The following is a 57,671-nucleotide window of genomic DNA, read 5'->3' as shown; positions in this document are numbered from 1 at the left end:
GCCATGGTTTCCTCCTAAATTAAAAAATAACACAAGATGTAGTGTCGTTTTTTTAATACTAACACAAAATCTTGTGGATGACTATCTTTTTATCTGTAAAAAAATATTTGAGAAATTGACAGAGATTACTTATGATAGTCATTAAAGACTGATAATTGATTAATTTTTAGAAAGGGTTTTATTATGCTAACTAACCACTGTGCACGTCATGTATTAGAAGAAATCATTGCTCTATTTCCAGATGCTAAAGCAGAATTAAATTTCTCAAACCGCTATCAATTATTAGTAGCTGTATTATTGAGTGCTCAAACAACCGATGTAGCGGTTAATAAAGTGACGCCTGCCTTATTTGCCGCCTACCCTAGTCCTAAAGAACTTGCAAAAGCGAGCCCGCAAGAGATAATGCCTTATTTAAAAACAATCGGCTTGTATCGCAACAAGGCAAAATATCTCCACAAATGTGCCAATCAATTAATGGAACGCCATCAAGGTGAAATTCCTGGTAATCGTAAAGATCTTGAAGCCCTGGCCGGAGTTGGTCGTAAAACAACCAACGTGGTCTTGAGTGTCGGCTTTGGAATTCCTGCCTTTGCAGTGGATACGCATATCCATCGTATCTGCCTCCATCATCAGATTGTTGATCCTGGTGCGAGTGTTCGTCAAGTTGAAAATCGTGTAATGGAGGTCTTGGATAAAGACCAATGGACTCAAGCCCATCAATCTTTAATCCTATTCGGTAGGAGAATTTGTCATCCGCGCAATCCAGAGTGCCATAACTATCCTCAACTCTTTACTTGTCAAGAGGAGGAGTAGACCCTAGATTTGCACGATTTAGAACGCTAAGTTGTGGTGTCTTTTGGTCGAGGCGACCTTGCATTCTTTTAAAGATAGGATCAAGCATTTTAACCGTTGCCACTGCATAATCGCCTTTGTTTATCATGACACAATCTGAGCGAGCTCCCTCAGTGACATCAGTTACTTCAGAGCGACTCGGCACACCGGTTTTAATTAATTTATCGAAGACTTCTGTGCCCCAAACGACGGGGGCATCAGCTGCTTCAGCCATCCACATGATTGGCTGTGGAAGTTCGGCTAAGCGAATATAAACTCTTTCAACAGCTAAATCGCCACGCGCGATCATTAAAGCGAAAGGCTGCTAGCTCGCAGTTGTAAGATAATTTCAGCTAGCTTCGTAATGGCTTGGACGGTTTCTATTTTAACCATAATTGGCATATAACTCGCAGCCTTACCTAATTCAATTTGAAGTTGTTTTTGAATTTCTTTAATATCCTGAGCAGTTCTAATGCATGAGCAAGCAATTACATCGGCACATTGACAAGCAAAAGCGATACCTTGCTTGTCTTTTTAATTTAAAATATCTGTTTCAAAAATTGTTTGAGGAAAGTGAAGTCCCTTTTTCAGCTTTTTGGCGCTTGGATCTTCTCTTTACTTTTTTATCCCTAATACAGCATACTTATCATTTGCTTTACTCACTTTTGTAGTAATTACCCCATCATCAATTAAAACCGAATCTCCAATTTTTAAAGCAGAATAAATCGTCGGAATTTGACTTGCTCATATAAAAAGATCCATTCTACAATTAATCATTTGGCTAAGAGACGCCGATTGGCTTCAATCATAGTAAATCTCCAATTATAAAATTGTTTTAATGATTGGACTCTGCTTGGTGATTTATCTGAGCTTGGGTGAGATTGACATTTTTTCCTTTTTGAAAGCCGTCTTGATAGGCATGGTTAGATCGCGAAAAGGAAGGTTGATTAAATGTGAGTGAACCCGTTATTTCTCGGTTAAATTTTTCTTTGACAGCTTCTGGCGTTTGAATAATCAGGGCATACTTTTCATTTTCATTCATCATGGCTTGACGTTGGATATCAAACTTTTCCTTAAGTCCGTCCATAAATCCTTGATAATAGGATTTTCTCAACTGAGATAGAGGATTGCTGCTTAAATCTTCTTCACTTAATTCAGCTAGATGAATTTTAGAATAATACTTCATTGTATCCGCTGCTAAATTAAACATTTGAAAAGCAAGATCCACATCTTCTGGAAAACCCATTAAAACAATTTTGCGTTGAACCGAATGCTGATGAGGTAATCGGTTACTTTGGATATAAAACATGCAACGAAAATTATCGGCGATAATCCTAACTAAAACTTTTTCCCACCAATACAAGCGTTTATAGACTGATAAGGAGCGTAAAATGATTTCTGGACTTTTTTTATCAGAAACTTCTTGCTGAGAGATTTTATGTTTTAACATCAGTTTTTGAGCCATCAGCAAAGCAGTTTGGCTCTCTTCATCATTTCCGCCATCTTCAGCTAAAGTCAATAAATTTCGGATCTTAGCTAAAATCTTTTGATTAGTCTCAGACATCTCTACTTCCCTCCTTTTCTAACTATTTTAGACTATTTATAATTTTTTGCATCTTTAAGGGCAATGGACATTCAAAATGTAAGGGCTCATCTGTAACAGGATGTAATAAATCAATGGCCTTTGCATGTAATAGTTGCCCGTCTTTTTGATTAGCTAATTCCCCCGGTAAATTTTGAAGATTTCTGCGATAAAGTGGATCGGCTATAATTGGATGACCTATAGCTTCCATATGGATGCGAATTTGGTGAGTCCGACCAGTCTGTAACTTTAATTGCATTAATGTGGCGTATTGAAAACGTTCCAGCACTTGAAAATCAGTAATAGCTTCTTTACCCGAGGGATCCACATGCCATCTTAAGCGATTGGATGGGTCACGTTTAACAGGCATTTCAATATGTCCGGAGTCGCTTTCAACTTGCCCATTAACTAAAGCGACATAAGTCCTCCCCATGGTGTGATCCACCAATTGTTGACTTAAGTGACGATGGGCTTGATCATTTTTTGCTACTACTAATAAACCAGAGGTATCTTTATCAATTCGATGAACAATTCCTGGTCGGTAAGATTGAAAGCCTTGGGATAGCGCTTTTCCTAAATAATGATAGAGGCCATTCACTAGAGTTCCGTTAGTGTGTCCTTTAGCAGGATGGACAACCATCCCAGCTGGTTTATTAACAAGCAAAAAACTGTCATCTTCAAAGATAATCTCTAACTCCATCACTTCAGCAATCAACTCGAATTCTTCAGGGCTGGCTTCTTTTTCAGGAAAATCAATCGTAATCATCTCATCCCCTTTTAAAATGGCGTTAGCTTTTAAAAATTGATTGTTAACTTTTACTCTTTTTTCTTTAATTAATTTTTGTAATTGCGATCTACTAAAATTTGGATAATAATTAGTCAAAACTTTATCTAAACGGTCTTGATCTGCTTCATTATTAGAGAGCTTTAATGCTTCTGTCAAATTAAATCACTTCCTTCTTCGGTCCATATAACCATTATAATCAATAAAATAACGCCTAGAGTAAGCGCCACATCTGCCAAATTAAAAATTGGAAAATCAAACAGACGAATCTGTAACATATCTACTACATAGCCTCTCACTAAACGATCAATTAAGTTGCCAACTGCCCCTCCTAATAAAAGTGCATAAGCAAGTTTAGTCCAAAGGCTATGGTAGCGATTTTTCCAAATTAAATAAACTAAATAGAAAATCACTAAAAAAGTTACCCCTATTAAGAAAAAACGTTGGCCGGCAAATAAGCCCCAACCCGCTCCTGTATTATGAATATAGTTTAACTGAAAAAAATCAGGAATAATTTCTAGCGTTTGATTTAGCGTTAAATGATTTTGGGTCCATATTTTTAAAGCTTGATCCAGTATTACGATTATAGCCGTTATGATAAAAGTGGTCGTCATTTAATCCTCCTTGTCCAAATTAATTCTAATTTGTTATAATATTTGTGTTTACAATACCTATTATTATATACTAGATGTATTAAAAAGTTCAATTTAGATAAACTATAAATGAATGACAAGGAGAAACGATGAAAACAAAAAAAATATTAATCCTCCTAAGCCTATCTATTCTCATTATTGCTTGTGGAAACTCATTAGAAAGAGCTAAACGAACTGTTGGTCTCATCCAAGACAATGTTACTCTAATTATTGGAAATATTAGTGAAATTCAAAACCGTGAATTGGATCTTCAACAAGATTTTGAAGCGACCATTAATTTAAGTGAAGATTTATCCGGCTTTGGACAGAGTGATAATCCTCTTAACAAAAACATCGCAAAGCGCAAAGATTTATTAGCTGAAATGGAAGAAAGCCGTCAGCAATTACTTGAATTATGCCAAGAGCTTAAAGACATACCAGAAAACGATCAACTTCCCAAAGATCAAATAACAAAAGTTATTGAATATACGACCAATCTATGTGATAAAACAGATATCTATATTTCTAATTATCTTGAAAACATTGAAATAGAAGATCAGTCTTATCAATCTATCACTAGTGAAGAAATTGATCATGAGAGTTTCTTCGCTGTTTTTGATAATGTTAATCTTTTATATACGGAAAATAATATGAACTTAGATCAAATTCTCGAATACTTTGAACCTTTAAATACACTCTTAGTTAATTTAAAAGTCTACCTTGTTAATCTTACAGGCAAATAATTAGAAAGCGGTGATTTAAATGAATAAAAAACGCATTTTACAATTGACTTTACTTTCCTTTTTAATGCTTTTGCTAGTAGCATGTAAACCAAAAGTAGAAGATAAAAAAGAAGCCAAAAAAGTCCAACTTCCAGAAGTAGTCTTAGCCTATTCAGATGAAGAAGTAGTGGCATTCAACAACCGCATTAATCAAGGAGAAAATAATACTTATGAGGGCTTATCGCCTCACAATAATCCCATTCTTACCGCACCTGAGAAACTACCTTCTGTCCTCTTTTATGATTCAGGCATCGATATTACCTATCCTGAAGAAGGTGTTAAAGGCATTTATCTTGCTCCTTCTGTTTTTTCTGATCCTGAACGACTAAACTACCTATTAGATTATGTTGAAACCACCGCCTTAAATGCAGTGGTTATTGATTTTAAGGATGATGAGGGGGTTATTCAAACAAAATTAGAAACAGACAATCCTTTAGTTAATCAAAATTCTTATAACAATGTAGATATTAAAGAACTTTTGAAAGAATTAGAAAAACGTCAAATTTATCCAATCGCTCGCATTGTAACTTTCAAAGATCGACTAGTGGCTGAAGCAAAACCTGAATATTCCTTTAAAGATAGTGAAACAGGAGAAATTTGGCAGGATGGTAATGGTGCTAAATTTATTAATCCATTCCTTCCAGAAATTTGGGACTACAACATTACTATTGCTATCGAAGCTGCTAAATTAGGTTTTAAAGATATTCAATTTGACTATGTTCGTTTCCCTGAAGGTTTCCAAACTTTCTCAGATCAACTAGATTATAATATTGGTAACTATCAAACCTATGTAACCGATGACCCTGAAAAATTTGGACAAGAAAGGGTTTATGCCATTAATGATTTCTTAGAAGAAGCCAATGATAAATTAGCCCCATATGGCGCAGATGTTTCAGCTGATATCTTTGGATATACTGCAATTGCTGGGGACGCTCCTGATGTACGTGGAATCGGTCAAAATTTTGAACAAATTGCTGAAAGAGTCGATACGATTTCTTCTATGATCTACCCTTCTCACTGGGGTTTAGGATTTTTTGGTATACCGGCTCCTGACTTAGAACCTTATAACTTAGTTGATCAATATATGTATTCTGAAAACCTCATCCTAAAAAATATTACCAATGCGGCAAATAGTCGTCCATGGTTACAAGACTTTACTGACTGGAATCTGGCACCTGGTACCTATCAAGAATATGGACCTCTTCAAGTTCAACAACAAATTGTTGCTTTGGAAGAAAATGGAATTACTGAATTTCTTCTTTGGAATCCATCTGGTATCTTTAACGAAGGCGTAGATTACGCTCCTGAGTCTTCAGGTAATGAATACTATTACTAAACCATACAAAAAAGAAGCTGGATATTCAGCTTCTTTTATTTTATTATTTATCAACTTTTAGAGGACGTATCATGCGACCTTGCAGGTCGTATATGTAATCTTGAACTTTTTTACCGTCTCCCATAGCCTCGACTAAACGGTCGCGATAAGGCTCGGCTAATTCATCAAATAAAACTTGCTCATCTTCTAATAAATATTTCTTCCTTAAGGATTCAATTTCTCCTTGACTCCTTAATTTTACTTTCAATGAAGGAAGTTCCTCATCCATCTCCCTTTCAACAATACGATAATAATAATTATTATCCCCGTAAGTGATTTCTAAAGCTCCTGAATTGGTTCGTCTTTCCACAACATCTTTGTAATTATCTTTTTGTAATTCCCACCAAGCTTTTATCCCTCTGAGAGCTTCTGACTCTGTAGCGTAAGATCCATGTTCTTTCACAACATTATCACGACGATTCATCCAATAATTGGTATAAACTTTATGACTCATCTGATCATCCTTTCTAACTTAATTGACACTTTCATTATAACTATAAAGGTAAACGCTTTCAATGATTTTTGATTTTAAGCTCAAATATTTATTATAGAATATCAAAAGGAGGTGTCTTATGCCACTTATAAGCATCAAGGATGCTAGACCTTGTGATATTGACGATATTCAAACAATTTATAAGACTTTATTCAAAACAGTCAGCTAACTTTGGAAAGTCCTGTTCCTTCTAACCAAAAATTTGAAGAAAAAGTCACTCGCTATCAAGAAAGTCATGCCGTTCTTCTAATTCTTATGGATCAAGAGATAATTGGCTTCGCCTATGCCTACCCTTTTTCGCCTCGCAGAGCATATTAACATTCAGCAAATATTGCTATGTATTTATTAGCAGAGCATGATGAATGGACACTTAAAAATTTACTCTATCAAGAACTAGAAAGTCGATTAAAAGCCAAAGAAATCATCAACTTGCTTACATGTCTACCGATTCATCAACAAAATCAGATCGATTTTTAAAAACCTAAAGTTTTATAATCAGAGGAAATTTTCCTAAATTTGAACGCAAATTCGATCAAATTGGGGAATGGGTTTGGCTAAGTAAAGAATTATGATTTAAAAAGCTCGATAAGGACACTTAAATCCGTACCGAGCTTTTTGACTTAATATTTAGTAACTTTCTTTCCACGATAATCAAAGCGGTAATACCCTCGTTCTATTAATTGATCAGCGTATTTTTCCTCTAGATGCAAAATATAGATATTATCGTCCAATGTTGGATCGATAGTTAATTGATAATCTACAGCAGAGAAAAATTTATCTTCATCAATGAGACGTTGAATCATCACTTCAAAAGCACGTTTTACAAATCGGTCTTGAATTTCATTGTTTTTAAATTGAAAAATAGAATAAGTTTTAGCTGGTGGTAATTGAGTATAGGCTTGTTCAAAACTTTCACTGGATTCAATTTTTTCTATCGTTTCGATAGTTGTTGAGATTCTGATTTGATCAGATTCTTGAGATGAAATAGAACTTTCTTCAACCGTTGTTTGACTAGTTTGGTCAGGCTTGGTCTTAGTGCTTGACTCAGTTGTTTCTGTTGTTGAAAGTGCTAAGGATTCAGATGATTCCTTAGCAACTTGAGATTGTATTCCAAAACTTTGACCTGCTTCTTGAATAGAGTCACTTTTTAGCCGTAACAACATGGTAGCTGAGAATAGAATAATCATAATGAAAAACCAGACAATTGGGCTTTTAGGAGTTTTTACTTGTTTTTGTTTGTCTTGCAATGTTACTCTCCTCTGTTAACTGAGCTAGTATGCTCTAGCAAAATCAATAATCTCTTCTACTTTCATAGAAGAATCGCAAACTGTTTCTGTACGATTCGAATCAGCATAAACTAATCCAGGAACTGTGACAACGTTATATTTTTCACGGAACATTTGTGTTCCTTCTAGGTCATTTTGAGTTTGTGAATGTAAGAAATAAACATTTAAATCACTTGTAATCGCAGCTTCCGCTAACTTACTAACAAACAAACGGCAATATGGGCAAGTCTCACGACCTACAAAAATAAGATTCCCTTCTTTTGCTTCTATTAATTCAAAAGCTTCATGACTATCTATTTGCTTAAAGTGCTTAACTGCTTCATTAAAATCATTTATATCCATATAAAACGCCCCTTTCGATTAGGTTTATTATATCGAAAGTTTTTAAATAGTGAAACTAAAATAGATCCTCCTCATTGAAAAGATGATCTTGTATTCGCTTTTTATGCTGAAGCTGTTTAAAGTAGCGGTTAATTAATAAGGCGATTAAGCCAATTATCAATAGAGACCATGCGATATTGAGATAGAACTTTTGCTCACCAGTAGTTGGTAAAATTTGTGATTTTTTATCATTTGATTGCGTCTTGTCTTTTATATTTTTATCTTTATCAGAGGGTTTAGCTAAATTACTGGCTTTTTTGCCTTTAGTCTTATTGGCTAGTTTGTCTTTTAAGAAGGCTAAATTATCCTGTTTATCCGTTTCATTTGCTATTTGCTTATCTTCTAGTTTGAGTAACCCTCTATCATTTAGGTTCTTTTTGACCTGATCTACTGGCTGATCATGCTTTACATCTTCTTTAGCCATATCTGTTGATTCATTATTAGGCGTTTGAGTTTGAAGTAAGTCTTTTGCCTGATATTCTAATAAATAGCCCGAATCAGCCCCTAAATTAGCTGACCAAGTCTGATTATTCTCATTATATAAAACTAATTTCATTTGATAACGGTCATGAAGTGTTTTAATTTGTTGGATGTTTTCATCACTAATTAATTGATGCTGGTTAAGATAATTTGCAAGATAATGCTTAAGATTTTCAAATAATTCACTATTAATTAGATAAAAGTAATGTAATTGGCTTTCTTTTAGATTTAATAAATTACTATAAACAGTGTGATAAACTTCAGCCTTATTATTTATATAATAATTATTCAAGGCTTGGTAAGCCATCACTTCGATATCAAATAAGCTCAATTCTTTTGCATATTGGTAAGAGGCAAAAGTAAAATCATCTAATACAATCACTTCCTTGTCAGTAAGCTTATTATTTAGTTCTTCAACAGTCATCTTTTTATTAAAAAGATCATAAATTTGTTGAAAAGTAACTTTAGCATAGGCTTTGGGGACAATCTTTTGTAAATAATTATCGATTGAGACGATTAAAGTCGCTAGATCAGAAGCGTCTAATTGCATATTTTCTTGATTGATAAGGTAAGCAGTTGTTGAATAAGGATAAAGCTGGCATTGACTAAGTTGGGCCATTGTTTCCTTACTACTTTGAATTTGATCCCCTAAAGTTTCGTTATCATAGAGTAATTGTTGGTATTCTGCTTCTAATTCGGCTTGTTCACTAATATATTGATCCAAAATTTGATTCAACTCTTCAATGTAAGCTTGCCATTCTATAACTGTTTCATCTTGACTGATTAAGGCTAATTGCTCTTGAGCAGATAGGGAAACAAAATCTTGCTGCTCAATTGATAAATTTTGGTAAAGAGTTTCAATGACCTCTTCCAATGCAAGATTTGCCTCGTTCAAGGAATTGCTAGGCCCTTCTTGAATAGAAATAATTTCTTGGTTCAAAATTTGATAGCGTTCATTAATGGCTGTCATGCGCACTTGATTGGCTTCAAATTGATTTTGTAACTCTTTATCTGAGATTATTTCTTGACTATTTGAAGAAGTCAGTGGGGTCTCTCTTAAAAGTATTTGACAAGCTTCTAAAGATACCATATTTTTATCGGTTTGGCTTTTGAGATAAGTCATTTCACCTTTTTGAGCATGAACATTCGGTAAACTGAAACTTTGAGTAAAGAGCATTAAAACAACTATTATCCTTTTCATAATTCACCCAATCCTCTATTTTGTAAGTAACTAGTTGTAAATACAGAATAGAGAGCAAAAAGATGCTATCCTTTATAGAGTTAATCTAAATAAGGTACAAAATCAAGGTCTTTTTCATAGTTAGTGAATCGTTGCTCTACTTCTTCATATAAACGATCACCGTTCCACAGACCAAAGTCTTGAGCCTTTGCTAATGGAATTACTTGATAAAAAGACCATTCTGGATAGCCAACATTATAAGTTGGCATCAATCGCATAGAATCTAAAGTAACTTTTCCATCAACATCCATCTTAAAGGTATACTCTCCAATTCCACCGACTTTTTCATATGCTCTTACTTGGCCGGACAAAAAATTACCATGAGAATACCAAGCACCTTGATGATCGTTAAAACGTTTCATGGGTTGCATAATGTGAGAATGTCCTCCTAGAACAAAGTTTGCTCCTGCATCAATAGCCAATTGAGTTAATCTAATTTGAGAATCAACTGGTAAAAAAGCATCTTCGCCAAATTGATAAATAACGATAGCTACATCACATTGTCTTTTTAAATGTTGAATTTCTAATGGGATAAGTTCTTCATCAATCAGAGTCACTAAGTATCTTTCATCTTGAGGAATTGGGTTACCATTCGTACCATAAGTATAATTTAAAAATCCTACTCGAATGCCATTTTTTTCAATGATCCGTAGACGGTTGTAATCGTCCCAAGATGAATAGGATCCGACATATTCCATTTTCTTATTTTTAAGAATTTCTAATGAAAGATGCGCCCCCTTAGCTCCGAAATCCATGGTATGGTTAGTGGCGGTTGAAACAATATTTACATCCATCGCTAATAGACTATCGACAATTTGATCTGGAACATTGAAGAAAGGATAAGAAGATACTCCCATTTGATTTCCGGCCACCAAGGTCTCCATATTGGCTGTCGTGATATCAGCATTAGCGACATATTTTGCCACTTCTTTAAACATTGGATCAAATTGATAACTCATTGAACCAGTTTGGGCACTCCAATAAACACTATCATGTAATAAAATATCGCCAATTGATCGAATGGTTACATATTTTACTTTAGTATCTTCTTTGACTGCTTGAGTTTCTTCAGCCCTAACCTCTTCTTCTGCATAAACTCTCGTAAAAAATGGCTTAGAAATAAAGAGAATCATCCCAAAGAAGTTAATAGCGAACACATACTTCAAAATTCGATTTATTCTTTTCATCACATTACCTACTTTATCTGAAATTTTAAATATATTATAACAAACAAAACCTTCTTACTCTAGCTTCATTGAATTAAAAGAACTTATTTAAATATAAGTTAATTTAGATAATTTTTAGAACAATTTTAACTTCTAAAGATTAATAGTGCTTTTATCCTAATTAAGATATAATAGACATAAGAAGCAGAAAGGAGTTTACCATGTATAAGCAATCGACCAAGAACGCCACTTCGAAATATTTTACCTCCGTCAAGACTAACCACCAACAAATTAAACCCTTTAATCGTTTAGTAACCATTAAAAGGGATCGATCACAAGCTCTACTACGTTTTAATAAGCCAGTTATCCTAACTGAACATAAAGGATTAGCTCTATTAGTGATGACGGATACTCCAGATAAAAAAGAATCCTTTCAATTTTTTATCTTACAGAATGCGGTTCAGCTTAATGCGGGTGTATACTTTAATACCCTCTCTCTAACTGCAGAATGTAAACTTTATTTGGAACCCAGCCAAAATGAAGAACCACAAATTATTACTTTAAAAGAAGCTATAAAGGTAGAAAAAGAAATAAAACGCCTTAAAATTGAAAATGTCTTCGGTCTTGATTACCAAGTCTACTCAAGCGGTGAACGGATACTCAACCATCCACAAAATTACTATGAGTTAATTATCGTCGATCAAGGACAAGCTTCGATAGAAGTAAGCTATAATAAGCAGATTCTTTTATCAAAAAATTCCGCCTGGTTAATTTTTCCAGGACAAAAAAATCAAATTGCCTTTAAAGAAGAAGGGATGACTACACTGATTTCCATTTTATTTTCTGGTCAAGGCTTAGCCGAATCGATCGCTCAAAGGCCAATTCATCTTGGTCATCGTCAAATTCAACTTGTAAGTCGCTTGGTCAATTTAGCGGCTATTTCTGAGGATAAATGTCCTTTCTATTATGATGAAATGGTCACAAGTCTCCAATTAATACTTACGCAAATTCACAACGGTGAGAATAAAACAGAAACTGAAAGGTCTACCTCCATGCGAGAAAATTATGAAAATGACTTGTTCCAATCAATCATTGATTTTCTCCAAGAGAATGTCGGTCAGCTTCATCAAGTAAATGATCTGGTAGAAGTCTTCAATATTTCTCGCTCCAGCCTCCAAAGCTTATTTAATAAATATATAGGACAAACCCCTAAACAATACATTAACAGCTTACGTTTAAAACAAAGTAAGCTATTAATTCATGAATCTAAAATGACTCTTTCTGAAATCGCTAATGAATTAGGATATGGTTCCATCCAATATTTTTCAAGAGCTTTTTCGAAAGAATTTGGTATTAGTCCTTCTAACTATGCCAAATCAATAGTGAAATAGTTCATTTCTATGTAAAGAAATCTCTTCAATAGGCCCTTACTAGCTTAAAGGGCCTATTTGTTTTATAATAAATAACAGACATTTTTGAGGAGTGAGACGATGACATTTGATGGATTTTTTACACGAGCTTTAGTAGAAGAGTTACGATCACAATTAAAAGCAGGACGTGTACATAAAATTTACCAACCCTTTGAACAAGAATTACAAATAGTTATACGTGCTAACCGAACCAATCATCGCCTAGCCGCCTCGGTTCACCCGAATTATTTTTCTTTATACTTAACTCAAGAGAAATCAGCCAATCCACAACAGGCCCCTATGTTTTGCATGTTATTAAGAAAATACTTGGAATCTGCCTTCATTATTGATATCAAGCAATATGAGAACGATCGGATTATTGATTTCTATTTTACCGGTCGTGATGAAATAGGTGTTGACCAAGAATACCTGCTAACCTTTGAATTGATGGGGCGACACTCAAATATCCTTCTAGTCGACCAGAATAAACAAACCATTATTGATTGTATTAAGCATGTTCCAGATAGTCAAAACGCTTATCGTTCACTCACTCCAGGAGCAGAATTCAAGCGACCTCCCCGCAACAGACAACAAGTAAACTTATTTGAATTGAATGATTCTCAATTGTTTGAATTTAGTCATCAGAATGAAGCGATTCTAAGAGAAGGGAGAGCCTTCCAATGCGTACAAGGAATGGGAAAACTTCTTGCACAAGAGATTGCTTTTTGGATGTCTGATGAAGGTGGGAATCTATCTAGTTTGGCCAGTTTAGAAAGAGTTAAATCAGCCATTGAATTCCCCTCTCCTACTCTTTATCAAACGGAAAAAAATGTTTATTTCTATGCTTTTAAATTGGCAAATTTACCAGGAACAGAAGTGGCCTTCGATTCTCTTTCCGAATTAATTTATGCATATTCTCACCAAAAGGTTCATTTAGATAGGGTCAAGCAATTATCGGGTAATATTATTCATAAATTAAAGCAAGTGATTGATAAAAATCAAAAAAAATTGAAAAAACTTTCAATTGACCGACATGTTGCAGCAAGTGCTGATGACTATCGCATTAAAGGTGAACTTTTAAATGCCTTTGCCTATCAAATTAATGATAAGGAATACCAGGTGACCTTGGCTAATTTTTATAATAATGACGAGCCAATGGATATCCAATTAAATCCTCGATTAAATGCTGTTGAAAATGCTCAAGTTTACTTTAAAAAGTATCAAAAATATCGGGATGCTCTCAAATATATTAATCGTGAAGAAAGCTTAACCCGCGCTGAGATTGATTATTTAGAAGGTATTTTAGTCCAACTTAAGCAAGCTGATCTTGAAGATGTTGAATCGATTAAGCAAGAATTAATTAATGAAGGCTATGTGGGACAGAAGCCTTCTTCAAGTAAAAAGCGAGCAAAAAACCAATCTAAACCCCGTCGCTTTAAATCTAGTGATGGTGTCATGATTTATGTCGGTAGAAACAATCAACAAAATGACGACTTATCCCTCAAAAAAGCATCTAAAAACCATTGGTGGCTTCATGCAAAGGACATCCCTGGTGCCCACGTTATTATCGAAAGTGATAAACCTAGTGAAGAAACCTTTGTAGAAGCTGCTCAATTAGCGGCCTATTATTCTAAATTTTCACAATCTGCTAATGTGCCTGTTGATTACGTCCAAGTTAAACATTTAAAGAAACCTAACGGTTCTAAACCTGGCTTCGTTATTTATGAAGGCCAAAAAACACTTTATGTGACACCTCAGGCATCTGTTATTAAACGTCTTTCATTAAAAGAATAATGAATTCCAGCCCCCAACTTTAATATAAAGTTGAGGGCTGGAATTCATTTTATTTGTTAAATGCTGCTGTTAATGGAGGAACCACTTGTTTCTTACGTGAAACTACTCCTGGTAAATTAAATTGATGATCTTCAACTTTAGTATTGAAAGCTGCCTCTACAACACTAATATCCGCCCCTACCACCAAACCAATAGAATCGGATTCTAAGACATCCGTAATCACTAGCACATAGAGTTTAAGATTCATTTCTTTTCGCTTATCTTCCATTACTTTTAAAAGATTTTCTTTACGACTTAAAATCTCGTCAAAGCCGATAATGTTTGTCTGACCAATACGAATATTTTGATCGTTCATGACAAAGTTTTTAGCATCCCCATCAACAATTTCCTCATCCGATTGCTTACTAAGATCAGCTCCAGCCTTTAAAAATTCTAAACCATATGATTGAATATCAACTTGGGCTATTTCAGCCAATTTTTCAGCGATTTCCTTGTCTTTTTCGGTTGTTGTTGGAGATTTGAATAACAAGGTATCTGAAATAATAGCAGATAACATCATGCCGGCAATATCTGCTGGAATTTCATAGCCATATTCTTGAAACATCTTATAAAGAATACTGGCTGTTGACCCTAGGGGCTCCGCACGGTAATAAAGAGGCTGAGCTGTATTAAAGCCTGAAATGCGGTGGTGGTCAATGACATAATCAATTTGAACTTGATCAATATCGTCTATTGATTGTTGTGGCTCATTGTGGTCCACTAGAGCAACTTGGCTCACTTCATTAGCAGCTGTATTAATAATTCTTGGTGGTTGGATACCAAATTTTTCTAAAGCAAAAGCTGGCTCACTTGATATTTCACCCAGTGCGACTGCTTCTGCTTGGTGTCCTTCTTGCTTTAAGAAATAGGCAAAAGCGATGGCTGAAGCAATAGTATCTGTATCTGGCTTTTTATGCCCAAAAACTAAGTATTTTGTCATATTTATCCTCCTAAATTAAATTACAGTCTAAGTTTATCACTTTTTAATAAATTTTTGAATCCTTATTGACATAGGATAATTAAAGTAAGTTTTTAAAAAGATAAAAATAATAAATATTTTCAAAAATTTTTACATGATTATTTAGTTAGATTATAGGCTTTTGCTTTAATATAGATTAGCTATATTGATAATACAATTTAATATTATGTTTTTCTACTTATGGTAGAATTATAAAAGAAATAATAAAGGCATGATTGTGTGGATGCGTTTTAACTAGACCTAATGGTCTTATTTTCATTGTTTTATCCATGATCGCAGTTGCGTTATTCTTGCAAAGATACAAAGTTTTTAAATCGTTAGGACCGGTCCTGACTGTTGTTGTAATTGGAATTATTTTTTCTAATACAGGAGTCGTGCCTATCAGTCATAAAGTGTATAGTGCTATAAGTTCACTTCTAGTTCCCGTCCGTATTATTATTTGCATGCTAAGTATGGATTTAGTTGAGTTAAAAAAGTAAAAATCCGGTGATTGCTTTAAGTTCAGGCATTTTATCTCTTATGGTGATTGCAACTATCTTAGCCTTCATTTTTCCCCTTATATGGATGAAGGATAAAAGATCGCTGGGACGTTTGTTGCGACCTACACTGGTGGTACTCCTAACTTAACGACTATTGCAACAGTTTTAGATGCTAGTCATCAAACCATTGCGGCTGCTAACGCGTCAGATTACGTTATTGCTACCCCTTTAATAATCTTTATGCTCGCCGCGCCACCTATGCTTAAAGCTTCAAAAGCTTGGGAAAAGTTTTGGCCTTATCATTTAAGTGAAGAAGAACCTTCAACTAGTGACACGAAAGCATTGATGTCAGATAAAGAGTGGTCCATTAGAGAAACTGCTTAGCTATTAACCATTGGTTTTGGTATAAATATTTTGACTACAGCATTTTCAAAAGCTTACATGCCGGAGACTATTTGGAAGGCTGTTCGTTTAATCTTGTTAACGACCGTTTTATCGGTCTAGCTCAATAATAAACTATGTGCTAATTTAGATTTAGGACTCTTCTTATCCTTAATGTTTTTTCAACTATTAGTTTTGCAGTTGACTGGCAGCAATTTGTAGGTTCTACCTTAACCATGACATTTTAGTTTTTCGAATGTTAGTTGGAGGTTTGACTTTACACTTGTTGATCTGTCGTCTATTTAAGATAGAATATGGATACATGATTCTTTCAATTGTTGGTTGTATCGTCGGTGGTCCAACAGCTTCTCTAACAGCAGCAGCAGCTAATTGGAAGTCTCTTATTGATAGTGGTTTAATTTTAGGAGTTTTAGCAGGAGCTGTAGGTAACTATGTAGGTATTGCTGTCGCTTATTTTACAAAATTCTTAGTTGGCGGTTAATTGATCTAATTACTAATTAGAAAAAATTGCTAAAAAAAATTCTGTAGCCACCCATTAAATTTGAATGGTTACAGATTTTTTTATTATGATTTTAGGTAGCCGGTATATTCTGCACAGCGCAGTATACGGTTGGCATTTTCGACTCTTTCTTTAGTTGGAGGTTCTACACCTTCTAATTTGTATCGATAGCCTAATGCAGTGTATTTATAAACACCCATCATATGGTAAGGTAAAACTTCAAACTTTAAGACGTTATTTAAACTGGCTACATAATCGGATAAACGGTATAAATATTCATCAAAATCCGTTCTTGTTGGAACCAATACATGACGGATCCAGACGGCTTTATTAATATCTGATAAATAGCGTGACATTTCAAGAATATTATCATTTGGATGGCCGGTTAGTTTAATATGGCCTTGACGATCGATATGTTTTATATCAAACAAAAGCAGATCCGTATACATCATCAGTTCTTGAAATTTACTAAAAAAAGGCTCTTCATAAGTGAAAGGCTGGCCACAAGTATCTATGGTTGTATGTACTCCATTGGCCTTACATATTTTGAAATATTCGATTAAAAAATCCATCTGTAATAAGGGTTCCCCACCTGATACAGTGACTCCCCCTTCATTTCCCCAGAAAGCACGATACTGAATGGCTTCATTAAATAAGTCTTGTGGGCTGTATTCCTTGCCACCCGTCATCTTCCAAGTATCTGGGTTATGGCAAAATTCACATCGCATTCGACAACCTTGCATAAAAGATATAAAGCGAATACCCGGTCCATCAACTGAACCAAAACTTTCTGTGGAGTGAACATAGCCTTTAATTGCTTGTGCTACTTCTGACATTTCAATTCCTCCATCTAACTTTTAGAAAAAGGAACTGAAATAAAATTCAGTCCCTTTTTCTGAAGTTTTTAATTAATTGTTTAAAGTTTACATTGAAGCGTGCATTGTACGGTTAATAACGTCTAATTGTTGTTCGCGTGTTAGCTTGATAAAGTTTACAGCATAACCTGATACACGGATTGTTAATTGTGGATACTCTTCAGGATGTTCCATCGCATCTAATAAGGTGTCACGGTTAAAGACGTTGACATTTAAGTGATGTCCACCACTTGTCGAGTAACCATCTAACATATTAGCTAGGTTAGCTTTTTGAGTGGCTTCTTCTTTACCAAGCGCTTTAGGAATAATTGAGAAGGTATTGGAAATACCATCTAAAGCGTACTCATAAGGTACTTTAGCCACAGAAAGTAAAGAAGCTAAAGCACCATGGGTATCGCGACCATGCATTGGGTTAGCCCCTGGTGCAAATGGTTCTCCTGCACGACGTCCGTCCGGTGTATTACCAGTTTTCTTTCCATAAACAACGTTTGAAGTAATAGTTAAAATTGAAGTTGTTTGTAATGAATCACGGTAAGTTTTATGTTTACGAACTTTTGTCATAAAGTTCTTCAATAATTCTACAGCAATTTGATCCGCACGATCATCATTATTTCCATATTTAGGAAAATCTCCATCAATTTCGTAGTCAATCACTAAACCATTTTCATCACGAATTGTTTTAACTTTAGCATACTTAATTGCAGATAGAGAATCTACTGCAACTGAGAAGCCTGCAATACCAGTTGCCATTGTACGAAGAACTTTTGTATCGTGTAAAGCCATTTCTAATGATTCGTAAGAATACTTATCATGCATATAGTGGATGATATTTAAAGTATTTACATATAACTCAACAATCCATTCCATCATATCATCATATTTAGCCAAAACTTCATCGTAATCTAAATATTCAGATGTAATTGGCGCATATTGAGGGCCAACTTGCGCTTTAGATTTTTCATCTACCCCACCATTAATGGCATAAAGTAATGTCTTAGCAAGGTTAGCACGCGCTCCAAAGAATTGCATTTGTTTACCTACACGCATAGCAGACACACAACACGCGATCGCATAATCATCACCATATTCTGGACGCATGATCTCATCGTTTTCATACTGAATAGCAGAAGATATAATCGACATTTTAGCTGCATATTCTTTAAAGGCTTGAGGTAATGATGGTGACCAAAGAATTGTTAGGTTTGGTTCCGGAGCCGGACCTAAGTTTGTTAAGGTATGTAAGAAACGGAAAGAGTTCTTAGTAACAAGTGGGCGTCCATCTAAACCTATACCAGCGATTGATTCTGTTACCCAAGTTGGGTCACCAGAGAATAATTCATTGTATTCTGGTGTACGTGCAAATTTAACCAAACGTAATTTCATCACGAAATGATCAACTAACTCTTGTGCTTCGACTTCAGTCAATGTGCCCTTAGCTAGGTCACGTTCGATATAAATATCTAAGAAAGTAGAAGTACGTCCTAATGACATAGCCGCTCCATTTTGTTGCTTAACGGCAGCTAAATAGCCTAAGTATAACCATTGGAAAGCTTCTTTTGCATTCTCAGCTGGACGTGAAATATCAAAGCCATAAATTTCGCCTAATTCTTTTAATTCTTGTAAAGCACGGTATTGTTCAGTAACTTCTTCACGTAATTGAATCACATCGTTATCCATTGTACCATTTCCGATGTTAGCAAAATCTTTTTGCTTTTCTTCCATCAAACGCTCTACCCCGTATAAGGCTACACGACGGTAGTCACCAATAATACGACCACGGCCATATGCATCAGGAAGACCGGTAATAACACCAGAGCGGCGAGCAGCGCGCATTTCTGGGGTATAGACATCAAAAACACCTTGGTTATGAGTTTTACGATATTGTGTAAAGATATGTTCTGTTTCTGGATCTAACTCATAGCCATAAGCTTCTAAGGAATTCTTAGACATACGAATTCCACCGTAAGGTTGTAAGCTACGTTTAAAAGGAGCATCTGTTTGGAAACCAACGACTGCTTCTTTGTCTTTATCTAAATAACCTGCTTGATGAGAAGTGATAGAAGAAACCACTTTAGTATCCATATCAAGAACGCCACCTGCTTCCCGTTCTTTTTTATTAAGATCCATCACTTGGTCCCAAAGATCTTTTGTATTTTGTGTAGCATCTGCTAGGAAACTTTCATCCCCTTCATATAAAGCATAGTTTTCTTGAATAAAATCACGAACATCGATTTCTTTTTGCCATTTGCTTCCTTGAAAGCCATCCCATGCTTTATTTAATTCGGTTTTATTTGCAATTTCCATTTTAATTCTCCTTTTTTAAAATGATCCGACAATTTCTACACCCATAATATAACACAATAAAAGTTCAATGTAAACAGTTATTGTGAATTATATAATTAGTGTTAAGCTTTACATATCAGTGTTTTGTTAGAAAAAACAAAATAATAGAGTGTATTCTGTGCTCATTGTAGCAATAAGATTATAACAGTTGTTTGCTTTCTGTTTTTTGTTTTAGTACACAGAGTTTTAGTTGTTGATTTTGCAAATAAAAAACAAGCATCTGGTTCAGATACTTGTTTTTTATCTTATTCTTCATCTAACATTTTCAAGCGTGCAGGATGGATGTCTATCACCTTACCTAGTTGATCAAGCTCAACAATCTGACTGCCATTATTCTGGCGTTTACTAATATTGATATCAAAAGCCATCATCTCTAATGATTTACCGGTATCCCCTTGAATAATAATCGGTATATTCCCTTTTTGTAAGGCTAAAGCTTTTAAAATCCGATGGGGGTTTGATTTTATTTCTTTTAGAATGAGCGTTCCAACACTGGCGCGATTAGCACTAGCCAGTTCTTCACTATCCATTCGTTTAAGATTTCCTCGATTGGTTAATAAGAAGACTTGTGGTCTTGAAGCTGCTTGATCGATTAAGAGCATCGATACAAGATAATCATCCTTTTTCAGTTTCATACCTACGACCCCTTGTGCTTTTAGTCCTTGAATTGAAACTTGTTCTAAATCAAACCGTAAACCGTAGGAGCGGTGGGTCATACTGGCGATTTGATAGTTCTTGTCTGCTTTAGCTAATCGAGCTGCTACTAATTGATCGTGGTCATCTTGCAATTTAATTGCAGTCATTGTCCGAGTTTTATAGGATCGATAAGTTGAGAATTCTGATAAGAGGGTTTGTTTAATGCGACCTGCTTGTGTCATCATGACAATTCGGTCTTCACTCGGATTGTCCGAAGCTTTTTGCGCAAACACCGCAATGATGGACTCCTCTTTATCTAATTGATATTGCTGAGACCAATGTAAACCCAGATCTTTCCAACGAATGTCTGGTAATTCGTGAACAGGTAAATGAATATAATTACCTTTAGATGTGATAATCACAATCGCATCATGAGTCGAGAGTTCTTGAACAAATAATGGATAGTCTAAATCTCTAGATCCTAAATCAGTGGAATCGGAAGCCGTAAATGACCTAACCGAAGTACGTTTCAAGTATCCTTCCTTAGTCACAGACACATAGACTTGCTCTTGTGGGATTAAAAGAGTCTTTTCCAAGGTAATTTCTTCCACTTCCTCTTCTAATTGACTCATTCTCAAACTATTAAACTTTTTCTTAATTTCCTTTAATTCCTTAACCAAAACCTTGTCTAAAGTACTGGCATTAGAAAGGATATTCTCGTACATATGGATTCTTTCGTTAAGTTCAAATTTTTCTTGTTGTAGGCCTACAATATCCGTATTAGTTAAACGGTATAACTGTAAGGAAACAATTGCTTCAGCCTGTGCCATTGAAAAATTATATTGTTGGTGTAAATTATCTTTAGCATTGGCCTTGTTTTCAGATTGGCGAATAGTGGTAATTACTTCATCTAAAATAGAAATAACTCGGATTAAGCCATCAACAATATGAAGACGGTCTTGATCTTTCTTAAGAAGAAATTGAGTTCTTCGACGAATAATGTCTTTTTGATGGTCAAGGTAAGCTTGTAACATTTTTTCTAAGGAACAAAGGACTGGTCGACGATCGTGAATGGCTATCATATTGAAGTGATAATTTACTTGTAAATCGGTGTTTTTATAGAGGTAAGCAAGAATTGGTTCGACCTCTACATCTCTTTTTAGTTCAATGACTAATGAAACACCATTAATATCTGAATCATCGCGAACATCAGCAATCCCTTCTAGCTTTTTAGAAAGACGTATTTCATCTAATTTTTGAATAAGTTTGCTTTTATTAACGTCATAGGGTACTTCACTCACAACAATTTGAGACTTACCACCCTTTAATTTTTCAACTTCTAATTTAGATCGAATAACAACTTTACCTTGACCCGTTTGATAGGCTTCTTTAATGCCCGCTTTACCTTGGATAATACCACCCGTTGGAAAATCTGGTCCTGGTAAATACTTCATTAACTGGTCGACACTGATTTTATCGGGATGCTTAATCATATAAATTAAAGCGTCAATGACTTCCCCTAAGTTGTGTGGAGGAATATCGGTTGCATAACCTGCTGAAATACCGGTTGCGCCATTCACTAGTAGATTAGGAAAGCGAGCGGGTAAAACACGAGGTTCTTCAATGGTATCATCAAAGTTCAGAATCCAATCGACTGTTTGAGAATGGATATCTCTTAAGAGTTCCATGGCGATACTTGAAAGCCTAGCTTCTGTATAACGCATTGCTGCAGCTGGGTCGCCATCCATGGAACCATTATTACCGTGCATGTCGATCAAAGGTTGGCGGTTTTTCCAACTTTGAGACATACGAACCATGGCCTCATAAACCGATGAATCTCCATGTGGATGATAATTACCGATCACATTCCCCACTGTTTTGGCTGATTTGCGATAAGCTTTTTCAGCAGTATTTCCTTCGGCAAACATAGCATATAAAATACGTCTTTGAACGGGTTTTAAACCATCGCGAATATCGGGTAACGCTCTATCTTGAATAATATACTTGGAATAGCGACCAAATCGATCACCGATAACCGATGAAAAATTTAATTCTTGGACTCCTTTATTTTCTAGTTCAGTCATTATAAATCACCTCCAAATAAATCAATTTGTCCATTTTCATCCACTAAATCCTTACTTGGATTTTCATTAAGGTCAGTAGACGGCTCTTTTTTTGATAGCTTATTTTTTGTTTTCGCAGATGCTTTTGAAGCTGGGTTTTTAGCCACTAACAAGGCTTCCTTGTCTTCTTGTGCTAGAGAGTGGTTGGTTTGGGTGTTTTCTTTTAATAGAGAATCTTCTTCATCCATGGTAAATTGAACATTTTTTTCAATCCATTTACGGCGAGGATCTACTTTACTACCCATTAAAGTCGATAAACGCTTTTCGGATAACGAATCATCGTCAAGAGTTACTCTTATCAATAAGCGTGAGGAAGGATTCATAGTCGTATGCCATAATTGATCCGCATTCATCTCTCCGAGCCCCTTATAACGTTGTAAGATGTAGCCTGGTCCCACTGCTTTAATTTTTGCTTGTAGTTCTTCATCTGTCCAAGCGTATTCGATTCTTTCATTCTTACCTTTTCCCTTTGATACCTTATATAGAGGCGGCATGGCCAAATAGACCTTGCCTGCTTCAATCAATGGCTTCATATAGCGGTAGAAGAAAGTTAAAAGCAGTACTTGAATGTGAGCACCATCCGTATCCGCATCCGTCATAATGACAACTTTATCATAGTTAGCAGCTTTAATATCAAAATCAGCCCCTACCCCTGCACCAATTGTGTAGATGAGGGTATTAATTTCTTCATTTTTCATAATATCGCTTAAAGATGCTTTTTCAGTGTTGATGACCTTACCTCTTAAAGGCAATATGGCTTGAAATTTACGATCACGCCCTAATTTAGCTGAGCCACCGGCCGAATCTCCCTCCACGATATAAAGTTCATTCTTTGAAGCATCTTTTGACTGGGCCTTAGTAAGCTTACCTGAAATTAAGCGTTCTTGTTGTTTATTAGAGTTAGAAGAACGTGAAGCCTCACGCGCTTTGCGAGCAGCTTCTCGTGTTTGTCTAGCCTTTAAAGCTTTTCTTAAAATAGTTTGCGCCCAATTACCGTTTTCTGCTAAATAATAACCTAAGTGCTCTGTTACAAAAGATTCAACAATGGTACGTGCCTTTGGACTTCCTAATTTGTCCTTCGTCTGTCCTTCAAATTGTAGATATTGCTCAGGAATACGAACCGATACAATGGCTGCCAGTCCTTCCCGGATATCGGACCCTTCTAAATTTTTATCCTTTTCTTTAATCAAACTCATTTTACGACCGTAGTCATTAAATACCTTGGTAATAGCTGTCTTCATGGCCGTTTCATGCGTGCCTCCACCATTGGTACGAACATTATTAGCAAAAGAAAGAATGGTTTCTGAATAACCATCATTATACTGCATGGCAAAATCAATCTCAAAATCTTCTGATTGGCTTGAAAAAGCCACCACATTTCCCATGACTTCTTTATCTTCATTAAGATATTGAATAAAATCTTGTAAACCATCTTCATAATGAAAAGTCTCTGAAATGTCTTTTCTTTGATCATGAATTTCAATGGTAATTCCTTTTAAAAGGAAGGCTGACTCTCTCAGCCTTTCGGAAATGGTTTCATAGTTAATGGCAGAAGATCCAAATATTTTTTCATCCGGCATAAAATGAACACTTGTACCAGTGTCTGATTGATTATTGTGCTTAGTCTTTTTTAAAGAGCTGGCAGGACGTCCGCCCTCTTCAAACCGCATATGGTATTGGTATCCCTCTCGAATAACCGTCACTTCCAACCATGAAGATAAAGCATTTACGACCGAGGCTCCTACTCCATGAAGCCCTCCAGCGGATTTATATCCACCTTGGCCAAACTTTCCACCAGCATGTAATACAGTGAAAATAACTTGAACCGTAGGAACCCCTGAAGCATGCCTACCAATCGGCATGCCCCGGCCATTATCAGTAATGCGAATCGAGCCATCTGCTTCTAAAGACACAACAATTCGATTTGCAAAACCTGATAGAGCTTCATCTACAGAATTATCAACAATTTCATAAATAAGATGGTGAAGGCCCTTTTGATCAGTCGATCCGATATACATACCCGGTCTTTTTCTTACGGCTTCTAGACCTTCTAATATCTGAATGGCATCATCATTATAATTGCTTAAATTCACTTTAGAATTTTTGTTTGCCATTTTCTCACCCTTTTAATGTTATTTAATAAGAAATAGTCATGCGTTTTTTGAATAATCTTTTAACGATAGTATCTATTCAGTATAAAGGCTCTATTTCCCAACTCTATTATCATAGCAGAATAAATCCCGCTTTGACACTTTTGATTTACTTAAAGTTGTTTTGATGCCTAAAAGTCAAAAATATTGCATTTTTATAATTAAGAAATTCGCTTGGTGAAAATTATTCAATCATGTTAGAATGAAGAGAGTAAACTAGGAGGTTAATAAATGTTAGCTATCTTAATGATTATTGTCGGATACTTGGCGGGATCGATTCCCTCAGGTGTCTGGTATTCAAAATATATCCACAATATCGATGTTCGGACCCTCGGTTCAGGCAATTCTGGTGGTACGAATATCGGCAGAAATTTTGGACCGATTGCAGCCATTGTGGTTATTATTGTGGATATTTTAAAGGGCTATCTTCCAGTTTTAATGGCCCAACAGCTCTTAGGCTCGGATAGTGATTTAGCTATTATGCTAACGGCTATTGCTGCTGTTCTGGGACATGCCTATCCAATTTTCAGTCAATTCCGTGGCGGAAAAATCGTTGCGACATCGGTAGGTGTACTATTGGCATTTAACTTTTATATTGCTTTAGCCATGGTCGCTCTCTTTATAACCATTCTCTTATTGACATCAATTGTGAGTATTGCTGCCATGACCTCTTTTTTGCTGGTCGCTATTTGGATTATTCTACGAGAACCTTTAGTATATTCTTGGGGCTTTGCCTTTATGGCTGTTTTGATGGTCTATCGTCATCGAGAGAATATTCAAAGACTGCTTAAAGGAGAAGAAAGTCGAGTGACCTTCGGTTTAAATCCTAGAAAAAAATAAATTAAAATAGCTAAGGCATTTTCCTTAGCTATTTTTATCTTTTTAATTTTATTCACCCTTGAAAAATTCCATCGTCAAATCATGAGTACTGATGGATTGGGGGGCTAAACTATGAATTCCCCGTTTATGCTTAAATAGCTCAGGCTCATTGGCAATATCCGGTAAGCCAGACCATGCTTCTACGGCTAAGAAAGGAGCTCGCTTAGGATAAGGAGACCATAAAGCAACATAGTCAAAGCCAATAGAACGAAATTTAATTTCAACATCATTGATAGCATCCATTAAGATAAGTTCAGCTTTTTCACTCACTTGATAGATTAAGGCATCATTTCTAAATTGTTTGTGACGCAGCTTTTGATTAATCACTTCTGTATACTTAGCTCTTTCTAAGTTGACTAGGCCATCATTATTAGTTTGTAAGAGATAATAATACCCTTCTGGATTTAATTGGTAACTTACTTGATTGAATTCCGGATAATTTCTTCCTACTGTATGTGGGAGATTAAAGGCCGGATGATAACCCACTGAATAATATAAAGGTTTTTCAAGTGAAGGATTATAAACTTCAAAAGTAATTGTTAACTTATGATCATATAAAACATAATTAACCTGAAGCGAAAATTCAAAGGGATATGATTCTAGCGTGTTTTTATTGTTTTTTAAGTAAAAGCTTGCAGAAGATTCGGTTTGACTTTGAACAGTAAAGGTATAATCTCTAGCAAACCCATGGCGACTCATTTGGTAGAATTTTCCACCATAAAGATACTGATCATCCTGTAGGCGCCCAACGATGGGAAAAAGGATGGGGGCACTGCGAGACCAATAGAAAGGGTCTGCTTGCCAGAGAAATTCATAGTCTGTCTTTAGATCAGTAATTGACTGGACTTCTGCCCCATTCTCAGTTATCTCCACTTTTAAAAAACTATTTTGAATGGTTACCATAGGCTTCACCCATTTCTTTATAAGATATAGTGGCTAAGATCTTGATTCTCAACCTTATCTGCTAATTTATCATCGACGTATTTTTCAGTAATTTCAATTACCATTGGTGTGTCTGCTGCTTCAAATAATAAATCTTCTAAAACTGTCTCAATAATCGTATGTAGGCGTCTTGCTCCAATATTATCTGTATTGCGGTTTAAGGTTTCCGCATAGTAGGCCATTTTCTGAACTGCTTCATCGCTAAAGTTAACGGTCACCTCTTCAGTAGCTAAAAGGGCCTGATATTGGATAAGTAAGGCATTTTTAGGTTCGGTTAGAATTTTAACAAAATCGTCAGCGGTTAAGTCCTGAAGATTGACTCGAATGGGAAAGCGTCCTTGTAACTCTGGAATTAAATCAGAAGGTTTAGCAACATGGAAAGCACCTGATCCCACAAAGAGAATATGATCAGACTTTATAATACCGTATTTGGTTTGAATTTGACTACCTTCAACGATTGGTAAAATATCACGCTGAACACCCTGTCTTGAAACTTCTCCCGATTGATTACTTGAAGAGGCAATTTTATCTAACTCATCAATAAAAATAATACCGTTTTTCTCAGCTAGTTTTAAGCCTTTTTGATGAATATCCTCTTCGTTTACCAATTTGTCTGCTTCGTCTACTGTTAATAACTTAAGCGCTTCTTTGACAGTCACTGTACGCTGAATCATTTTCTTAGGTCTTAAAGCGTTGAGGGATTCTTGCATATCCATCATTTGCTCCATAGCAGGATTAAGTGAGTTTAACTGTAGTTTCTTTTCTTCCATTTCAATAGTCACTTCTTGTTTATCCAACACACCCTCACGAATTTGCTGGCGAATATGACGACGGTTGGAAGCCACTTCTTCCGTCACTTCTTCTTTTTCTGCTTCTACTTCACCACGCATTTGGCGCATAAAAGCTTCCATATCTGGCAAGACGAAGCCACCGGCATTGTTAGGATCTTTTTTTACTTCCTTCTTTTTCTTCTTACCAGGGACTAGTGCTTTAGCAATTCGATCAATTGCTTTTTCACGTGCTTCATCTTCAACCTCTTGGCGCATTTCATCACGAACGATACGAATTGCTTGCTCTACCAAGTCTCTGACCATTGATTCTACATCACGACCAACATAACCAACTTCGGTATACTTAGTGGCCTCCACCTTTAAAAAAGGGGCCTTAATAATCTTGGCTAGACGTCTAGCAATTTCTGTTTTTCCAACTCCGGTTGGACCAATCATTAATAAATTTTTAGGTTTTACTTCATCTTGCATTTCAGCTTCAAGGCGTAACCGTCTTTGTCTATTTCGAATAGCAACGGCTATTGAACGTTTGGCTTCTGCTTGACCAATGATATATTTATCTAATTCTGCAACTAATTGTCTGGGACTTAATTCCATTCTTACATTCTCCTTTAAATCTAGGATTCAAAACTTTCGACCATGATTTGTTTATTAGTATAAACATCAATTTCAGCAGCAATTTCTAGGGCTTGAGAAACGATCTCTTTTGCACTTAATTGCTCACTTGTTCTAAGCATGGCTCTAGCTGCTGCCAAGGCATAATTGCCCCCCGAACCGATGGTTAAAATACCGTCATCCGGTTCGATAACTTCTCCCGTGCCGGATACTAATAAGAGACTTTCTTTATTCATAACGATTAAAAGGGCTTCTAACTTTTGTAAAGAGCGATCTGTCCGCCATTGTTTGGCTACTTCTACAGCTGCTCGAGTTAATTGGCCTTGATGGGCTTGTAACTTCGTTTCAAACATTTCTGACAAGGTAATAGCATCAGCAACTCCTCCGGCAAATCCAATAACCACTTGATCGTTAAAAATTCTACGAAGCTTGCGGGCACCACCTTTCATAATGACCGTTTCTCCCATTGTGACTTGACCATCTCCCGCCATTGCTAATTTATTATCTTTTTTAACTGCACATATTGTTGTCATTTATTCTTCCTCCTGCTTCTTTCTACGAGCTCTCGGATGAGCTTTTAAGTATTCTGATCGCATTTTATCGCCGGTTATATGGGTATATATTTGTGTAGAAGATAAATTCTCATGGCCTAGGAGTTCTTGAACGGAACGTAAATCTGCCCCACGATTTAATAGATGGGTCGCATAAGAATGTCTCAATTTATGGGGATTAATCTTTAAATTAAGCTGACTTTCTTCTACTATTTTTTGCAAAATATGGCGCACTTGATCAGGGTTAATTGCTTTCCCTTTTTCCGATAAGAATAATATATCATTATTTCTTTGATTCTGCATGGACCATTTACTTAATAACTCTTTACGCTCCGTTTCAATATAATCTTTTAAAGCTCGCATAGCTGGATCTCCAAAAGGGACAATTCGTTCCTTATTCCCCTTGCCGAACACACGTAGAATTTGCAAGGAAAAATCAAGTTGGTCTAGTCTTATCTGACAGCATTCTGAAACGCGGATACCCGTTGCATACATCAATTCAAGGATAGCGAGATTTCGCTTGGGATAATCTAAAAGACTAGTTTTAGCTACTTTAATGAGACTTTCAATTTCATTTTCATAGAAAAAAGAGGGTAAATGAGTCTCTTTTGCTTTATAAGTAATTAACTCCATTGGATCTTGGTCAATCCAATGCCGACGCAAACAATAATTAAAAAAAGAACGTAAAGAGGATAATTTTCTGGCAATCGTTTTGGGATTAAGCGAGCGTTCGTTTAGATAGGCTAAATAAAGCCTTAAATCTTGATAGGAAATTTGCTCTAAGCTAACTTCTCCTGAACTTTTAATAAAAAGCCAGAATTGGTTCAGATCTCTTTGGTAGGCGATGACTGTATGTTGAGAATAACGACGTTCGTTCAATAAATAATTCAAAAAATTAATAATCTTATCCTGCATCATTTATCACCTCAATTTCCTCTTTTTTTATTATACCTTTTCTTTGAATTCATAGCCAATTAAGCGCCATATTCAAAATGCAGGCTAAAAGTAAATTTTATAGTTCAGTTAATATTGCTAAATAGATAAAAAACCGAACACTCACAAAACTGTGAAGCATTCGGTTTTAGCTAAATTGATTGAATTAAAGAAGTTTTTTTAAAATTCGCTTAGCTTTCTATGGCTTCAGTATAATCACAAGAAGAACATTGAACTTGCTTGCCTTTACGAGATTTCTTTTCGATAAGATACTCATTACATTTTGGACAATTACGACCGATTGGTTTGTCCCAAGAAACGAATTCACATTCTGGATATCTTGAACACCCATAAAATATCCGGTTCTTCTTCGATTTTCTTTCGATAATTTCGCCCTCTTTGCATGTAGGACATTTTACACCAATTTCTTTGACGATGGCTTCAGTATGACGGCATTCTGGAAAATTGGAGCAGGCATAAAACTTACCATAGCGACCAATTTTGATGACCATTGGATTGCCACACTCTGGGCAGTCAAAACCAGCTGGTTCATTTTTTATCTCAATTTTTTCCATCTCTTCTTCTGCCTTGTCTAAATCTTTAGCGAAAATCTGATAAAAGTCATTCAGAACTTTCTGCCATTCTACTTTATTTTCCTCGATTTGGTCAAGTTTATTTTCCATCCCAGCTGTAAATTCAGAATCAACAATATCTGGAAAGTAAATTTCCATCATGTCATTGACAATTTCTCCTAGTTCTGTCGGCGTAAAACGTTTAGCTTCCATTTTAACATAGTAGCGTTTACGCAAGGTTTCTAAGGTTGGTGCGTAAGTGGAAGGTCGCCCAATCCCCAACTCTTCAAGCATTTTAACTAGGCTGGCTTCATTATAGCGTGCTGGTGGTTGAGTAAAATGCTGACTTGGATCAATCTTTTCAGCTGTAACTGCATCTCCTTCTTTCAAAGCTGGCAGATAGTTATCTTTATCTGATTTACTTGGATAAACTTTCAAGAAGCCTTCAAATTTAATGCGTGAACCATTCGCACGAAAGAGAACATCATTTTGAATGATATCTGCTTTAATTGTATCATAGACGGCATTTGACATTTGTGAAGCCACAAAGCGTGCCCATATTAAAGCATAGAGACGGAATTGGTCCTTAGTTAATGAATCTTTAATCGATTCGGGTGTTAAACTGACATTTGAGGGACGTATAGCTTCATGAGCATCCTGAGCCCCTGCTTTATTATTGACCTTATGTCCTGCTCCCAAATACTGCTCACCATAGGTATCTTTAATAAAATCTCCTGCCATCTTTTTGGCTGTTGGTGAAATTCGAGTCGAATCGGTACGCATATAAGTAATCAAGCCGATGGTATTACGACGAATAGATATGCCTTCATAAAGCTGCTGAGCAATCATCATGGTTTTGCCGGTACGGAAATTCAAACGATTGGCAGCATCTTGCTGCAAGGTAGAGGTAGTAAACGGTGCATTGGGCTTACGAAAACGTTCTTTTTCAGTAATTGATTGAATATTAAATTCACCTTTAAGGTCAAGACGTTTCATAACTTGATCAACTTGCTCTTTATTCTTGAGCTCAGTTTTTTTACCGTCTAGTCCATAGAATTCTGCTTCAAATTTCGACCGTCCTTTTTTAAAGTTCGCTGGAATTTTCCAATATTCTTCTGGTTTAAATTGGCGGATTTTCTTTTCACGGTCAATAATTAGTTTTAAAGTGGTCGATTGAACACGCCCTGCTGATAAACCACCTTTAATCTTCTTCCATAATAAAGGTGAGATAGAATAACCCACTATTCGGTCTAAAATTCTTCTTGCTTGTTGAGAATCCACTAAGTCTTGATCGATTTGTCGTGGTTGCTTAAATGCTTCTTTAACCGATTCTTTAGTAATCTCATTAAATACTACACGGTTAGCCGCTTGCGGATCTAATTTTAATAGATAGGAAAGATGCCAAGCAATTGCTTCTCCTTCACGGTCCGGGTCACTTGCTAAATAGACTTTTTCAGCCTTATTGGCTAATTTTCTAAGCTCCTTAATGGTATCGCCTCTGCCCCTAATTGAAATATAATGCGGTTCAAAATTATTTTCTAAGTCAATGCCCATTCGTGATTTCGGTAGATCTCTGAGATGACCTTTTGAAGCAACGACTTTATAATTTTTGCCTAAATATTTATCAATGGTTTTGGCTTTGGTTGGTGATTCGACTATGACGAGATATTTATAGGCCAAGTAACAATCACTCCCTTTCTTATTCCTTTGCTCACATGCAAAATCGTAACAATCTTATGCTAAACTTTCAATTATGTCAATGAATACTCTTTATTTTATCTTTTGCCGTTGATAATCTAGAGCTATCTCTTCTATTAATTGGTCCAAATCGACAATCGGTCTTGCCCCTGCTTGTATTAAGTGATTGCATCCATAAGATTGCGGGTCATCGATGGGTCCAGGTAAAGCATAAATTTGACTATTATATTCCAAGGCATAATTAGCAGTAATTAATGAGCCCGATTTCTTGGCTGCTTGAATGACAATCACTACGGGGCATAGTCCAGCCACCAAACGATTTCTTGCAATAAATTGATACTTTCGAATAGCTTGATGGGGTAGGTACTCACTTAATAACAAATGACTGCTTGCTATTTGTTCTTGGAGCTGATGATGTTCTTTGGGATAATAATGCTCAAAGCCATTGGCAACAATAGCGATGGTTCTCCCTTCTTTTTCACTCATACAAGCCTTATGCGAAATAAAATCCGCTCCTTTAGCCAAACCTGAAACAATCACAAAGCTCGCTTTAGTTAGTGCCTTGCTAATTTTTTGTGCGCTTTTTTTTCCATAAGCCGATAGTTTTCTAGATCCAACAATCGCAACTAAAGGTCGATTTAAAAGGTTAAGATCTCCTCTATAAAAAAACAAAATAGGTGGTTGGGGAAGCTGAAGCCAGCGATAGGGATAGGATTTTTCACCAAAGAGAATCGCTTGCTTTTCTAAATTAGTTAGAATCTCTTGACAACTTTCCCAATCCTTGAAGAGTGCCTCTTCCTTAAATGACCACATGTTATTAATAAGTAAATAATGAACACTTGCTTGACGAGAGAGATTTTGTCTAACTTTAAAATAATGCCACAAATGACGGTATTTAACGCCTTTCATCTGTAAATAGATTAACTCTCTTTTTATCATGGCCTACACTCCTTAAGCTTTTACCCTTAAGATACAAAGTAATTAGGCCATAAGTGCTCTGCGATCCTCATTAAAAGCTTTAAGACATACAAAAGAGCAAATATTTTTCAATACTTGCTCTTTAAAATTTTGGCCAACTTACGAACCATAGAATTTATTAATTTTTTGAACAGGACTAAAGGATTGTCTATGAATAGCCGTGTAGCCGTATTGTTCTAACGCAACCAGATGTTTCTTAGTTGGATAGCCCATGTGCTGGTCAAAACCATATTCTGGATACCATCTTGCATAATCCACCATCAGCTGGTCACGATGGACCTTGGCAATAATAGAAGCAGCAGCTATGGAAAGTGAGCGTTGATCACCTTTCACCACTGCTTTTTGTTGAATCTGTAAATCTAATTTCATGGCGTCTACGACAACAAAATCCACTGCTTTGTTGAGCTTTAGAACAGCTTCTTTCATGGCCATACGACTGGCCTCATAAATATTAATGCGATCAATCGCTTGAGGAGATACGCTTGTGATGGCATAAGCTTTAGCTTGTTGTTTTATCATTTCAGCTAAGTCTGAACGCTTTTGATGCGTTAAGGTTTTCGAATCATTGACGTCCACCCAATCACTGGTATCTTGAGGTAAAATAACTGCCGCTGCTACTACTGGACCAGCTATCGGACCTCTCCCCACTTCATCAACTCCTGCAAGCACAAAAGACTGGTTAGCATCCAATAATTGGCGATCAAAGTCTAGGCGTTTTTGATAAGCTTGATAACGTTGGTTATAAGCAATTAACACTCGTTTATGACGTCTTACTAGCTCTTGAACTCCTTTTCTAGGATCCTCTTTTAATTGATTGAGGTAAACATCTTCAAGGTCTTCAATTGTTTTTAGCTGCGCTTTGATTTCTTTAATGGTTTGTTTCAATGTTAACCCTCTCAATCGGACGATCGAGTGTAATCGAACCCAATTTATGTTGACGAAAATCAAATATTAATCGCTCAGCTGCTTGGGTATAGTCTTGATCCAGTTTTAATGTCTGTGTCAAACTAGTTAAAATTTCAGCCGCAGCCATCTCTTGATGATAGTCTTCTAAATGATAAAATTCTTTTAATAAACCAGGGTAAAATTGTTCTAAATGACCGATCAACACTAAAGATAGCTCCTGCATTTCGACTAATTGGTCTTTAATGGCTCCGGTTAAGGCTAAGTGATAACCCGTCAAGGGATCTTCAAACTTAGGCCATAAGATACCAGGCGTATCTAGTAATTCAAACTCTTTCCCAATTTTTAGCCACCGCTGCGCTTTAGTAACCCCTGGTTTATTGCCAGTTTGTGCTTGATTTTTTCCGACAAAGCGGTTAATGAGCGTTGACTTGCCGACATTGGGGATGCCTAAAATCATCAGACGAATCGCTCTAGGTTTTACCCCTTTAGCTTTTTGTTTGGCAAAAAAATCTACCATTAAGTCTTTGCAGGCCTTCTTAAGTTCATTCAAACCCAATTGATGCTGAGCATCAATTGCTAAAGCAATTTGACCTTGTTCTTGATAGTGTTGAATCCAATGTTTAGTTAAATTGGGGTCAGCTAAATCTGCTTTATTTAAAGCCAGAATTGAAGGTTTCTGATTAATAATTTCTGTAATCACAGGATTACGGCTGGATTCAGGTATGCGAGCATCTGCCAATTCAATTACTAAATCCACTAAATTAAGTTTTTCCTTTGCTTCCCTTTTAGCCTTTGCCATATGGCCTGGAAACCACTGAATCTGATTCAATTTATCCCTCCTTTTTAATAGACTCTTTATTCTATAGCTTGCAGTTTACCTACTTTTCCTATTCGATCAAGAGGATAATAAATAAAGTTAGCTTCTCCTTCAATTTCATCAATATCGACATAACCAAATTGGCGACTGTCTCCTGAACCAGGTCGGTTATCACCCATCACAAAAACTTTACCTTCTGGAATAAGCGAATCACCTGTTATTTCCCACAGAGTGAAGTCTTCAGTATAATTTGTCTCCATATTAGATTTGGCCGGCTCCAAATAAGGTTCTTCAATCAACTGATCATTGATGAATAACTGATCTTCTCTTACTACAATCGAATCTCCTGGAAGGCCAATTAAACGCTTCACATAGGTTCTGCCAGAACCCATAGGATCAGGAAAGACAATAATGTCAAAACGGTCTAAATCAAATTGTTTCCACATTATCAAATGGTCTGCTTGATAAAGAGTGGGATTCATTGATTTACCTTCAACTTGAAAGGGCTGTGCAAGATAGTTACGTACAGCTAAAAAGAGAAACAAAGCAGCAAGAATCACAAAAATGATATTTACGAACTCTATTAGAATTGTTTTAAAAAATTTCCCCATCTTATTCTCCTAATAAGACCTCGATAGCTGCTTGATATTGTGGGTCTTCTGCTTCTAAATAAGCTCGCGTTTCTTCAACCAATTTGTCACTGGTTGCTGAGTCAATAACACCGTTTACTTCTAGCTTAAAGTCCTTTTGAAAGTTCCTTACAGCTTCTTCCATTTCAGGACTAAAATAAGCCGTTTTTTCCTCTTGATAACCCAATGCTTGTAACATTAAACTAGCTGATTGAACGTATTCGGAAGCATCGCCTATTTTTAAATCTTCTTCTTGATTTAACACAATCGTATTAGCGACTTCTGGTGCTTCTACCACTTGATCAGGTTCGATTCCTTTCTCATGAATCCACCCCCCACTAGGTGTAAGCCATTTTGCTACGGTTAATTTTAATTCCCCATATGAGGATTCTGAAATCATTCTTTGAACCGTCCCTTTTCCGAAAGAAGTCACCCCGATCACAGGGGCATCCGTATTTTCTTTAATGGCAGCAGCTAATATTTCACTAGCTGAAGCCGAGCCTTCATCGATTAATAATACATAAGGCTCTGTAATTTGAAAATCACCATAGCGCTCGTCAGAAGCCACATACTCAAACGGCTCACTCAGACGATCATCTGTTTGCATAATGACTTGATCATCATCTAAGAACATATTACTAACTTGTAAAGCTGTTTCCAACATTCCTCCAGGATTATAGCGGAAATCAAAAATAAAGCGATCGACACCTTTTGACCGTAAGTCTTTAACGGCCGATACCATTTCCTCATAAGTTGATGAAGCAAATTGGCTCACTTTAACGACTCCCACTTGGTCATATTTATCATCTTGTTCATAGTCGACCGTAGTAAGAGGAATTTCTTCTCGAATCATAGTTACTTCAAAGGTTGATTGACCTCTCTTGATCGTTAAAGTGATCTCAGACCCCAAGGGTCCACGAATCTTTTGCACGATTTCACTGGTGTCTAATCCCTGAAGATCCACATCATCGGCTTTTAGAATAATATCATTGGCTTTGATACCTGCTTTTGCAGCGGGAGTTCCGTCAATCGGAGCTATAACCGTAGGCAAACTATCTTTTAACATAAATTGAACCCCTATACCGGTGAAGGATCCTTCCAGAGAATCATCAAAAGGCGTTATTTCAGTAGGGTTTAAAAATTCAGAATAGGGATCATCCACCGCATCCACCATGCCTTTTAGAGCTCCTTCTAAAAGCTTTTCTTTATCTAATTCCTCAATATAATTGATTTGTAAAGAATTATAAACTTCTTGGATAATCGCTAAATCTTCTTTGGTTAATTGATCTTCTTTTTCAACTGAAGGACTGCCAAATAGCTTTCCCATAGCTGAAATCGGAAGCGCTTTATAATTCATAACCAAAGCAAAAAGCGAAAAGATTAAAAAAAGGCAAAGCCATTTATCTTGAGTCCACTGAAGAAAGTTGTTTTTTTGCTTCTTGATAAATTTGCATTTAAAAATCATTTCATCTCCCTTCTTTCTATTGTTTAATCCAATTTTAAAGCTGTTTCTAAAGCTATTTCCATCATGTCTGTAAAGGTTTGTTCACGCTCTTGAGCGGTTGTCTCTTCACCAGTTAATAGATGGTCAGAAATCGTACAAATAGCTAAAGCTCTGCGCTGATATTTTGCTGCCACGGCATAAAGTCCGGCTGCTTCCATTTCAACTGCTAGAACACCATATTGAGCTAATTTTTCTTTATCTAACTCATCATTATAAAAACGATCGCTAGAAAGTACATTCCCTACATGAACCCGGTCTCCTACTTTTGTTTGTGCCAAATGATAAGCGTGATCAAGACTTTGAAAATCAGCAAGTGCAGCATAGGAAACTTGTCCTTTAAAAATATTACTCAAAGCTGAAGAATCGGTTGTAGCTCCTTGGGCTAAGACTATGTCTCTAACTTTAACATTTTCTTGCATACCACCGGCAGATCCTACCCGAATAATTGTTTGCACATCATAGTCACGGTAAAGTTCCTCTGCATAGATCATAGCTGATGGCATCCCCATTCCAGATCCTTGAACCGATACTTTTATACCGTGGTAATCTCCTGTGTAGCCAAACATATTGCGCACTTCGTTATATTGAATAACATTTTCTAAAAATTGGTCAGCAATATATTTTGCTCTTAAGGGATCACCGGGAAACAGAACTATCGGGGCTATTTGCCCATAGTGGGCTTGAATATGTGTACTCATTAAATCTCTCCTTTAAATTGCATATTGATATTGGTGCCAGGCATCATCAAAAATACTTAATAGTCTTGAATAGTGACTATTTTTTTCTAAATAATCAGATATTTCTTGAAAATCATGACTTTGCTTGGGAAAAGCAATGTCGTTACTGACTGCATTAGCTAAGCGACTCATGGGATCATTGGCCGCTTCATCAGCATATCGCATTATAAATTCATAAAAACTAGGTCCCATCCTAGACCTCCTATTCTTTAAAGATCATTCTTTGATAAAGTTAAATGCTCTGGGTTTCGTGGAATTATTTTTATTATAGCATTTGTAATCCTAATAAATAAATCAATTATTCCATAAACCGACTTTTCTTTCATCTAAACCCTAACTTAAGTATAATTGAATTAGTATAAAAGAAGGAGCCGATTAAATGTTTAATTCATCTTCGTCCAATCCGACAATGACTCCATCTAGAAGTAGTCATTCATTCAAACAAGTCGAAACTTGGAATGCTATCACTCATGGAATCGCTGCTGCTTTATCTTTGCTTGGGACTTATATACTCATTAAAAAAGGATTAGCTCAAAGATCCAGCATCGATATGATTGCCTATATCGTTTATGGCTTTTCTTTGGTGGCTCTTTTTACTAATTCAACCCTCTACCATTCTTTTTCCCACAGTAAATATCGACGTGTTTTACAAAAACTGGACCATTCAGCGATCTATTTATTAATTGCCGGAACTTATACTCCCTATCTCATGATAGCTCTTAATAATCACTTGGCTTATCTCTTTCTTGCTCTCATCTGGATGTTGGCAATAGCAGGGATTGTATTTGAAGTCTTTGCTATCGACTGTTTTCCAAAGTTATCGACCTATCTTTATTTAGCATTAGGATGGCTGTGCCTATTAATTATTTATCCCCTCTTTAAATCAATAGACCTTTGGGGAATAATTTATCTGGCTCTAGGTGGGGTCGCCTATTCTCTCGGTACGATATTTTATTCTATGAAATCTAATCGCTGGATGCACGTTATTTGGCACCTCTTTGTTATTTTAGGAGCAGGTTTAATGTTTTACTCAATTTTTCAATACCTATAAACTTCAATCAATAAAATCCATCTCTCATTCTAAAAAGAATAGGAGATGGATTTATTCTTATGTTCTCTCTACGGTTGCTGAAACAGCTTCAAATATAGCCGATCGAAATCCATTCGCTTCTAAACTTCTAACACCGGCAATGGTCGTACCCTTAGGACTGGTCACAGCGTCTTTTAATTGAGCAGGATGTTGATGACTTTCCAGGACCATCTGACCGGCACCAGCCACTGTTTTAGCCGCCATATCGATGGCTTGCTGACGGTTCAAGCCATAATAAACGCCGGCATCACTGATAGCTTCAATCAACTGGTAGATAAAGGCAGGACCTGATCCTGCAATAGCAGAAGCAACATCAAATAAGCTTTCTTCGATCAACTGAAGATGTCCCAAGGGTTGTAATAAGTTCTTAAATTCATTAATTACTTGGTCATTGAAATTTTCTTTCTGGTAACAATAAGAAACATAACCTTGTCCGATGGCAACAGGGGTATTAGGCATTATGCGGATAAGATGATGCCCTTGAGGAAGTAGCTTTTGAATACTACTTAATGACCTACCCACTACCATCGATATCCATAATTTAGAATCAAGTAATTCAATAGAATTAAGGGAGTCCAACAAGATATTTAAGTCTTTCGGTTTGACTCCGATAAAAAAGATTTGAGCAGAAGCTAAAAGTTTTTCAAGACTATTTACTGCTTCAACACTCTCACCACAGTCCTTAGCCAAGCTTTGACTTTTATAATTGTCTTTATCATATAAGTAAAAGGCTAAATTGGAAAAGTTAGTCGAAAGAGACTTTATAATCGCTGATCCCATATTGCCACAACCAATGCAGCCAATTGCTTTAAAAGTGGTAAAATCAGTCATTTATTTTCTCACCCACCACTCAAAACGATGAGGGTATTCATTATCTGCATCTGCAGGAACTTCAACCAGCTTATCCAAACGGAACTTTTCTTGATCAATATCCGCCATATAGGTATCTGCAGGAAACTCTCCTTCGATGACGGTACGCACAATCTTATCGACGTGGTCCATCAAAGTTTTGAAAACACCTGCTCCTCCAATAACCATTAATTCTTGATCTTTTGCTAGCTCTAAGACATCTTCTACACTATGTACCAAGTTCAGCTGTGCAATATCTTGACCATAATCTTCTTGACTGGTTAATACAACCGTCTTGCGACCTGGTAAAACTCTACGGTCCATTGATTCGAAAGTCGTTCTCCCCATCAACATAGTATGTCCCATGGTAACTTCTTTAAAAAAATTGAGGTCGTTAGGTAAATGCCATGGTAAGTCCTTTTGATAACCAATTGCGCCTTTTAAATCTTGGGCATAAACATATGTAATCATCATTTCTCCTCCTATTTACTAAACTGAGATAGCTGCTTTAATTGTTGGATGTGGATGGTAGTTTTCAATCTGAATCTGATTCAAATTCAATTGATCGATGGATTGAAAATCTGAAATGTTAAGCTGGGGAAGCGAACGTGGAGAACGCTCTAAAAGAGTCCGTGCTGCCTTTAAATGGGTTAAATACAAATGGGCATCCCCTAAAACATGAACAAATTCACCCGGCTGTAAATGAGTTTCTTTGGCGATTAAATGGGTTAATAAAGCATAAGAAGCAATATTAAAAGGAACGCCTAAGAACACATCTGCTGAGCGTTGATAAAGCTGACAGGATAAACGGCCTTTACTAACATAGAATTGAAAGAAGCAATGACAGGGTGGTAAGACCGCTTTATCAATAGCTGCAGGGTTCCATGCCGTTACGATATGCCTTCTAGAATCTGGATTATCTTTAAGAGATTCAATGACCTGCTGAATTTGATCAATGGTTTCACCATTCGCCTCCCAAGATCGCCATTGTTTGCCATAGATAGGACCTAAGTCACCATGCTTAGCCGCAAACTGATTGCTAGCTATAATATTAGCTTGAAAACTAGACATCTCCATCTGGTAGTTTTCTGCAAATTCTTTATCTTCTAGGATACGTCGACCAAAATCAGTCATGTCCACTCCTTTGTAGTCAGCTGATTGCGTATAGTTTTCAAAGGCCCATTCATCCCAAATATGATTGTTATGGATTAATAAATATTTAATATTGGTATCCCCCTTTAAAAACCACATTAATTCCGATTTAACTAGACCAAAAGGCACCCGTTTAGTAGTCAAAAGAGGAAAGTCTTTACTGAGATCAAATCGCATTTGATAACCGAAAGTTGATAGCGTACCAGTTCCTGTGCGATCGGACTTTTTGTCACCATGGTCTAGAATATGACTGATCAGTTCTTGATATTGTTTCATCCGTCTACCTCCTATTGGTCCAAATCACTTAAATAGTCATAGCGTTCATAAAGTTCTAGTAAGTTAGCTTCTAGAAACTCAATTTCAGTATGAAGATCCATTAGCTTACCAGCATCTTCTGAATGTTCTTCCATCAGTTTTTGCTTTTGCTCTATTTGGCTTTCTAACTCGACTATCCGTTCTTCAAGACCTTGCCATTCTTGTTTTTCATGATAGGTCATTCGCTTTTTTTTATTTAATTGAGACTTTTGAGCGTTTTCTTTGTTGGCTTGCTTACTTGGTTTTGCTTCATTCTCAATATGATTATCCTTAGTTTCTAAGTATTCTGAAAAGCTTCCCCAGTATAAGTCAAACTTCCCTTCTCCTTTTAAGACCAGTAATTGATCGACTGTCTTATCTAAAAAATAACGATCATGAGAAACAATAATCACTACGCCTTCAAAAGATTCTATATAGTCTTCTAAAGTATTTAAAGTCTCAATATCTAAGTCATTGGTTGGCTCATCCAATAAAAGAACATTGGGTTCTTGGATTAAGAGGGTTAATAAGTAAAGTCTTCTTTTTTCTCCACCAGAAAGTGACTGTATCAGTGAACCATGACTCTCTTTGGGAAAATTGAAACGCTCTAACATTTGCGCAGCCGAAACTCTTGAACCGTCTGGACGTTTGAACTGATCCGCTACTTGGGTTAAATAGCTTAAGATACGCATAGCTTGTGGCAAATCTTCATCTAATTGACGATAATAAGCGATATTGACTGTTTGTCCTAACCGACATATACCCTTTTTAAGTGGATGCAAGCCTGCCAAGCAATTTAAGAAAGTTGATTTCCCCACTCCGTTAGGACCCACAACTCCCAAACGATCGCCCTTAACAAATGTCTTAGTTAGACCGTTAATGATAATCTTATCAGCAATTTCGACTGTAAGGTCTTCTAATTCAATAATTTGATTACCCATCCGCTGTTGTGAAAAATTAAAATCAATAGCATCTTGAGATTGGTCTCTTAGGCCGATCGAATCCTTCAATTGGTTAAAGCGATCAATTCTAGCTTGTTGTTTGGTTGATCTGGCCTGAGCGCCTTGACGCATCCAGGCGAGTTCTTGTAAGTAGAGCCGATCTTGTTTTTGGGCTTGTTTAGCTTGCATTTCGATCAATTCAGCCTTTTTAGTTAAATAAGTCTGATAATTGCCTTCAAACTCAGTAATGCGTCCATATTGTAATTCAATAATTTTATTGACTGAGCGTTCTAAGAAGTAGCGATCATGAGTGACTAGTAATAAAGCACCTTTGTAAGAAGCTAAATATTTTTCCAACCATTGGATTGACTCTACGTCTAAATGATTGGTCGGCTCATCTAAAATTAAAAGATCCGGTTCAGCAATTAAGACTTGAGCGATCCCAATCCGTTTTTGCTGGCCCCCTGAACATTCTCCAACCCTTTTATTTAGATTATAGATTTTTAATTGGGTCAGAATAGACTTAGCCGATATCTCAACTTCCCAAGCAGATTTCAAGGTCATTTCATCTGATAATTTGGTGAATTGATCTTGTAAGAAATGATTGGTTGGGTCAGCCTCTAACTCCATGCGACATTTTTCATAAGTTAATAACAATTGAATATCCGCTGCTTTTGAATCATAAACCGTTTCTAGGATGGTTTTATCTGGATCTAAACGAGGGTTTTGCTCCAGATAGGCAATTTCGTATTGATTAGGGGCTTTAATTTGACCATTATCATAACTATCGATTCCTGCAATTACTCTTAAAAAAGAAGATTTTCCAGTTCCATTCGGTCCAATAAGCCCCACTCGATCACCTGTTCGGATTGAAAAATCGACTTGGTCGATCAATTGCTTCACACCATATGATTTTGATAGATTTTGTATACTTAGTTCTTTCATAGTCTCTACCCCTTTTTTACAATCAACTTATTATAGCATACAAGCAACTTATCTTGAAAAATATCAAAATCATTCAGCATTAGATAGACTAGTCTTTTTAGTAGGATAAGATATAATAATATTATCAAAATTTTAGGAGGTTATTATGAAAAATAGAGCTTGGAAATTACTTTTTACTTATATCCTTTTCTATCTTATCACCCCCGCTATTGCTCTTGCCTTAGGTGTGGCAGAAGAGTCGATACCATGGGTTTTACTAGTCAGTATGCTAATTATTTGCTTTGTTGCTTGGTACTTGTATGGAAAATATACAATGGATCAATGGCAGCGATTACTCCAGCAAACTAGTTGGAAGAGTCTTTTAGGTAAAACTATACTTTGCTTCTTAATTATTGGCATTGTACGTATTATCCTACTTAGTCTAATTGAGCCTTATATAGACTTGGAGGGTATGGGGGCTAATCAACAAGCCATCCAGGATTTAATTGGGAACGTTCCTAGTTATTTCACTTTCTTTATGTTAGTTATTTTTGCTCCTTTTGTGGAAGAACTAATCTTTCGTCAAGCCATCATCGGTCCCTCAGTCCACAAAGGCAAATCGTTCAAATGGTCAATGACAATCTTATCGATTTTACTATTTACAGGAGCGCACATGGCTACTTTAGCAGATGCTGTCATCTATCTTCCGTTGACTTTAGGTCTCACTTATTTTTATTGGAAGTATCAAGCCAATGTAGCGGCATCCATGAGTTTTCATTTTATCAATAATTTGATTGCTTGGATTACGCTTACTTTTTTCACCTAGTTATAGTTTTAGCTAAGGTGCCCACTTGATAGGCTGATAGCCTTTTTCAATTAAAAAGGAATTGGTTTTCGAAAAAGGCTTGGATCCAAAAAAGCCACGATAGGCTGCTAGGGGGCTCGGGTGACTGGACTTGATCACTCGATGCTTGGAACGATCTATCAACTTTTCAAGTGATTGTGCTTTTTTACCCCAGAGAATAAATATAAGAGAGTTTGGATGATGATTAAGGCATTGAATGATTTGGTTGGTGACGAATTCCCATCCGATTCCTTGGTGAGAGTTCGCTTCACCTGCTCTGACGGTTAACACGCGATTTAATAACAGCACTCCTTGTCTCGCCCAGTCTGACAGGTCTGTTTCTTTTCGGATAGGGACTTTGAGATCATCTGATAATTCTTTAAAAATATTTTTCAAAGAAGGAGGCACTGACTGGCCCTCATTCACTGAAAAAGCCAAGCCGTTGGCTTGATTAGGACCATGGTAAGGATCTTGTCCAATAATAACTACCTTAGTATCAAAATATGGACACAGCTCTAAAGCTTTAAAAACTTCTACTGCTGGTGGATATATGACAGCCTCTTCCTGGTTTAAATAATTGTTTAATTGATTCAGGACAAGCGATTGTTCTTGCTTGTCTAAACAAGCTGTCCAATCGGCTGCGATTTCTTTTAAATCAGCTAATTGATACATAAAAACACCTCTTTCTTTTATTATCATTGTAATTTAAAAGTATACAAGTAGAAAGCAGTTGATTTATCTTTTATAAACTAATGGTATAATTATAATAAGTATTTTATTAGGAGGTTCAAAATGAAGAGTAAGACAGAATTAAGAAAAGAAATTTTTGCAAAAAGAGCCCAACTTACAAGTGAATATCGTCGCTTTGCCGAAGAAAAAATTTATCAACAGCTTTTCCAACTGGATGAATATAAAAAAGCAAAAAAGATGATGGTTTATTATTCTACTGATGAAGAAATGAACACTCATCCCATCATTCAAAGAGCATGGAAAGACGGAAAAACAGTGGGTATTCCTCGAGTTTTCCCTGGTCGTGTCATGGAAGCCTTAGTATATAAAGAAAATTCTCCTCTAGAAAGATCCGCTTTTGGAATCTTAGAGCCAGAAAAAATCAGTCAAAGACTTGAACCAGAAGACATCGACCTTATCATTATGCCATGCGTAACTTGCAATAACCGTGGCGAACGCCTTGGTTATGGCGGAGGCTACTATGATCGTTACTTACTTAGAGCTAAAAATGCCTATTTAGTTCTACCTTATTATGCCCAATTACAATACGATGACATTCCTACAGAAGACCATGACAAACAAGTTGATATGGTGATGACTGAAGAAGGCACTTACCTTATCGATTAAAATGAAATAGATTGCATATTTTAAGATTTAAAGCTATCATAAGCATAGTAAACGTAAAGGAGTAATGGAATGAATTCACAACAATTTGAACAAATTAAAAACGGCAAAGGTTTTATCGCTGCGCTTGATCAATCTGGTGGATCCACACCAAAAGCTTTAAAGGCATACGGAGTAAACGAGGACCAATATTCAAATGAAGATGAAATGTTTGATAAAGTTCATGAAATGCGTAGACGTATCATGACTGCCCCTTCTTTTAGCAACGAAAAAATCTTAGGCGCTATTTTATTTGAACAAACAATCGATCGTGAAGTTGAAGGCAAAAAAACAGCTGACTATCTTTGGGAAGAGAAAAAAGTAGTTCCTTTCCTTAAAGTGGACTTAGGACTCATGGAAGAAGCAGATGGTGTTCAACTAATGAAACCTATCACCCTTCTTGATGAATTGTTAGAAAGAGCTAATGAGCGTCATATTTTTGGAACAAAAATGCGTTCTACTATTAATTCATATTCTGAAGTCGGAATTAAAGCAGTTGTTGATCAACAATTTGAAATTGCTAAACAAATTATTGCTGCAGGACTCGTTCCAATTATCGAACCTGAAGTAAATATTCATGCAGAAGATAAAGAAAAGATCGAAGCAAAATTAGCTGAAGAGATTCTGGCTCACTTAAACAAATTGGAAGAAAATGAATTAGTGATGCTTAAAATTACTATCCCTACTAAGCCTTCTACCTATGAAGAAATTGCCAACCATCCAAATATGGTAAGAGTCGTTGCTTTATCAGGTGGATATCCTACCGAGGAAGCTAATGCCCGCTTGAAGAAAACACCTAACTGCATCGCTTCATTCTCCCGTGCTCTTTCACAAGATTTAAGAGCCAGTCAAAGTGATGAAGAGTTCAATCAAACTATTAAAGAAGCCATCGATGGTATTTACGATGCTTCAGTTAACAAAGCTTAAATATTAGGTTTATACATAAAAAGCTAACCTCAAATGAGGTCAGCTTTTTATTTGGCTATTATTTATTCTGCTTCCATGAACTGTTCTTCATTTAATGCTACTTGAACTCGCTCTTGATTACCCATGGCTAATTTCACCTTAGCTTCAGATAAGCCTTGGATAAAAGCTTTATAGTATCTAGCTTGAACGACTAACATGTCATCAACACTCTTGGACCATATCCTTATTTTATAAATCAAACGTCCTTGTGAGTCACGAAAGACTCCTAAAAATTCTGGAGCACGTAAAATCAACTGATCATCTTGTGGCACTTTTAAATAGATTTCTTGAAGCCGAGCTTCAAGCTGATCTATATTTTGTTCAGGATAAATGAACAAATCAATATCCACACGGATACTATTGAGTGAGAGATTGGACATTTGAGTAATACTGCCGTTGGGAATGAAATGATGAATTCCATTGTAATCACGGACGACCGTATTTCTTAAACCAATGGAATAAACGGTTCCACTGTAGCCATTAATATCTACCGCATCCCCAACATCAAATTGGTGTTCCAAGAGAATGAAGAAACCATTAACAACATCTGAGACTAAATCTTTAGCACCCAAACCAATGGCTAAACTGACAATTCCAGCCCCAGCTACTAAAGTACCAACTGGAACACCCATGATACTTAAGACCGTATAGGCTAAAAAGAAATAAAAAAGATATTGAACCAAGTTAGTCAATAAACGACTAATTGTATGATTGCGTGCTTTTTTAGCAAAGCGAATACGTGAAGACCTTTTACCCAGAAAGTAACTCTCAATCATTTTAATTAAAACTTTTTTTAAAGTGTAAAGTAGAATGACTGAGAAAATGATTTTAAATAAGCTAATCAAAATATCTTGTGATAGCTGAATAATATCAATTTCCGTTCGGAATTGTGTGACGATATCTGAAATAAAGTCCATAGCCAACCTCCTAATTTATATCCTTAAAATGAAAATCGATTGAAAACCGATATTTTCATTCTAAAGGAATGCTATGGCTTAAGCAAGTTGACCCCTATGTCTTTACGGTAATAAATTTGATCGAGTGCTTGTTTTGATAGATACTCATAAATTTTGTCTTGTGCTAATTGCTTTGTGTCAGCTAAACAAGTAACCATGGCAATTCTTCCCCCGCTAGAAACAAGTGGGCGGTAAGAAGAAATTCCTGCATAGTAGATTTTCATAGTCTCATCCATAGAAGACTTTAATGAAAACTCAATCCCACGTGTAGGATTTTGTGGGTAACCTTCAGCCGCTAAGATAACTCCCATGCATGCTTTTTCTTCCCTCCACTCCACTTGGGTCTCACGACCATGCAGCAAGTCATTGATCAATTCTGCAAAATCTGTTTTCAATAAAGGCAAGACGACCTGGGTTTCTGGATCACCGAAACGTGCGTTAAACTCAATCACTTTTGGTCCTTCAGCTGTGTTCATTAGCCCTGTGTATAAAACACCATTAAAAGGAGTCCCCTCTTTATCCATAGCCACTAAAGTAGGCTCTACAATCGTTCGAAGGGTTTCTTGATATAGTTCTTCTGAGATATCTTCAACGGGGGCAAATGCTCCCATACCGCCTGTATTAGGCCCCAGATTACCATCTAATAAACGTTTATGATCTCTAGCTGGCAAAGAGTGGCAAACTTTACCTTTATAAACCATTGAAAAGATTGAAAACTCTGGTCCAAGCAAACATTCTTCAATTACGATTCTTTGCTTTGCTGGATCTTTTTCAAAAGCTAATTTAATCGCATTCTCTGCCTCTTCTTTACTTAAAGCAACGGTAACTCCTTTACCTGCAGCTGGCCCATCGACTTTAACTACAATCGGAGTCGACTGGTTATTCAAATAAGCGAGTGCAGCCTCTTGCTCAGTAAAACTAGCATACTGGGCAGTTGGAATCTTATATTTTTGCATTAATTTTTTGGCAAACAATTTAGAACCTTCGATTTGAGCAGCAGCTTTACTTGGCCCAAAAGCAATTTGACCTGCTTGGGTAAAATGGTCAACAATTCCTTCAAATAAAGGACCTTCCGGACCTACAAAAGTCCAATCAATTTGTTCTTGTTTGGCAAAATTGATTAAGTCTTCAAAAGCATTCTCAGCGATGTCTACACAATTTATGCCATCTACTTTCATACCTGGATTGCCAGGAGCACAAAAAACCGATTCGACTAGGGGACTTTTTAACAAATGATAGGCAATCGCATGTTCGCGTCCTCCACTACCAATAACTAATAATTTCATGATTACCTCTTTCTCTTAATGACGGAAATGACGGACTTTGGTCGCTAACATAGCAATACCGTATTCATCGGCTTTGGCAATTACTTCCTTATCACCAATGGAACCACCGGGTTGCACAATTGCCTGAACACCATATTGATGGGCTAACTCAATTGTATCTGTCATTGGTATAAAGGCATCTGAAGCTAATACCATCTTAGAAAAGTCGGCACCTAATTCTTTAGCATGATCCAAAGCAATTTTAGCAGCTCCTACACGGTTAGTCTGACCTGCACCTACACCATAAGTCTGCTGACCATCAGCCACAACAATGGCATTTGATTTAACATGCTTAACCACTCTCCAGGCAAATGATAAAGCCGCTCTTTTTTCATTAGAAGTTGAAACTGTCCCCATTTGCTGCCATTGTTCAGAATCTTCTACTAAACTATCAGCTTCTTGAACTAAAAGTCCTCCACTTATCGAAGTTATTTCTTCAGCATCCATTGAAAGGTCATCCATGTCTAATTGAAGTACACGCACATTCACTTTTTGCTTGAGGATTTCTAAAGCTCCCTCTTCAAAAGAAGGCGCAATAATAACATCAAGAAACATGGAATGAAGCGTTTCAGCTAATTTAATTGTTAAGGTCCGATTCACAACCACAATGCCTCCAAAAATAGAAATTGGATCTGCTTGACGGCATCGATTAAAAGCTATCTCTATTGTTTCAGCAACCGCTATACCACAAGGATTCATGTGTTTAACTGCCACTGCACATGCTTGATCTGGAAATTCGCGGATCATTTTGATAGCGGCATCTGCATCGCGTAGATTATTATAAGATAAAGGCTTACCATTTAAAACTTTGGCATGAGTAATAGCATAAGAAGATGTGATTGGTTTTTGGTAGACAGCTGCTTTTTGATGAGCATTCTCACCATATCTTAAATCATACATCCGATCATAAGTTAAGGTAAGTGATTCAACTGGTGCAATTTGACCTTCTTCTTCCACTTCAGCAATTTGATTAGCCAAATAACTGGCAATCAAAGCATCATAAGCTGCCGTGTGAGCAAACACTTTTTGAGCCAATTGTTGACGAGTAACAGCCTTAGTCTGACTTTGACTTTCTAATTCTTCAATGACAACAGCATAGTCTCTTGGATCTACAACAACGGTGACAGATTGATAATTTTTAGCTGCAGAACGGATCATACTCGGTCCTCCAATATCAATCTGTTCAATTGCTTCTGCTAAAGTCACTTCTGCTTTTTTAATTGTTTGCTTAAATGGATAAAGATTAACAATAACAAAATCGATGTACTCAATTTCGTGATTTTTAACCGCTAGTTGATGGTCTTTATTATCTCTTAAAGCCAGTAAAGCTCCGTGAATTTTTGGATGCAAGGTCTTCACTCTACCATCCATCATTTCAGGAAAATTAGTCACTTCCTCAACAGCCGTTGTCTTAAGTCCAGCTTCATCAAGAAAACGTTTGGTCCCTCCTGTTGAGATAATCTCAACTCCTTGAGCAATTAAGGCTTTCGCCATTGGTAGCAGACCTGTTTTATCCGAAACACTTATTAATGCACGTGACAATTTACTCCACTCCTTTAAGAAATTCTTTTACAACTTGAGGATATAATTGATGTTCTACTTGATGGATTTTTTCCTCAAGATCCACTAATTTTTCGCCTTCTTCAATCAAAACTTTCTTCTGACCTAAAATTCTGCCTGTATCGATTCCTCGGTCCACTAAATGAACAGTCACTCCTGTTTCTTTAACCCCAGCTCGGTAGGCATCAGCGATGCCGTGTCGACCAGGAAAAGCAGGAAGCAGTGAAGGATGAATATTGAGTATTCGATCAGGATAAGCTTCTAATAAAGGTGGACCAATGACACGCATGTAACCTGCTAATAGAATGTAATCAATCTGATAATCCTGCATCTGTATTAATAGAAAATTTTCATAGTCTTCTCGAGTATTAAAGTCTTTTGGACTGGCCACTAAAGTAGTTATGCCCAATTTGTTTGCTCTTTCCAATGCATAAGCTTGATGATAGTCTGAAAATAATAAGACAAATTCAATGTCAGGTCGATCCTGGCATGATTCCACTAAAGCCTGAAAATTAGAACCTGACCCTGATGCAAATACTGCAACTTTCATCCTTCCCCTCCTTACTAGTTGAAAATAACTTCTTTATCTCTTTTCTCAACCACTTGACCAATTTCATAGGCGTTTTCTCCAAGTTGGTCTAATCTTTGTTTTACTTCCACTACTTTTTCAACATCTACTGCTAGGACCATACCAATCCCCATGTTAAAAATTTCATACATTTCTAAGGATTCAATTTTTCCTAAAGCTTGCATTTGATTAAAGATTGGTAACACTGGCCAAGAGCCTAAATTAATCTCACAAGCTAAATCCTCTTGCATCATCCGTGGTAAGTTTTCGACAAACCCTCCACCTGTAATATGGGCTATTCCGTTAATTAAACCATCTTTAACCAATGGCATGACCGTTTTGACATAGATTTTTGTTGGAACTAATAAAGCTTCAGCTAAGCTTTGGTCAGCGCCTTCTAAAACTGGCTCCGATAATTGATAATCATGTTGATTGAAGAAGATGTCACGGACTAAAGAGAAACCATTGGAATGAATGCCTGATGAAGCTAAACCAATTAGAACATCTCCTGCCTTGACCTGATTACCCGTAAGCAATTCTTTTTTCTCGGCTATTCCGACAGTAAATCCTGCCACATCAAAATCTTTCTCATCATACATACCAGGCATTTCAGCTGTTTCTCCACCCACTAAAGCGGCTCCTGCTTGAACACAACCTTCAGCAACCCCTGCTACTATTTGCTCGACTACTTGAGGATCATTTTTACCCACCGCAATGTAGTCAAGGAAAAATAAAGGTTCTGCACCCTGAGCCACCACATCGTTGACGCACATGGCTACACAATCGATACCAATTGTATCGTATTTTCCTGCTTGAATAGCGACCATTAATTTGGTACCGACCCCGTCTGTTCCACTTACTAAAACCGGTTCTTGATATGAAAATTTTGAAAGATCAAACGCTCCACCAAAGCCACCTAAATGAGTTAACACTTCAGGACGTATGGTTCTTTCGACATGCTTTTTCATTCTTTTAACCGCTTCATATCCAGCGTGCACGTCTACTCCTGCACGACTATAAGCATTTTCCTTCGTCAACTTATTTCCTCCTAATCATTAATCTTCAACAATGCGTTCTAATTCTGCAAGATATTCTTTTTCAAAATCATGTAGAGCTGTCGGATAATCTCCATTAAAGTATGCCATACATAATCCTTTATAAGGAGCATCTGATTGAAGGTCAATAGCTGAAACTAAACCCTCTTCACTGAGATAGGCTAATGAATCAGCATCGATAATCTTTTCAATTTCTTTTAGTGTATGGTTGGCCGCAATTAAATCGCGCGTATTCGAAATATCAATACCGTAAAAACAAGGATGTTTAAGTGCGGGTGACGCAATGCGTACATGAACTTCCTTAGCACCTGCGGCTTTTAATAAGCCAACAATTCTTTTAGACGTTGTCCCTCGAACGATGGAATCATCTACCATCACAATACGTTTTCCTTCGACAACTTTGCGGACTGCTGAAAGCTTCATCCTTACACCCCGCTCTCTTAGTTCTTGGGTTGGTTGGATAAAAGTTCGTGCAATATACTGGTTCTTAATAAGACCCATTTCATAAGGAATACCAGCTTCCTCTGCATAACCTGAGGCAGCCGAAAGTGATGAATTGGGAACACCAATTACAATATCAGCTTCGACCGGCTGTTCTTGGGCTAGTTTTTTTCCTGAATTCTTGCGAGCTGTATGTACGTTGATACCATGTATGTTCGAATCCGGTCGAGCAAAATAGATAAACTCCATCGAGCAAATAGCTTGTTGACGGCTTTCTGTATAATATTCTTTTTGGATACCTTCATTATTAATGGAAACCACTTGACCTGGTTCCACATCAAATAGATAAGAAGCACCAATTTGGTCTAAAGCGCACGACTCAGAAGCCATTACATACCCACCATTAGGCATTCTTCCTACAATCAACGGTCTAAACCCATTGGGATCACACACTCCAATTAATTCTTCTTCAGTAAGGAACAGATAAGTAAAACCTCCTACCACTTGCTTTAAAGATTCTTTTAACTTTTCAATGAAGCTTTCTTTTTGAGAGCGACGAATCAAATGCATAATTACTTCACTATCAGAAGTGGTATTAAAAATAGAGCCTTTTTTCTCAAGTTCCACTTTTAAAGTGTGAGCATTGACTAAGTTTCCGTTATGAGCCATGGCAACCGGTCCATCATTGAAATGAAAGACAAGGGGTTGGATATTATTAATATCATTAAGACCGGCAGTTGCATAACGTACATGACCTAAGGCAGCATCTCCAGGTAATTCTTCTAATTTTTGACGGCGATTAAAAACTTGATTCACTAAACCAAAGTCACGATGAGCTAGCATTTCATCGCCATTAAGGACAGCAATTCCCGCCCCTTCTTGACCACGATGTTGAAGGGCATGTAGACCATAGTAAGCATCAAATGCGGCATCTTTTTGATTCCATAAACCTATTAGACCACATTCTTCATAGGGTAAATCGAATATATCATCGGTGATTTCAGTAGAGACGACTTCTTGGCCTCGGATTACTTCCCTCTTAAAAGACATGGTATAGCTTCCTCCCATAGTTGTTGCAAGTCTGAGCGTTTGGCATCAATAAATTGATCTTTGGCTTGAATTCGAATTCGATCTTTATCGGTTACTTGACCGATTAAAGTGAATTGGTCTTTAAATTCAGCTTCAAACGCTGCTTTTTGATCAGCTCTTACAGAAACAATAAAGCGTGAACCGTTCTCTGCGAATAAATGACTAGCTGGTAGGTCCACTTTTACTTCTAGACCTAAGTCCGTATTAAATGCTGACTCCGCTAAAGCAACAGCTAATCCACCTTCAGAAAGGTCATGCGCAGAAGCAAGATATCCTTTTTGGATAGCCGCGGCAACAGTCTCCTGGTTGGCCTTTTCAGCTGCTAAATCATAGTCAAACAAAGGACCTTCGATCTTACCTAGCATCATTTTTTGTAATTCAGATCCATTAAAGGCATCTGTCGTATGACCAATCATGTAAATAGCATCTCCAGCTGCTTTAAAGAATTGAGTAGTTACTTTTTCGATATCTTTTATTAGTCCAACCATACCAATCATTGGAGAAGGATAGATTGCTTGACCATTTGTCTCATTATAAAGTGATACGTTACCAGAAATAACTGGTGTATCTAATTGACGGCAGGCTGCTGCAATACCATCAGCTGATTTATCTAATTCATAAAAGACTTCTGGCTTTTCTGGGCTTCCAAAGTTTAAACAGTCAGTAATTGCTAAAGGTTTTCCACCTGAAGCTACGATATTTCTAGCTGCTTCTGCTACAGCCATTTGGCTACCAATTTCCGGATTGAGATAGATGTAACGTGAATTATAATCAGCAGTCATAGCAATCGCTTTTTTAGTGCCACGAATTCTAACCACTGCTGCGTCTGAGCCTGGCCAGACTAAAGTAGAGGTTCGAACTTGCGAGTCGAAAGTATCGTAAGCTACTTTTTTAGAAGCGACTGTTGGCTGTTGTAAGATATCTTTTAATGTTTGGGTCGCATTATCAATTTGTGGTTGGAATTGTCCCTTATCTGCCCATTCACGAATACGCTCTGGTACTTGACCTTGATTGTTATACACCGGTCCATCTCCTAGCGAATTAACTGGTAAGTTGGCTACTTCTTTACCTTGATGCATCAAGCGGTATTGACCATCCCCAGTAACTTCACCAATCACTACAGCGTCTAGATCATATTCTTTAAAGACATTGATAATTTCTTCTTCCATACCACGCTTGACACATAAAAGCATCCGTTCTTGCGATTCAGAAAGCATCATTTCATAAGGAATCATGCCCGTTTCTCTTTGAGGAACTAGGTCAAGGTTTAAAGTTACACCTGTGCCAGCTTTTTCAGCCATTTCTGAAGACGAAGAAACTAAACCAGCCGCACCCATATCTTGAATACCCACTAAAGCTTCTTTATGGTTGTAGATAACTTCTAAACAGGCTTCCATCAGGAGTTTTTCCATAAATGGATCTCCTACTTGAATAGCTGAGCGTTCAGATTCCACTTCATCGTCAAATTCTACTGAAGCAAAAGTTGCTCCATGAATACCATCGCGCCCTGTCTTTGCTCCTACGTAAACAATAGAGTTTCCAATTCCTTGGGCTTGACCTACTTGCATATCTGCATGGTCAATTAGACCTACAGACATCGCATTTACTAAAGGGTTTCCTTTATAACAATCATCAAAAGCAATTTCACCGCCTACTGTTGGAATCCCGATTGAATTTCCATATCCAGCAATTCCGGCGACTACTTCTTCGAATAAATAGCGCATACGGTCATTATCTAACTCCCCAAATCGTAAGGAGTTCAATGATGCGATGGGACGAGCTCCCATAGAGAAGATATCTCTTAAGATACCGCCGACACCAGTTGCTGCTCCTTCATAAGGTTCAATAGCAGACGGGTGATTATGACTCTCAGCCTTAAAAACAACAGCTTGTTGGTCACCAATATCGACAATACCTGCCCCTTCACCGGGTCCTTGAAGAACTTGTGGACCATCTATTGGAAACTTCTTAAGTACTTGCTTAGAGTTTTTATAAGAACAGTGTTCAGACCACATCACGGCATAAAGGCCTGTTTCAGTAAAATTTGGTTGACGTCCTAAAATATCTTCTTTGATATGTAAGTATTCTTCATCCTTTAATCCCCAATCACGGTAAATTTTACTTGTTTCTACTTCTTGAGGAGAAAGTTCCTTTAATTTAGCCATGTTGCACCGCCTTTGTTTGATAGTGATTAATCATTGATTGAAAGACTCCAATACCATCTGTACCATTAATTATTTCTTCAACTGCCCGTTCTGGGTGTGGCATCATGGCCATCACATTGCCTTCTTTATTAGAAATCCCAGCAATATTTGCAATCGAGCCATTCGGGTTTTCTCCTGCATAACGGAAAAGAATTTGGTTGTTTTCTTCTAATAATTTAAGTTCATCTTCTGAAACGACATAATTCCCCTCACCATGAGCGATTGGAACGGTAATAATCTGTCCTTCTTCATAGGCATTTGTAAAGGCAGAACCTGCATTTACAACCTCTAGAGGCTGTTTTTTTGACACAAATTTTAAAGAAGTGTTACGAATCAAAGCACCTGGCAGAAGTCCTGCTTCTGTTAATATTTGAAACCCATTACAGATACCAATGACTAATTTGCCTTCATTAGCAAACGCTTTAACAGCTTGCATCACGTTAGAATGAGAAGCAATCGCACCACAGCGTAAATAATCACCAAATGAGAACCCGCCAGGTACTAGGACTGCATCAAAACCTTCTAAGGAATCAGCCTTATGACTAACATATTCTACTTCTTGCCCCATGACATCTTTGATAGCATGAAAGGCATCTAAATCACAGTTAGAGCCTGGGAATTGAATGACTGCAAACTTCATCCTATTCCACCTCCGTAATTGTGTAACGATAAGATTCCATTACCGGATTAGCTAAAATTTTATCACAGATTTCCTCAACTAAAGTCTCAATTTTTTCTTGTCCTTTTTCAATTTTTAATTCAAAGTATTTTCCTTGACGAATTTCTTTAACCTGGTTAACTCCCATACGATGAACAGAACCTTTAATTGCTTCACCTTGAGGGTCTAAAATTGATTCCTTATAAGTTACGAATACCTCTACTTTATACATAAGAACAACTCCTTAAATTTTAGATTTTTATGATTTATAAGACCAATTGTCAATCTTTTTTAATGTTTTTAAAATACTCTCAGGATTTTGAGCAAGCTGAGTGATGTGTCCCATCTTACGATCTTGACGCGCTTCCCCCTTACTATATAGATGGAGGTGCCAATCGGGATGATTTGGCCATTGGTCAATCACCATCTCTTGATCTTGTCCTAAAATATTTGTCATTACAACAGGAGATAATAGTTTATTTTGTGGAAGTGTCATACCGCAAATTGAGCGAATATGTAAATCAAATTGTGAATACTGACATGCTTCAATGGTATAGTGACCTGAATTATGTGGTCGAGGTGCCAATTCATTCACTAGAATTTTATCGTCGGCTAGAAACATTTCAATACAAACAATTCCAATTAAGTTCAGTTTATGGGCAATCGTTTTTGCCAGCTTAAAGGCTTGATTGGCCACTGCTTCACAAACACGAGCGGGTACAATCGACTGATGAAGAATATGATTATAGTGAATATTTTCAGACAAAGGAAAAATACGCGTTTGACCTTGTTTATTCCTTACGACCATATGGGATAACTCCATATCGAAAGGAACAAAAGCTTCTAATATACAAGGAGCTGAGTCAATAAGCTGTTTGGCTTCTTCTATATCGTCTTCGCTCTTTAACATGATTTGTCCTTTACCATCATAACCAAAGCGTCTTGTCTTCAAGACGGCTGGGTAATCTAATTGCTCAAGACCTTGCTTAAGTTCTTCATAACTACTAACTGGATAATAATCTGCAACGGGTACACCACTAGTTCTTAAAAACTCTTTTTCTGTTAAACGATCTTGAGTAAGTCTTAAAATTGAAGAACCTTGAGGAAGATATGCTCCCTCTTCTACAATTCTATTAAGCGACTCCAAAGAAATATTCTCAAATTCAAAAGTTAATACATCGACGTGATGGGCGAATTCAGCTAGACTTTTTTGATCATCGAAAGCTGCTTGACAGTGAAAGTCAGCAACTTGAGAGGCTGAACAATTTTGTCCTGGATCAAAAATTCCTACGCGATATCCCATCCGCTTTGCAGATTGGGACAACATTTTGCCCAGTTGTCCGCCGCCGATAATGCCGATAGTAGAACCAGGTTTAATGTAATTATTCAAGTTCTTGCCCACTTTCTATGGACATTTGACGCATCTGTCGGTGGTATTGCTCTAATTTCTGCACTAAAGAAGCATCTTGTAGACTTAAAATTCGGATAGCTAATAGGCCCGCATTTTTTGCCCCTGCCTTACCAATAGCTGTTGTTGCTACCGGAACACCACCTGGCATTTGAACAATGGATAGTAATGAGTCCAATCCATTTAAAGTAGAGCTCTTAATAGGCACACCGATAACCGGCAAGGTAGTTTGACTTGCAACCATTCCCGGTAGATGAGCAGCTCCCCCTGCACCTGCTATAATAACTTGTAGACCTCGCTTGTGAGCATCTTTAGCATAAGCAAACATTTCATCAGGCATACGATGCGCTGACACAACTTTCTTTTCAAATTCGATTCCAAATTCAGTTAGCACTTCTGTGGCTATTTTCATTGTAGGCCAGTCTGATTTTGACCCCATAATGACTCCAACCGATACCATTTCATCGCCTCCTCAAAAGCATAGTAGCACATTAAAAGTGCTTAATAAACCTCGATTCAAACAAACAAAGGCTTAATTATCTTAATGTTCGTGTTTGAAGCAGAATTAAAAACCATGCTTAAGTATTTTAATGATGTGAACCTCAAAAGTTGGAGTTTGTATTTAAACGGTTAATTGAATGGTATA

The 57,671-nt window shown here is 36.8% G+C and carries 55 protein-coding genes and 1 pseudogene (1 of these 56 running past the window's edge); 12 read left to right on the top strand and 44 right to left on the bottom strand.

The genetic code is table 11. The features are described from left to right. On the bottom strand, window positions 1-5 hold the 5' portion of the coding sequence (locus ACQV2S_RS03875; protein ID WP_428873385.1) for a deoxynucleoside kinase. It extends 673 nt beyond the left edge of the window; the window shows 5 of its 678 coding nt (coding positions 1-5); it begins with the start codon at window positions 3-5; its stop codon lies off the left edge, out of view. 175 nt (window positions 6-180) lie between these two features. On the opposite strand from ACQV2S_RS03875, the gene nth reads away from it, so the two are divergent. Then, complete coding sequence (gene nth / locus ACQV2S_RS03870) at window positions 181-813, top strand: endonuclease III (RefSeq protein WP_428875221.1); 633 nt, start codon at window positions 181-183, stop codon at window positions 811-813. Here the strand turns inward: nth and ACQV2S_RS03865 are convergent. The 5 genes and pseudogenes from ACQV2S_RS03865 to lspA all read right to left on the bottom strand — a co-directional run bounded on the left by ACQV2S_RS03865 (window position 791) and on the right by lspA (window position 3,811). Then, window positions 791-1,141 carry a pyruvate kinase gene (locus ACQV2S_RS03865; protein ID WP_428885048.1) on the bottom strand — a complete coding sequence of 117 codons (351 nt, stop codon included), beginning with the start codon at window positions 1,139-1,141 and terminating at the stop codon, window positions 791-793. The genes nth and ACQV2S_RS03865 overlap by 23 nt on opposite strands. After that, window positions 1,141-1,353, bottom strand: a pseudogene (locus ACQV2S_RS03860) (hypothetical protein); the annotation flags it as partial. The gene ACQV2S_RS03865 and the pseudogene ACQV2S_RS03860, both read right to left, overlap by 1 nt. Window positions 1,354-1,666: 313 nt before the next feature. Then, complete coding sequence (locus ACQV2S_RS03855) at window positions 1,667-2,395, bottom strand: DUF2786 domain-containing protein (protein ID WP_428873387.1); 729 nt, start codon at window positions 2,393-2,395, stop codon at window positions 1,667-1,669. Between the two features lie 22 nt (window positions 2,396-2,417). Beyond that, on the bottom strand, window positions 2,418-3,356 hold the full coding sequence (locus tag ACQV2S_RS03850) for an RluA family pseudouridine synthase (protein WP_428875189.1): 939 nt from the start codon (window positions 3,354-3,356) through the stop codon (window positions 2,418-2,420). Further along, the gene (gene lspA, locus ACQV2S_RS03845; protein WP_428873391.1) at window positions 3,353-3,811 is read right to left on the bottom strand and encodes a signal peptidase II; all 459 of its coding nucleotides are present in this window, start codon (window positions 3,809-3,811) and stop codon (window positions 3,353-3,355) included. The genes ACQV2S_RS03850 and lspA overlap by 4 nt, the downstream gene beginning before the upstream one ends. Window positions 3,812-3,939: 128 nt before the next feature. Here lspA and ACQV2S_RS03840 point away from each other — a divergent pair, with 128 nt between their 5' ends. Beyond that, window positions 3,940-4,572 carry a YkyA family protein gene (locus ACQV2S_RS03840; protein ID WP_428873392.1) on the top strand — a complete coding sequence of 211 codons (633 nt, stop codon included), beginning with the start codon at window positions 3,940-3,942 and terminating at the stop codon, window positions 4,570-4,572. A gap of 19 nt (window positions 4,573-4,591) precedes the next feature. Further along, window positions 4,592-5,947 (top strand): putative glycoside hydrolase, encoded by a 1,356-nt coding sequence (locus ACQV2S_RS03835; RefSeq protein ID WP_428873393.1) that lies wholly within the window; start codon window positions 4,592-4,594, stop codon window positions 5,945-5,947. Between the two features lie 43 nt (window positions 5,948-5,990). Here the strand turns inward: ACQV2S_RS03835 and ACQV2S_RS03830 are convergent, their stop codons facing one another. Next, entirely contained in the window at window positions 5,991-6,440 is a 450-nt protein-coding gene (locus tag ACQV2S_RS03830) for a hypothetical protein (protein ID WP_428873394.1), read from the bottom strand. 375 nt (window positions 6,441-6,815) lie between these two features. Here ACQV2S_RS03830 and ACQV2S_RS03825 point away from each other — a divergent pair, with 375 nt between their 5' ends. After that, window positions 6,816-6,956 (top strand): hypothetical protein, encoded by a 141-nt coding sequence (locus tag ACQV2S_RS03825; RefSeq protein ID WP_428885047.1) that lies wholly within the window; start codon window positions 6,816-6,818, stop codon window positions 6,954-6,956. Window positions 6,957-7,099: 143 nt separating this feature from the next. Here the strand turns inward: ACQV2S_RS03825 and ACQV2S_RS03820 are convergent, their stop codons facing one another. The 4 genes from ACQV2S_RS03820 to ACQV2S_RS03805 form a co-directional block, all read right to left on the bottom strand. Beyond that, window positions 7,100-7,726, bottom strand: coding sequence for a hypothetical protein (locus tag ACQV2S_RS03820; protein WP_428885046.1), 627 nt, complete (start codon window positions 7,724-7,726; stop codon window positions 7,100-7,102). Between the two features lie 24 nt (window positions 7,727-7,750). Continuing rightward, window positions 7,751-8,107 (bottom strand): thiol reductase thioredoxin, encoded by a 357-nt coding sequence (locus ACQV2S_RS03815; protein ID WP_428873397.1) that lies wholly within the window; start codon window positions 8,105-8,107, stop codon window positions 7,751-7,753. A 55-nt stretch (window positions 8,108-8,162) separates the two neighbouring features. Then, entirely contained in the window at window positions 8,163-9,827 is a 1,665-nt protein-coding gene (locus tag ACQV2S_RS03810) for an LPXTG cell wall anchor domain-containing protein (RefSeq protein WP_428885045.1), read from the bottom strand. An 80-nt stretch (window positions 9,828-9,907) separates the two neighbouring features. Further along, window positions 9,908-11,053, bottom strand: coding sequence for a CapA family protein (locus ACQV2S_RS03805; RefSeq protein WP_428885044.1), 1,146 nt, complete (start codon window positions 11,051-11,053; stop codon window positions 9,908-9,910). A gap of 200 nt (window positions 11,054-11,253) precedes the next feature. Between ACQV2S_RS03805 and ACQV2S_RS03800 the strand changes: the two genes are divergently transcribed. Both ACQV2S_RS03800 and ACQV2S_RS03795 read left to right on the top strand, forming a co-directional pair. After that, a complete protein-coding gene (locus tag ACQV2S_RS03800) occupies window positions 11,254-12,423 on the top strand; it encodes a helix-turn-helix domain-containing protein (protein ID WP_428885043.1) in 1,170 nt (389 codons plus the stop codon). Between the two features lie 99 nt (window positions 12,424-12,522). Beyond that, entirely contained in the window at window positions 12,523-14,235 is a 1,713-nt protein-coding gene (locus ACQV2S_RS03795; RefSeq protein ID WP_428873401.1) for an Rqc2 family fibronectin-binding protein, read from the top strand. Between the two features lie 49 nt (window positions 14,236-14,284). Here ACQV2S_RS03795 and ACQV2S_RS03790 read toward each other — a convergent pair whose 3' ends face one another. After that, window positions 14,285-15,214: a manganese-dependent inorganic pyrophosphatase gene (locus ACQV2S_RS03790; protein ID WP_428885042.1), complete on the bottom strand. Its 930-nt coding sequence runs from the start codon at window positions 15,212-15,214 to the stop codon at window positions 14,285-14,287. 1,155 nt (window positions 15,215-16,369) lie between these two features. Here ACQV2S_RS03790 and ACQV2S_RS03785 point away from each other — a divergent pair. Next, window positions 16,370-16,615, top strand: a complete 246-nt coding sequence (locus ACQV2S_RS03785; RefSeq protein WP_428881773.1) for a DUF819 family protein — start codon at window positions 16,370-16,372, stop codon at window positions 16,613-16,615. Between the two features lie 83 nt (window positions 16,616-16,698). Here ACQV2S_RS03785 and pflA read toward each other — a convergent pair whose 3' ends face one another. From pflA to parE, 4 genes are all read right to left on the bottom strand, one after another. Beyond that, the gene (gene pflA / locus ACQV2S_RS03780) at window positions 16,699-17,469 is read right to left on the bottom strand and encodes a pyruvate formate-lyase-activating protein (protein ID WP_428873406.1); all 771 of its coding nucleotides are present in this window, start codon (window positions 17,467-17,469) and stop codon (window positions 16,699-16,701) included. 87 nt (window positions 17,470-17,556) lie between these two features. Beyond that, on the bottom strand, window positions 17,557-19,812 hold the full coding sequence (pflB, locus tag ACQV2S_RS03775; protein WP_428873407.1) for a formate C-acetyltransferase: 2,256 nt from the start codon (window positions 19,810-19,812) through the stop codon (window positions 17,557-17,559). A gap of 284 nt (window positions 19,813-20,096) precedes the next feature. After that, window positions 20,097-22,571, bottom strand: coding sequence for a DNA topoisomerase IV subunit A (gene parC / locus ACQV2S_RS03770; RefSeq protein WP_428885041.1), 2,475 nt, complete (start codon window positions 22,569-22,571; stop codon window positions 20,097-20,099). Continuing rightward, window positions 22,571-24,724: a DNA topoisomerase IV subunit B gene (gene parE, locus ACQV2S_RS03765; RefSeq protein ID WP_428881772.1), complete on the bottom strand. Its 2,154-nt coding sequence runs from the start codon at window positions 24,722-24,724 to the stop codon at window positions 22,571-22,573. The genes parC and parE overlap by 1 nt, the downstream gene beginning before the upstream one ends. 267 nt (window positions 24,725-24,991) lie before the next feature. Between parE and plsY the strand changes: the two genes are divergently transcribed. Next, window positions 24,992-25,600, top strand: coding sequence for a glycerol-3-phosphate 1-O-acyltransferase PlsY (gene plsY, locus ACQV2S_RS03760; protein ID WP_428873410.1), 609 nt, complete (start codon window positions 24,992-24,994; stop codon window positions 25,598-25,600). Between the two features lie 48 nt (window positions 25,601-25,648). Here plsY and ACQV2S_RS03755 read toward each other — a convergent pair whose 3' ends face one another. The 12 genes from ACQV2S_RS03755 to ACQV2S_RS03700 all read right to left on the bottom strand — a co-directional run bounded on the left by ACQV2S_RS03755 (window position 25,649) and on the right by ACQV2S_RS03700 (window position 37,501). Next, the gene (locus ACQV2S_RS03755) at window positions 25,649-26,542 is read right to left on the bottom strand and encodes an aldose 1-epimerase family protein (RefSeq protein ID WP_428873411.1); all 894 of its coding nucleotides are present in this window, start codon (window positions 26,540-26,542) and stop codon (window positions 25,649-25,651) included. 17 nt (window positions 26,543-26,559) lie between these two features. Beyond that, window positions 26,560-27,966 (bottom strand): ATP-dependent protease ATPase subunit HslU, encoded by a 1,407-nt coding sequence (hslU, locus tag ACQV2S_RS03750; RefSeq protein ID WP_428876253.1) that lies wholly within the window; start codon window positions 27,964-27,966, stop codon window positions 26,560-26,562. Between the two features lie 20 nt (window positions 27,967-27,986). Beyond that, window positions 27,987-28,517, bottom strand: a complete 531-nt coding sequence (gene hslV, locus ACQV2S_RS03745; RefSeq protein ID WP_428873413.1) for an ATP-dependent protease subunit HslV — start codon at window positions 28,515-28,517, stop codon at window positions 27,987-27,989. After that, a complete protein-coding gene (gene xerC / locus ACQV2S_RS03740; RefSeq protein WP_428873414.1) occupies window positions 28,518-29,450 on the bottom strand; it encodes a tyrosine recombinase XerC in 933 nt (310 codons plus the stop codon). A 209-nt stretch (window positions 29,451-29,659) separates the two neighbouring features. Then, complete coding sequence (topA, locus tag ACQV2S_RS03735; RefSeq protein ID WP_428873415.1) at window positions 29,660-31,720, bottom strand: type I DNA topoisomerase; 2,061 nt, start codon at window positions 31,718-31,720, stop codon at window positions 29,660-29,662. A gap of 90 nt (window positions 31,721-31,810) precedes the next feature. Further along, on the bottom strand, window positions 31,811-32,677 hold the full coding sequence (gene dprA / locus ACQV2S_RS03730) for a DNA-processing protein DprA (protein WP_428876254.1): 867 nt from the start codon (window positions 32,675-32,677) through the stop codon (window positions 31,811-31,813). A gap of 138 nt (window positions 32,678-32,815) precedes the next feature. Then, window positions 32,816-33,601, bottom strand: a complete 786-nt coding sequence (locus tag ACQV2S_RS03725) for a ribonuclease HII (RefSeq protein ID WP_428873417.1) — start codon at window positions 33,599-33,601, stop codon at window positions 32,816-32,818. Beyond that, a complete protein-coding gene (ylqF, locus tag ACQV2S_RS03720; RefSeq protein WP_428873418.1) occupies window positions 33,585-34,451 on the bottom strand; it encodes a ribosome biogenesis GTPase YlqF in 867 nt (288 codons plus the stop codon). Before ylqF ends, ACQV2S_RS03725 begins: the two co-directional genes overlap by 17 nt. Before the next feature lie 26 nt (window positions 34,452-34,477). Beyond that, entirely contained in the window at window positions 34,478-35,050 is a 573-nt protein-coding gene (gene lepB, locus ACQV2S_RS03715) for a signal peptidase I (protein ID WP_428881771.1), read from the bottom strand. 1 nt (window position 35,051) lies between these two features. Continuing rightward, entirely contained in the window at window positions 35,052-36,533 is a 1,482-nt protein-coding gene (locus tag ACQV2S_RS03710; RefSeq protein WP_428885040.1) for a S41 family peptidase, read from the bottom strand. A gap of 23 nt (window positions 36,534-36,556) precedes the next feature. Further along, entirely contained in the window at window positions 36,557-37,270 is a 714-nt protein-coding gene (deoD, locus tag ACQV2S_RS03705) for a purine-nucleoside phosphorylase (RefSeq protein WP_428873422.1), read from the bottom strand. Window positions 37,271-37,282: 12 nt separating this feature from the next. Beyond that, on the bottom strand, window positions 37,283-37,501 hold the full coding sequence (locus tag ACQV2S_RS03700; RefSeq protein ID WP_428873423.1) for a YozE family protein: 219 nt from the start codon (window positions 37,499-37,501) through the stop codon (window positions 37,283-37,285). 187 nt (window positions 37,502-37,688) lie between these two features. Here ACQV2S_RS03700 and trhA point away from each other — a divergent pair, with 187 nt between their 5' ends. Continuing rightward, window positions 37,689-38,360, top strand: coding sequence for a PAQR family membrane homeostasis protein TrhA (gene trhA / locus ACQV2S_RS03695; RefSeq protein WP_428885039.1), 672 nt, complete (start codon window positions 37,689-37,691; stop codon window positions 38,358-38,360). A gap of 57 nt (window positions 38,361-38,417) precedes the next feature. On the opposite strand, the gene proC is transcribed toward trhA, so the two are convergent. Genes proC through ACQV2S_RS03675 form a run of 4 tightly spaced genes read right to left on the bottom strand, consistent with a single transcriptional unit; the run spans window position 38,418 to window position 42,580 of the window. Next, the gene (proC, locus tag ACQV2S_RS03690) at window positions 38,418-39,230 is read right to left on the bottom strand and encodes a pyrroline-5-carboxylate reductase (RefSeq protein ID WP_428873425.1); all 813 of its coding nucleotides are present in this window, start codon (window positions 39,228-39,230) and stop codon (window positions 38,418-38,420) included. Then, entirely contained in the window at window positions 39,231-39,722 is a 492-nt protein-coding gene (locus tag ACQV2S_RS03685; RefSeq protein WP_428873427.1) for a dihydrofolate reductase, read from the bottom strand. A 15-nt stretch (window positions 39,723-39,737) separates the two neighbouring features. Continuing rightward, window positions 39,738-40,676 (bottom strand): thymidylate synthase, encoded by a 939-nt coding sequence (locus ACQV2S_RS03680; RefSeq protein ID WP_428875212.1) that lies wholly within the window; start codon window positions 40,674-40,676, stop codon window positions 39,738-39,740. An 11-nt stretch (window positions 40,677-40,687) separates the two neighbouring features. Beyond that, window positions 40,688-42,580 (bottom strand): ABC-F family ATP-binding cassette domain-containing protein, encoded by a 1,893-nt coding sequence (locus tag ACQV2S_RS03675; RefSeq protein WP_428875213.1) that lies wholly within the window; start codon window positions 42,578-42,580, stop codon window positions 40,688-40,690. Window positions 42,581-42,725: 145 nt separating this feature from the next. Between ACQV2S_RS03675 and ACQV2S_RS03670 the strand changes: the two genes are divergently transcribed. Next, window positions 42,726-43,385 (top strand): lysostaphin resistance A-like protein, encoded by a 660-nt coding sequence (locus tag ACQV2S_RS03670; RefSeq protein WP_428873432.1) that lies wholly within the window; start codon window positions 42,726-42,728, stop codon window positions 43,383-43,385. A gap of 12 nt (window positions 43,386-43,397) precedes the next feature. Here ACQV2S_RS03670 and ACQV2S_RS03665 read toward each other — a convergent pair whose 3' ends face one another. Beyond that, window positions 43,398-44,075: a uracil-DNA glycosylase gene (locus ACQV2S_RS03665; protein ID WP_428885038.1), complete on the bottom strand. Its 678-nt coding sequence runs from the start codon at window positions 44,073-44,075 to the stop codon at window positions 43,398-43,400. Between the two features lie 120 nt (window positions 44,076-44,195). Here ACQV2S_RS03665 and ACQV2S_RS03660 point away from each other — a divergent pair, with 120 nt between their 5' ends. Both ACQV2S_RS03660 and ACQV2S_RS03655 read left to right on the top strand, forming a co-directional pair. After that, window positions 44,196-44,759: a 5-formyltetrahydrofolate cyclo-ligase gene (locus ACQV2S_RS03660; RefSeq protein WP_428875215.1), complete on the top strand. Its 564-nt coding sequence runs from the start codon at window positions 44,196-44,198 to the stop codon at window positions 44,757-44,759. A gap of 69 nt (window positions 44,760-44,828) precedes the next feature. Beyond that, on the top strand, window positions 44,829-45,722 hold the full coding sequence (locus ACQV2S_RS03655; RefSeq protein WP_428873435.1) for a fructose bisphosphate aldolase: 894 nt from the start codon (window positions 44,829-44,831) through the stop codon (window positions 45,720-45,722). Window positions 45,723-45,784: 62 nt separating this feature from the next. On the opposite strand, the gene ACQV2S_RS03650 is transcribed toward ACQV2S_RS03655, so the two are convergent. The 11 genes from ACQV2S_RS03650 to purE all read right to left on the bottom strand — a co-directional run bounded on the left by ACQV2S_RS03650 (window position 45,785) and on the right by purE (window position 57,485). Continuing rightward, complete coding sequence (locus ACQV2S_RS03650) at window positions 45,785-46,678, bottom strand: mechanosensitive ion channel family protein (protein ID WP_428873436.1); 894 nt, start codon at window positions 46,676-46,678, stop codon at window positions 45,785-45,787. 71 nt (window positions 46,679-46,749) lie between these two features. Beyond that, window positions 46,750-48,003, bottom strand: coding sequence for a phosphoribosylamine--glycine ligase (gene purD / locus ACQV2S_RS03645; protein ID WP_428875217.1), 1,254 nt, complete (start codon window positions 48,001-48,003; stop codon window positions 46,750-46,752). A gap of 15 nt (window positions 48,004-48,018) precedes the next feature. Further along, complete coding sequence (gene purH / locus ACQV2S_RS03640) at window positions 48,019-49,584, bottom strand: bifunctional phosphoribosylaminoimidazolecarboxamide formyltransferase/IMP cyclohydrolase (RefSeq protein WP_428885037.1); 1,566 nt, start codon at window positions 49,582-49,584, stop codon at window positions 48,019-48,021. 1 nt (window position 49,585) lies between these two features. Then, window positions 49,586-50,152 carry a phosphoribosylglycinamide formyltransferase gene (purN, locus tag ACQV2S_RS03635; RefSeq protein ID WP_428885036.1) on the bottom strand — a complete coding sequence of 189 codons (567 nt, stop codon included), beginning with the start codon at window positions 50,150-50,152 and terminating at the stop codon, window positions 49,586-49,588. A gap of 14 nt (window positions 50,153-50,166) precedes the next feature. Further along, window positions 50,167-51,207: a phosphoribosylformylglycinamidine cyclo-ligase gene (gene purM / locus ACQV2S_RS03630; RefSeq protein WP_428885035.1), complete on the bottom strand. Its 1,041-nt coding sequence runs from the start codon at window positions 51,205-51,207 to the stop codon at window positions 50,167-50,169. An 18-nt stretch (window positions 51,208-51,225) separates the two neighbouring features. Then, window positions 51,226-52,716 carry an amidophosphoribosyltransferase gene (purF, locus tag ACQV2S_RS03625; RefSeq protein ID WP_428873442.1) on the bottom strand — a complete coding sequence of 497 codons (1,491 nt, stop codon included), beginning with the start codon at window positions 52,714-52,716 and terminating at the stop codon, window positions 51,226-51,228. Further along, window positions 52,695-54,920 (bottom strand): phosphoribosylformylglycinamidine synthase subunit PurL, encoded by a 2,226-nt coding sequence (gene purL / locus ACQV2S_RS03620; RefSeq protein WP_428873443.1) that lies wholly within the window; start codon window positions 54,918-54,920, stop codon window positions 52,695-52,697. Before purL ends, purF begins: the two co-directional genes overlap by 22 nt. Then, on the bottom strand, window positions 54,913-55,599 hold the full coding sequence (gene purQ, locus ACQV2S_RS03615; RefSeq protein WP_428873445.1) for a phosphoribosylformylglycinamidine synthase subunit PurQ: 687 nt from the start codon (window positions 55,597-55,599) through the stop codon (window positions 54,913-54,915). The genes purL and purQ overlap by 8 nt, the downstream gene beginning before the upstream one ends. A gap of 1 nt (window position 55,600) precedes the next feature. Next, the gene (gene purS, locus ACQV2S_RS03610; protein WP_428873447.1) at window positions 55,601-55,849 is read right to left on the bottom strand and encodes a phosphoribosylformylglycinamidine synthase subunit PurS; all 249 of its coding nucleotides are present in this window, start codon (window positions 55,847-55,849) and stop codon (window positions 55,601-55,603) included. A 27-nt stretch (window positions 55,850-55,876) separates the two neighbouring features. Beyond that, entirely contained in the window at window positions 55,877-57,007 is a 1,131-nt protein-coding gene (purK, locus tag ACQV2S_RS03605) for a 5-(carboxyamino)imidazole ribonucleotide synthase (RefSeq protein ID WP_428885034.1), read from the bottom strand. After that, window positions 57,000-57,485 (bottom strand): 5-(carboxyamino)imidazole ribonucleotide mutase, encoded by a 486-nt coding sequence (gene purE / locus ACQV2S_RS03600; RefSeq protein WP_428873449.1) that lies wholly within the window; start codon window positions 57,483-57,485, stop codon window positions 57,000-57,002. Before purE ends, purK begins: the two co-directional genes overlap by 8 nt. Between the last annotated feature and the right edge of the window lie 186 nt (window positions 57,486-57,671).

Source organism: Facklamia sp. P13064 (assembly GCF_050409425.1).
Taxonomy (GTDB): Bacteria; Bacillota; Bacilli; order Lactobacillales; family Aerococcaceae; genus Facklamia.
This window is presented reverse-complemented; position numbering and strand designations above follow the sequence as displayed.

Bases quoted from the DNA above. Each gene is read 5' to 3' on its own strand.
- purE (WP_428873449.1), bottom strand. From the start codon at position 57,485: ATGGTATCGGTTGGAGTCATTATGGGGTCAAAATCAGACTGGCCTACA.
- ACQV2S_RS03710 (WP_428885040.1), bottom strand. From the start codon at position 36,533: ATGATTTTTAAATGCAAATTTATCAAGAAGCAAAAAAACAACTTTCTT.
- purL (WP_428873443.1), bottom strand. From the start codon at position 54,920: ATGGCTAAATTAAAGGAACTTTCTCCTCAAGAAGTAGAAACAAGTAAA.
- ACQV2S_RS03830 (WP_428873394.1), bottom strand. From the start codon at position 6,440: ATGAGTCATAAAGTTTATACCAATTATTGGATGAATCGTCGTGATAAT.
- dprA (WP_428876254.1), bottom strand. From the start codon at position 32,677: ATGATAAAAAGAGAGTTAATCTATTTACAGATGAAAGGCGTTAAATAC.
- ACQV2S_RS03805 (WP_428885044.1), bottom strand. From the start codon at position 11,053: ATGAAAAGAATAAATCGAATTTTGAAGTATGTGTTCGCTATTAACTTC.
- ACQV2S_RS03665 (WP_428885038.1), bottom strand. From the start codon at position 44,075: ATGTATCAATTAGCTGATTTAAAAGAAATCGCAGCCGATTGGACAGCT.
- ACQV2S_RS03675 (WP_428875213.1), bottom strand. From the start codon at position 42,580: ATGAAAGAACTAAGTATACAAAATCTATCAAAATCATATGGTGTGAAG.
- parE (WP_428881772.1), bottom strand. From the start codon at position 24,724: ATGGCAAACAAAAATTCTAAAGTGAATTTAAGCAATTATAATGATGAT.
- ACQV2S_RS03815 (WP_428873397.1), bottom strand. From the start codon at position 8,107: ATGGATATAAATGATTTTAATGAAGCAGTTAAGCACTTTAAGCAAATA.
- plsY (WP_428873410.1), top strand. From the start codon at position 24,992: ATGTTAGCTATCTTAATGATTATTGTCGGATACTTGGCGGGATCGATT.
- ACQV2S_RS03680 (WP_428875212.1), bottom strand. From the start codon at position 40,676: ATGAAACAATATCAAGAACTGATCAGTCATATTCTAGACCATGGTGAC.
- ACQV2S_RS03670 (WP_428873432.1), top strand. From the start codon at position 42,726: ATGAAAAATAGAGCTTGGAAATTACTTTTTACTTATATCCTTTTCTAT.
- ACQV2S_RS03835 (WP_428873393.1), top strand. From the start codon at position 4,592: ATGAATAAAAAACGCATTTTACAATTGACTTTACTTTCCTTTTTAATG.
- purQ (WP_428873445.1), bottom strand. From the start codon at position 55,599: ATGAAGTTTGCAGTCATTCAATTCCCAGGCTCTAACTGTGATTTAGAT.
- ACQV2S_RS03840 (WP_428873392.1), top strand. From the start codon at position 3,940: ATGAAAACAAAAAAAATATTAATCCTCCTAAGCCTATCTATTCTCATT.
- lspA (WP_428873391.1), bottom strand. From the start codon at position 3,811: ATGACGACCACTTTTATCATAACGGCTATAATCGTAATACTGGATCAA.
- lepB (WP_428881771.1), bottom strand. From the start codon at position 35,050: ATGGGGAAATTTTTTAAAACAATTCTAATAGAGTTCGTAAATATCATT.
- pflB (WP_428873407.1), bottom strand. From the start codon at position 19,812: ATGGAAATTGCAAATAAAACCGAATTAAATAAAGCATGGGATGGCTTT.
- ACQV2S_RS03685 (WP_428873427.1), bottom strand. From the start codon at position 39,722: ATGATGATTACATATGTTTATGCCCAAGATTTAAAAGGCGCAATTGGT.
- purS (WP_428873447.1), bottom strand. From the start codon at position 55,849: ATGTATAAAGTAGAGGTATTCGTAACTTATAAGGAATCAATTTTAGAC.
- parC (WP_428885041.1), bottom strand. From the start codon at position 22,571: ATGACTGAACTAGAAAATAAAGGAGTCCAAGAATTAAATTTTTCATCG.
- purN (WP_428885036.1), bottom strand. From the start codon at position 50,152: ATGAAAGTTGCAGTATTTGCATCAGGGTCAGGTTCTAATTTTCAGGCT.
- trhA (WP_428885039.1), top strand. From the start codon at position 37,689: ATGTTTAATTCATCTTCGTCCAATCCGACAATGACTCCATCTAGAAGT.
- ACQV2S_RS03790 (WP_428885042.1), bottom strand. From the start codon at position 15,214: ATGACAAAATACTTAGTTTTTGGGCATAAAAAGCCAGATACAGATACT.
- ACQV2S_RS03800 (WP_428885043.1), top strand. From the start codon at position 11,254: ATGTATAAGCAATCGACCAAGAACGCCACTTCGAAATATTTTACCTCC.
- purD (WP_428875217.1), bottom strand. From the start codon at position 48,003: ATGAAATTATTAGTTATTGGTAGTGGAGGACGCGAACATGCGATTGCC.
- ACQV2S_RS03655 (WP_428873435.1), top strand. From the start codon at position 44,829: ATGAATTCACAACAATTTGAACAAATTAAAAACGGCAAAGGTTTTATC.
- ACQV2S_RS03755 (WP_428873411.1), bottom strand. From the start codon at position 26,542: ATGGTAACCATTCAAAATAGTTTTTTAAAAGTGGAGATAACTGAGAAT.
- purF (WP_428873442.1), bottom strand. From the start codon at position 52,716: ATGTCTTTTAAGAGGGAAGTAATCCGAGGCCAAGAAGTCGTCTCTACT.
- hslU (WP_428876253.1), bottom strand. From the start codon at position 27,966: ATGGAATTAAGTCCCAGACAATTAGTTGCAGAATTAGATAAATATATC.
- proC (WP_428873425.1), bottom strand. From the start codon at position 39,230: ATGACTGATTTTACCACTTTTAAAGCAATTGGCTGCATTGGTTGTGGC.
- ACQV2S_RS03785 (WP_428881773.1), top strand. From the start codon at position 16,370: ATGTTAGTTGGAGGTTTGACTTTACACTTGTTGATCTGTCGTCTATTT.
- ACQV2S_RS03865 (WP_428885048.1), bottom strand. From the start codon at position 1,141: ATGATCGCGCGTGGCGATTTAGCTGTTGAAAGAGTTTATATTCGCTTA.
- xerC (WP_428873414.1), bottom strand. From the start codon at position 29,450: ATGCAGGATAAGATTATTAATTTTTTGAATTATTTATTGAACGAACGT.
- ACQV2S_RS03660 (WP_428875215.1), top strand. From the start codon at position 44,196: ATGAAGAGTAAGACAGAATTAAGAAAAGAAATTTTTGCAAAAAGAGCC.
- pflA (WP_428873406.1), bottom strand. From the start codon at position 17,469: ATGTCAGAAGTAGCACAAGCAATTAAAGGCTATGTTCACTCCACAGAA.
- ACQV2S_RS03650 (WP_428873436.1), bottom strand. From the start codon at position 46,678: ATGGACTTTATTTCAGATATCGTCACACAATTCCGAACGGAAATTGAT.
- ACQV2S_RS03700 (WP_428873423.1), bottom strand. From the start codon at position 37,501: ATGGGACCTAGTTTTTATGAATTTATAATGCGATATGCTGATGAAGCG.
- ACQV2S_RS03825 (WP_428885047.1), top strand. From the start codon at position 6,816: ATGTATTTATTAGCAGAGCATGATGAATGGACACTTAAAAATTTACTC.
- deoD (WP_428873422.1), bottom strand. From the start codon at position 37,270: ATGAGTACACATATTCAAGCCCACTATGGGCAAATAGCCCCGATAGTT.
- hslV (WP_428873413.1), bottom strand. From the start codon at position 28,517: ATGACAACAATATGTGCAGTTAAAAAAGATAATAAATTAGCAATGGCG.
- ACQV2S_RS03810 (WP_428885045.1), bottom strand. From the start codon at position 9,827: ATGAAAAGGATAATAGTTGTTTTAATGCTCTTTACTCAAAGTTTCAGT.
- ACQV2S_RS03855 (WP_428873387.1), bottom strand. From the start codon at position 2,395: ATGTCTGAGACTAATCAAAAGATTTTAGCTAAGATCCGAAATTTATTG.
- ACQV2S_RS03795 (WP_428873401.1), top strand. From the start codon at position 12,523: ATGACATTTGATGGATTTTTTACACGAGCTTTAGTAGAAGAGTTACGA.